This is a genomic window from Mucilaginibacter sp., assembly GCF_025359345.1.
GTDB lineage: Bacteria > Bacteroidota > Bacteroidia > Sphingobacteriales > Sphingobacteriaceae > Mucilaginibacter.
On record NZ_JANYGQ010000002.1, the window covers coordinates 1 to 57,671 of the forward strand.

Annotated in this window: 53 protein-coding genes (1 of these 53 running past the window's edge); 24 read left to right on the forward strand and 29 right to left on the reverse strand. The window is 43.3% G+C overall.

What is annotated here, in order from left to right:
• Nucleotides 1-663, forward strand: a 663-nt coding sequence (locus Q0R52_RS00640; RefSeq protein ID WP_295790908.1) for a sodium/proton-translocating pyrophosphatase, incomplete at its 5' end; no start/stop codon positions are given.
• Nucleotides 664-815: 152 nt separating this feature from the next.
• Here the strand turns inward: Q0R52_RS00640 and Q0R52_RS00645 are convergent.
• Nucleotides 816-1,343 carry a transposase gene (locus Q0R52_RS00645; RefSeq protein ID WP_295790911.1) on the reverse strand — a complete coding sequence of 176 codons (528 nt, stop codon included), beginning with the start codon at nt 1,341-1,343 and terminating at the stop codon, nt 816-818.
• A 330-nt stretch (nt 1,344-1,673) separates the two neighbouring features.
• Between Q0R52_RS00645 and Q0R52_RS00650 the strand changes: the two genes are divergently transcribed.
• From Q0R52_RS00650 to Q0R52_RS00660, 3 genes are all read left to right on the forward strand, one after another.
• Nucleotides 1,674-3,197 carry an amino acid permease gene (locus Q0R52_RS00650; protein ID WP_295790912.1) on the forward strand — a complete coding sequence of 508 codons (1,524 nt, stop codon included), beginning with the start codon at nt 1,674-1,676 and terminating at the stop codon, nt 3,195-3,197.
• A gap of 140 nt (nt 3,198-3,337) precedes the next feature.
• Nucleotides 3,338-4,501 (forward strand): MFS transporter, encoded by a 1,164-nt coding sequence (locus Q0R52_RS00655; protein ID WP_295790914.1) that lies wholly within the window; start codon nt 3,338-3,340, stop codon nt 4,499-4,501.
• A gap of 18 nt (nt 4,502-4,519) precedes the next feature.
• Nucleotides 4,520-5,089, forward strand: coding sequence for a MarC family protein (locus tag Q0R52_RS00660; protein ID WP_252792679.1), 570 nt, complete (start codon nt 4,520-4,522; stop codon nt 5,087-5,089).
• Nucleotides 5,090-5,277: 188 nt separating this feature from the next.
• Here the strand turns inward: Q0R52_RS00660 and Q0R52_RS00665 are convergent, their stop codons facing one another.
• The 4 genes from Q0R52_RS00665 to guaA form a co-directional block, all read right to left on the reverse strand.
• Nucleotides 5,278-7,716 (reverse strand): AsmA family protein, encoded by a 2,439-nt coding sequence (locus Q0R52_RS00665; RefSeq protein WP_295790918.1) that lies wholly within the window; start codon nt 7,714-7,716, stop codon nt 5,278-5,280.
• A gap of 115 nt (nt 7,717-7,831) precedes the next feature.
• Nucleotides 7,832-8,995, reverse strand: coding sequence for an RsmB/NOP family class I SAM-dependent RNA methyltransferase (locus tag Q0R52_RS00670; RefSeq protein WP_295790921.1), 1,164 nt, complete (start codon nt 8,993-8,995; stop codon nt 7,832-7,834).
• Entirely contained in the window at nt 8,992-10,242 is a 1,251-nt protein-coding gene (locus Q0R52_RS00675) for an ABC transporter substrate-binding protein (RefSeq protein WP_295790923.1), read from the reverse strand. Before Q0R52_RS00675 ends, Q0R52_RS00670 begins: the two co-directional genes overlap by 4 nt.
• Nucleotides 10,199-11,728 carry a glutamine-hydrolyzing GMP synthase gene (gene guaA, locus Q0R52_RS00680; protein ID WP_295790926.1) on the reverse strand — a complete coding sequence of 510 codons (1,530 nt, stop codon included), beginning with the start codon at nt 11,726-11,728 and terminating at the stop codon, nt 10,199-10,201. Before guaA ends, Q0R52_RS00675 begins: the two co-directional genes overlap by 44 nt.
• A gap of 147 nt (nt 11,729-11,875) precedes the next feature.
• On the opposite strand from guaA, the gene Q0R52_RS00685 reads away from it, so the two are divergent.
• The 5 genes from Q0R52_RS00685 (at nt 11,876) to Q0R52_RS00705 (ending at nt 15,128) form a co-directional block, all read left to right on the forward strand.
• Nucleotides 11,876-12,631 (forward strand): nucleotidyltransferase domain-containing protein, encoded by a 756-nt coding sequence (locus Q0R52_RS00685; RefSeq protein WP_295790927.1) that lies wholly within the window; start codon nt 11,876-11,878, stop codon nt 12,629-12,631.
• Nucleotides 12,628-13,692 (forward strand): nucleotidyltransferase domain-containing protein, encoded by a 1,065-nt coding sequence (locus Q0R52_RS00690; RefSeq protein WP_295790929.1) that lies wholly within the window; start codon nt 12,628-12,630, stop codon nt 13,690-13,692. Before Q0R52_RS00685 ends, Q0R52_RS00690 begins: the two co-directional genes overlap by 4 nt.
• Before the next feature lie 3 nt (nt 13,693-13,695).
• Nucleotides 13,696-14,073 carry an AraC family transcriptional regulator gene (locus Q0R52_RS00695; protein WP_295790930.1) on the forward strand — a complete coding sequence of 126 codons (378 nt, stop codon included), beginning with the start codon at nt 13,696-13,698 and terminating at the stop codon, nt 14,071-14,073.
• A 95-nt stretch (nt 14,074-14,168) separates the two neighbouring features.
• A complete protein-coding gene (locus Q0R52_RS00700) occupies nt 14,169-14,552 on the forward strand; it encodes a VOC family protein (RefSeq protein WP_295790933.1) in 384 nt (127 codons plus the stop codon).
• Between the two features lie 45 nt (nt 14,553-14,597).
• The gene (locus Q0R52_RS00705; protein ID WP_295790935.1) at nt 14,598-15,128 is read left to right on the forward strand and encodes a GNAT family N-acetyltransferase; all 531 of its coding nucleotides are present in this window, start codon (nt 14,598-14,600) and stop codon (nt 15,126-15,128) included.
• Between the two features lie 92 nt (nt 15,129-15,220).
• On the opposite strand, the gene Q0R52_RS00710 is transcribed toward Q0R52_RS00705, so the two are convergent.
• Entirely contained in the window at nt 15,221-15,832 is a 612-nt protein-coding gene (locus Q0R52_RS00710) for a porin family protein (protein WP_295790938.1), read from the reverse strand.
• A 170-nt stretch (nt 15,833-16,002) separates the two neighbouring features.
• On the opposite strand from Q0R52_RS00710, the gene Q0R52_RS00715 reads away from it, so the two are divergent.
• Nucleotides 16,003-16,596, forward strand: a complete 594-nt coding sequence (locus Q0R52_RS00715; RefSeq protein WP_295790940.1) for a hypothetical protein — start codon at nt 16,003-16,005, stop codon at nt 16,594-16,596.
• 81 nt (nt 16,597-16,677) lie between these two features.
• Here the strand turns inward: Q0R52_RS00715 and Q0R52_RS00720 are convergent, their stop codons facing one another.
• A complete protein-coding gene (locus tag Q0R52_RS00720; protein WP_295790942.1) occupies nt 16,678-17,787 on the reverse strand; it encodes an AI-2E family transporter in 1,110 nt (369 codons plus the stop codon).
• Nucleotides 17,788-17,990: 203 nt separating this feature from the next.
• Between Q0R52_RS00720 and Q0R52_RS00725 the strand changes: the two genes are divergently transcribed.
• Nucleotides 17,991-18,167 (forward strand): DUF6496 domain-containing protein, encoded by a 177-nt coding sequence (locus Q0R52_RS00725; RefSeq protein WP_295790948.1) that lies wholly within the window; start codon nt 17,991-17,993, stop codon nt 18,165-18,167.
• A gap of 139 nt (nt 18,168-18,306) precedes the next feature.
• On the opposite strand, the gene Q0R52_RS00730 is transcribed toward Q0R52_RS00725, so the two are convergent.
• The 9 genes from Q0R52_RS00730 to Q0R52_RS00770 all read right to left on the reverse strand — a co-directional run bounded on the left by Q0R52_RS00730 (nt 18,307) and on the right by Q0R52_RS00770 (nt 30,058).
• Nucleotides 18,307-19,284, reverse strand: coding sequence for a Gfo/Idh/MocA family oxidoreductase (locus Q0R52_RS00730; protein WP_295790951.1), 978 nt, complete (start codon nt 19,282-19,284; stop codon nt 18,307-18,309).
• A gap of 90 nt (nt 19,285-19,374) precedes the next feature.
• Nucleotides 19,375-20,364: an L-glyceraldehyde 3-phosphate reductase gene (gene mgrA / locus Q0R52_RS00735; RefSeq protein WP_295790953.1), complete on the reverse strand. Its 990-nt coding sequence runs from the start codon at nt 20,362-20,364 to the stop codon at nt 19,375-19,377.
• A 179-nt stretch (nt 20,365-20,543) separates the two neighbouring features.
• On the reverse strand, nt 20,544-21,851 hold the full coding sequence (locus Q0R52_RS00740; protein ID WP_295790955.1) for a folylpolyglutamate synthase/dihydrofolate synthase family protein: 1,308 nt from the start codon (nt 21,849-21,851) through the stop codon (nt 20,544-20,546).
• Nucleotides 21,852-22,002: 151 nt separating this feature from the next.
• On the reverse strand, nt 22,003-22,809 hold the full coding sequence (locus tag Q0R52_RS00745; RefSeq protein ID WP_295790957.1) for an energy transducer TonB: 807 nt from the start codon (nt 22,807-22,809) through the stop codon (nt 22,003-22,005).
• Nucleotides 22,810-22,875: 66 nt separating this feature from the next.
• Nucleotides 22,876-23,274, reverse strand: a complete 399-nt coding sequence (locus Q0R52_RS00750) for a biopolymer transporter ExbD (protein ID WP_295790959.1) — start codon at nt 23,272-23,274, stop codon at nt 22,876-22,878.
• Nucleotides 23,271-23,981, reverse strand: a complete 711-nt coding sequence (locus Q0R52_RS00755; protein WP_252792660.1) for a MotA/TolQ/ExbB proton channel family protein — start codon at nt 23,979-23,981, stop codon at nt 23,271-23,273. Before Q0R52_RS00755 ends, Q0R52_RS00750 begins: the two co-directional genes overlap by 4 nt.
• 3 nt (nt 23,982-23,984) lie before the next feature.
• Nucleotides 23,985-25,034: an SPOR domain-containing protein gene (locus tag Q0R52_RS00760; RefSeq protein WP_295790966.1), complete on the reverse strand. Its 1,050-nt coding sequence runs from the start codon at nt 25,032-25,034 to the stop codon at nt 23,985-23,987.
• A 60-nt stretch (nt 25,035-25,094) separates the two neighbouring features.
• Nucleotides 25,095-26,927, reverse strand: coding sequence for a hypothetical protein (locus Q0R52_RS00765; RefSeq protein WP_295790969.1), 1,833 nt, complete (start codon nt 26,925-26,927; stop codon nt 25,095-25,097).
• A gap of 14 nt (nt 26,928-26,941) precedes the next feature.
• Complete coding sequence (locus Q0R52_RS00770; protein ID WP_295790971.1) at nt 26,942-30,058, reverse strand: tetratricopeptide repeat protein; 3,117 nt, start codon at nt 30,056-30,058, stop codon at nt 26,942-26,944.
• A 272-nt stretch (nt 30,059-30,330) separates the two neighbouring features.
• Here Q0R52_RS00770 and Q0R52_RS00775 point away from each other — a divergent pair, with 272 nt between their 5' ends.
• The gene (locus Q0R52_RS00775) at nt 30,331-31,425 is read left to right on the forward strand and encodes a hypothetical protein (RefSeq protein ID WP_295790973.1); all 1,095 of its coding nucleotides are present in this window, start codon (nt 30,331-30,333) and stop codon (nt 31,423-31,425) included.
• Between the two features lie 44 nt (nt 31,426-31,469).
• Here Q0R52_RS00775 and Q0R52_RS00780 read toward each other — a convergent pair whose 3' ends face one another.
• The 4 genes from Q0R52_RS00780 to Q0R52_RS00795 all read right to left on the reverse strand — a co-directional run bounded on the left by Q0R52_RS00780 (nt 31,470) and on the right by Q0R52_RS00795 (nt 35,421).
• The gene (locus tag Q0R52_RS00780) at nt 31,470-31,832 is read right to left on the reverse strand and encodes a response regulator (RefSeq protein ID WP_252792655.1); all 363 of its coding nucleotides are present in this window, start codon (nt 31,830-31,832) and stop codon (nt 31,470-31,472) included.
• A gap of 969 nt (nt 31,833-32,801) precedes the next feature.
• Nucleotides 32,802-33,158: a response regulator gene (locus Q0R52_RS00785; protein ID WP_295790980.1), complete on the reverse strand. Its 357-nt coding sequence runs from the start codon at nt 33,156-33,158 to the stop codon at nt 32,802-32,804.
• Between the two features lie 134 nt (nt 33,159-33,292).
• Entirely contained in the window at nt 33,293-34,510 is a 1,218-nt protein-coding gene (locus tag Q0R52_RS00790; protein WP_295790987.1) for a BamA/TamA family outer membrane protein, read from the reverse strand.
• 104 nt (nt 34,511-34,614) lie between these two features.
• Nucleotides 34,615-35,421 (reverse strand): alpha/beta hydrolase, encoded by an 807-nt coding sequence (locus tag Q0R52_RS00795; protein ID WP_295790989.1) that lies wholly within the window; start codon nt 35,419-35,421, stop codon nt 34,615-34,617.
• 143 nt (nt 35,422-35,564) lie between these two features.
• Here Q0R52_RS00795 and Q0R52_RS00800 point away from each other — a divergent pair, with 143 nt between their 5' ends.
• Complete coding sequence (locus tag Q0R52_RS00800) at nt 35,565-35,912, forward strand: MmcQ/YjbR family DNA-binding protein (RefSeq protein WP_295790992.1); 348 nt, start codon at nt 35,565-35,567, stop codon at nt 35,910-35,912.
• 66 nt (nt 35,913-35,978) lie between these two features.
• Here the strand turns inward: Q0R52_RS00800 and Q0R52_RS00805 are convergent, their stop codons facing one another.
• On the reverse strand, nt 35,979-36,887 hold the full coding sequence (locus tag Q0R52_RS00805; protein WP_295790995.1) for a serine hydrolase: 909 nt from the start codon (nt 36,885-36,887) through the stop codon (nt 35,979-35,981).
• Between the two features lie 563 nt (nt 36,888-37,450).
• On the opposite strand from Q0R52_RS00805, the gene Q0R52_RS00810 reads away from it, so the two are divergent.
• Nucleotides 37,451-39,880, forward strand: coding sequence for an ABC transporter permease (locus tag Q0R52_RS00810; RefSeq protein WP_295790997.1), 2,430 nt, complete (start codon nt 37,451-37,453; stop codon nt 39,878-39,880).
• 89 nt (nt 39,881-39,969) lie between these two features.
• Nucleotides 39,970-42,339, forward strand: a complete 2,370-nt coding sequence (locus Q0R52_RS00815) for an ABC transporter permease (RefSeq protein WP_295791000.1) — start codon at nt 39,970-39,972, stop codon at nt 42,337-42,339.
• 110 nt (nt 42,340-42,449) lie between these two features.
• On the opposite strand, the gene Q0R52_RS00820 is transcribed toward Q0R52_RS00815, so the two are convergent.
• The 3 genes from Q0R52_RS00820 to Q0R52_RS00830 form a co-directional block, all read right to left on the reverse strand.
• Entirely contained in the window at nt 42,450-43,208 is a 759-nt protein-coding gene (locus Q0R52_RS00820; protein ID WP_295791002.1) for a hypothetical protein, read from the reverse strand.
• A 174-nt stretch (nt 43,209-43,382) separates the two neighbouring features.
• On the reverse strand, nt 43,383-44,084 hold the full coding sequence (locus tag Q0R52_RS00825) for a PspA/IM30 family protein (protein ID WP_295791005.1): 702 nt from the start codon (nt 44,082-44,084) through the stop codon (nt 43,383-43,385).
• 196 nt (nt 44,085-44,280) lie between these two features.
• A complete protein-coding gene (locus tag Q0R52_RS00830) occupies nt 44,281-45,012 on the reverse strand; it encodes a hypothetical protein (RefSeq protein WP_295791008.1) in 732 nt (243 codons plus the stop codon).
• Nucleotides 45,013-45,352: 340 nt separating this feature from the next.
• On the opposite strand from Q0R52_RS00830, the gene Q0R52_RS00835 reads away from it, so the two are divergent.
• The 3 genes from Q0R52_RS00835 to Q0R52_RS00845 are packed head-to-tail and all read left to right on the forward strand — an operon-like array spanning nt 45,353 to nt 46,772.
• On the forward strand, nt 45,353-45,550 hold the full coding sequence (locus Q0R52_RS00835; RefSeq protein WP_295791011.1) for a hypothetical protein: 198 nt from the start codon (nt 45,353-45,355) through the stop codon (nt 45,548-45,550).
• Complete coding sequence (locus Q0R52_RS00840; protein ID WP_295791015.1) at nt 45,547-45,999, forward strand: hypothetical protein; 453 nt, start codon at nt 45,547-45,549, stop codon at nt 45,997-45,999. The genes Q0R52_RS00835 and Q0R52_RS00840 overlap by 4 nt, the downstream gene beginning before the upstream one ends.
• A gap of 17 nt (nt 46,000-46,016) precedes the next feature.
• Nucleotides 46,017-46,772, forward strand: a complete 756-nt coding sequence (locus Q0R52_RS00845; protein WP_295791017.1) for a peptidase E — start codon at nt 46,017-46,019, stop codon at nt 46,770-46,772.
• A gap of 43 nt (nt 46,773-46,815) precedes the next feature.
• Here Q0R52_RS00845 and Q0R52_RS00850 read toward each other — a convergent pair whose 3' ends face one another.
• Entirely contained in the window at nt 46,816-47,298 is a 483-nt protein-coding gene (locus Q0R52_RS00850) for an ankyrin repeat domain-containing protein (RefSeq protein WP_295791019.1), read from the reverse strand.
• 126 nt (nt 47,299-47,424) lie between these two features.
• Here Q0R52_RS00850 and lpxK point away from each other — a divergent pair, with 126 nt between their 5' ends.
• From lpxK to Q0R52_RS00865, 3 genes are read left to right on the forward strand one after another with little or no spacing between them, the layout of a single operon-like run.
• Nucleotides 47,425-48,537: a tetraacyldisaccharide 4'-kinase gene (lpxK, locus tag Q0R52_RS00855; protein ID WP_295791022.1), complete on the forward strand. Its 1,113-nt coding sequence runs from the start codon at nt 47,425-47,427 to the stop codon at nt 48,535-48,537.
• Nucleotides 48,500-49,321, forward strand: a complete 822-nt coding sequence (locus tag Q0R52_RS00860; protein WP_295791025.1) for a purine-nucleoside phosphorylase — start codon at nt 48,500-48,502, stop codon at nt 49,319-49,321. The genes lpxK and Q0R52_RS00860 overlap by 38 nt, the downstream gene beginning before the upstream one ends.
• On the forward strand, nt 49,314-51,422 hold the full coding sequence (locus Q0R52_RS00865) for a putative porin (protein ID WP_295791028.1): 2,109 nt from the start codon (nt 49,314-49,316) through the stop codon (nt 51,420-51,422). Before Q0R52_RS00860 ends, Q0R52_RS00865 begins: the two co-directional genes overlap by 8 nt.
• A gap of 120 nt (nt 51,423-51,542) precedes the next feature.
• On the opposite strand, the gene Q0R52_RS00870 is transcribed toward Q0R52_RS00865, so the two are convergent.
• Complete coding sequence (locus Q0R52_RS00870) at nt 51,543-52,724, reverse strand: asparagine synthetase B (protein ID WP_295791031.1); 1,182 nt, start codon at nt 52,722-52,724, stop codon at nt 51,543-51,545.
• 347 nt (nt 52,725-53,071) lie between these two features.
• Here Q0R52_RS00870 and Q0R52_RS00875 point away from each other — a divergent pair, with 347 nt between their 5' ends.
• Complete coding sequence (locus Q0R52_RS00875; protein WP_252792635.1) at nt 53,072-53,509, forward strand: peptidylprolyl isomerase; 438 nt, start codon at nt 53,072-53,074, stop codon at nt 53,507-53,509.
• Between the two features lie 87 nt (nt 53,510-53,596).
• Nucleotides 53,597-54,100 (forward strand): DUF5606 domain-containing protein, encoded by a 504-nt coding sequence (locus Q0R52_RS00880; RefSeq protein ID WP_295791039.1) that lies wholly within the window; start codon nt 53,597-53,599, stop codon nt 54,098-54,100.
• Nucleotides 54,101-54,348: 248 nt separating this feature from the next.
• On the opposite strand, the gene Q0R52_RS00885 is transcribed toward Q0R52_RS00880, so the two are convergent.
• The 3 genes from Q0R52_RS00885 to rlmH form a co-directional block, all read right to left on the reverse strand.
• Nucleotides 54,349-55,272, reverse strand: a complete 924-nt coding sequence (locus Q0R52_RS00885; RefSeq protein WP_295791042.1) for a cation diffusion facilitator family transporter — start codon at nt 55,270-55,272, stop codon at nt 54,349-54,351.
• A gap of 150 nt (nt 55,273-55,422) precedes the next feature.
• Nucleotides 55,423-56,349 carry an aspartyl/asparaginyl beta-hydroxylase domain-containing protein gene (locus Q0R52_RS00890; RefSeq protein WP_295791045.1) on the reverse strand — a complete coding sequence of 309 codons (927 nt, stop codon included), beginning with the start codon at nt 56,347-56,349 and terminating at the stop codon, nt 55,423-55,425.
• Between the two features lie 106 nt (nt 56,350-56,455).
• Nucleotides 56,456-56,929, reverse strand: coding sequence for a 23S rRNA (pseudouridine(1915)-N(3))-methyltransferase RlmH (rlmH, locus tag Q0R52_RS00895; protein WP_252792631.1), 474 nt, complete (start codon nt 56,927-56,929; stop codon nt 56,456-56,458).
• 147 nt (nt 56,930-57,076) lie between these two features.
• Here rlmH and Q0R52_RS00900 point away from each other — a divergent pair, with 147 nt between their 5' ends.
• Nucleotides 57,077-57,671, forward strand: the 5' end (the start) of a protein-coding gene (locus Q0R52_RS00900) for a DNA mismatch repair protein MutS (RefSeq protein WP_295791050.1). It continues 1,217 nt past the right edge of the window; the window shows 595 of its 1,812 coding nt (coding positions 1-595); the start codon lies at nt 57,077-57,079; the stop codon falls past the right edge of the window.

The following is a 57,671-nucleotide window of genomic DNA, read 5'->3' on the forward strand; positions in this document are numbered from 1 at the left end:
GGTGTTGCTGGTATCGATCATATTGATATTTACAAAGCTGATGTTTTGGCTGGTTTATTTGTGGGCGGTATGATACCTTTCATCTTCTCCGCCTTGTGTATCTCGGCAGTGGGCCGTGCCGCTATGGCCATGGTTGAAGAGGTTAGGCGCCAGTTCCGCGAAATACCGGGCATTATGGAGTACAAGGCAAAACCTGAGTACGAAAAATGCGTGGCTATATCGACCAAAGCATCTATCCGCGAGATGGTTGCACCGGGTCTTATTGCACTTATCACCCCGGTTATCATCGGCTTTGCATTCGGTCCCGAAGTATTGGGTGGCTTGCTGGCAGGTGTAACTGTATCAGGCGTGTTAATGGGTATCTTCCAGAGCAACGCAGGTGGTGCATGGGACAACGCCAAAAAATCATTCGAAAAAGGCTGTTTGATAAACGGCGAGATGTACTACAAAAAATCAGAACCGCACAAAGCTTCGGTAACTGGTGACACTGTAGGTGATCCATTCAAAGATACATCAGGTCCGTCGATGAACATCCTTATAAAACTGATGTCGATTGTTTCATTGGTTATTGCGCCACACCTGAATAACGGCCAGCGCCTTCAAAAAGAACAGCCGCAACATTCAGTGATAACACATGTTATTAAGGTTGATAAAAAGGCTTAATTTGCTATAGAATATTGAAAAGGGATGCTGTAAGGTGTCCCTTTTTTGTTTACGTTAATATCCGCCCCCCGCCGTTGTTGGTCTTGTGACCAACGACACGATGAAGCCCATGGTGTGTACTAAGCCAACATCACGGTAAAAGGGGATAAACCTCACCCGGCATAATGCGTCATTAACCCAAATTCATCAATGCCAGTTTCATAAAACTTCGCCGATGAATACTTATAGTCTTCTGGGTATTTAACTAATTGCCATTTATCCTGCAACGGGTTATTATGGATGTATTCCATTTTCTGCATAAATACTTTCTCACTCCAAAGGTCAATGCTCAAAGCATTTCGTTCCCAAAACTGGTACTCTCTGTCGCTGGTATTTACCCGGAAATCCTGTAGGCGAGAATCATTGGTGTCGGTTAACTTGAATTTCATTTGTTGCGCAGTGAATTTTAGAAAGCGCATTTGGATATTATCGCGTTTAAAACCGTCCTGTATTTGCCATATGAGGTGGATATGATTTGGCATTATCACAAAACTGTATATCTCAATGCTTTTTTCCTTCTTTAAAAACAATAAGCTATCGACGATAATGTTTTTAAACTCGTCTGCTTTTAACAAGGGTTTCCATTCCAATATAGTTGCGGTGAAAAATTGAGGATGATAATCGAAGTTTATTGCAGCCATTAGATCAGGTAATTAGGTTAATATGTAAGCAGGGTGAATTTATATGGTAGCCAAATATAGCATCTGTTTATAATATTCGACAGCTATTTTAGTCGCATAATCTTCCCACAATGATCCTCGTACTTGTTGGAGACAACTCCAACAAGGGCGTGAAGGGATGCTGTAAGGTGTCCCTTTTTGGTATAACCAAATATGCGAAAACCCCCATTTTAATTCTGAATTCAGCTTATCTTCCATTGTTACATTCCGTGCTTTATCTTTTCAATAAATTTAAGTACGTTTGGAAAACTGATTTACATTATTTAACAAACTGATCTTATTATTTAGAATATGAGTTTATTCGTAAAAAAATCTCTGTCACAATTAATGGCCACGCCTGAAGAAGGCGCGGGAGGCCTTAAACGGACGCTTGGCGCAGGTAACCTGGTTGCGCTGGGCATTGGTGCAATTATTGGCGCAGGCCTGTTTGTAAGGACTGCCGCCGCCGCAGGCGCACACGCAGGTCCTGCTGTAACCCTTTCGTTTATTGTTGCAGCAATTGGCTGTGCTTTCGCAGGCCTTTGCTATGCCGAATTTGCGTCTATTATCCCTATTGCAGGTAGCGCATACACTTATGCCTACGCAACTATGGGCGAAATTGTGGCCTGGATAATTGGCTGGGCACTGATACTGGAATATGCACTTGGTGCTGCTACGGTATCTATCAGTTGGAGTGAATATGCGAATAACCTGCTCGGGCATCGAATACCGTACGAGTGGTGCCACTCGCCAATGGAATCTGTTTTGGTAAACGGTCAGCACGTGAGCGGCATTATCAATATACCGGCACTGGTTATATTACTGTTACTGTCGTTATTGCTGATAAAAGGCACACAGGAATCTGCAACTGTTAACACCGTTATCGTAATTATAAAAGTATCAATTGTATTAGTGTTTATCGCTATAGGCTGGCAGTTCATCAACCCTGCTAACCATACACCATATCTTATCCCTGCTGATGCTCCTGCGGCAACTTTGCCCGATGGTTCTACCTATTCATACGCCGGATTTTTTAATCATGGCTGGGGTGGTGTACTTAGGGGTGCAGGTGTTGTGTTTTTTGCATTCATTGGTTTCGATGCAGTTTCTACTGCAGCACAGGAAGCGAAAAATCCTAAACGCGATATGCCGATAGGTATACTTGGTTCACTGGTTGTTTGTACAATCCTTTATATCCTTTTCTCATGGGTATTAACAGGTGTTGCACCATACCAGGATTTTATGCACGCAGGTAAAGAGGCTTCTGTAGCTTACGCTATCAGCCATTACATGCAGCATTATGCATGGCTGTCAACTTTAGTAACAGTTGCTATTTTGGCCGGTTTTTCGTCGGTAATATTAGTGATGTTGTTAGGGCAGTCGAGGGTGTTTTACACCATGGCTACCGACGGCTTACTACCAAAAGTATTCAGCGATTTACATCCAAAATACAGCACCCCATATAAAAGCAACATGATACTGTTTGTGTTTGTTGGCTTGTTTGCAGCGTTTTTACCCGAAAGTGTAGCCGGCGATTTAACATCAATTGGTACGTTGTTTGCGTTTGTGGTGGTTTGCGTTGGCGTGATGATACTCCGTAAAAAGAGCCCGGACCTGATAAGGCCGTTTAAAACGCCGCTTGTACCGCTTGTGCCTATTTTGGGTATGATAATTTGTGGAACTATGATAGCCAGCCTGGAAACCAGGACACAATTGAGTGCACTTGGCTGGATGGTATTAGGTTTGATAATCTACTTTACCTACAGCAAGAAAAACAGCAAGCTTGGCAATGCTTCCGAAATATTGCCATCGGCTACTGATTTTGAAAAGAAATAATTTACAGGCCGGGGCTTTTAAGCGTTGCGCTAAAAGCCCCGGTCATTGAAAAATTTAACCTAAATATTGAAAAGGTTCTGATTTATCGGAACCTTTTTTGTTACCTTGAATTTTTATTATAACACCGCCCAACCCCATTAATGAAAGCCGATAAAAACCTGTGGATATTAGTACTGGTATGTATTATTAACTCGCTCGGGCTCGGCATTATCATTCCTGTACTTTATAGTTACGGCAAAACATTCGGACTCAACGGCACTACGCTTGGGGCATTAATGGCCTCGTTTTCCATTGCCCAGTTTTTTGCCACCCCGGTCTTAGGTTCGCTGTCTGACAAGTGGGGACGAAAACCCCTGCTGGTCATCAGCCTGGCCGGCACTTGTATATCCTTTTTAATGTTTGCCGAAGCGGGAAGCTTGCTCATGCTTTTCGCAGCCCGTATACTTGATGGCTTAACAGGTGGTAATGTATCAGTAGCGCAAGCCATGGTAGCCGATACGGCAACTCCGCAAAACAGGGCAAGGCGGTTTGGCATCCTGGGTTCGTCGCTGGCGTTTGGTATTGTTATAGGGCCTTTTGTTGGCGGGGTGTTTACAAGGCTTAGCCCGCAGGCGCCTTTCTTTTTCGCTGCAGCATTATCATTGGTGGGCACGCTTTGCGCGGCGGTTTTTTTAAAAGAAACCAATCCATCCAGCAAAAAGACCAGGGCCAGGCACCACGAAAAATTCAAGTACAGCAGCCTCATTACTACGCTGAAACGGCCTACAATCGGTACAGCGGTTTTTATAGGCTTTTTGCTTACTATGGCTCAGCTTGCCATGGTTACCGGCTTCCAGACTTTCAGTGTTGATATTTTAAAGATATGGCCCACAGAAATAGGTTTATTTTTTGCCGGGTTTGGGCTTTGCGGTATTATTATGCAATTATGTGTACCGATGTTTACCAGGCTTGTCCCGTCAAAAGCTTTGATATTGATGCTGTCATCCATTTTGTGTTTCGCAGCAATGCTTTATTCGGGTTTTATTTCGTCTTTTGTGCCTTTCGCCATTTGTATGTGTGTTTATGGCCTGTTCAATGGCCTGCGCAATCCCATGCTTAACGCCATTATTGCTGATAATATTGATAAAGGTGAACAGGGTAAAATATTGGGTATCAACCAGGCCTACGCGTCTATCGGGCAAACACTTGGGCCCTTAACAGCGGGACTGGTAACTGTAATTTCCATACATAGCGTTTTCTTCTTATCTTCATTCTATATTTTAGCGGCATTTTTGCTGAGTTTCCGTTTAAAGAAAAAAGAGTAACCCTAAAACCCCTACGCTATGCATCCACTAATTTTCAGAGAGGTACTTTCTGTTACCATGATTTTGTTTGCCATTATCGATATCCTGGGGGCTATCCCCATTATTATCGATTTGCGCAGGCGCGTCGGGCATATCGAATCGGAAAAGGCTAGTATAGCCGTGCTGGTGTTAATGGTAGCGTTTTTATTCGGTGGCGAAGAATTATTGTCCGTTATTGGTCTTGATATTCAGTCATTCGCCATAGCAGGTTCGTTGGTAATATTTGTGGTAGCCATGGAAATGGTATTGGGGATAAAGGTTTTTAAAGAAGAAATGTCGACCACAGCATCCATTGTTCCTTTGGCTTTTCCTCTAATTGCCGGTGCCGGTACGATGACTACACTGCTATCCCTCAAATCACAATACCAAACCCAAAACATAGTAGTTGGCATCGTATTAAATACATTGTTTGTTTACCTGGTGCTAAAAAATGTAAAATGGCTGGAAAAGCTGTTGGGCGAAACCGGGGTGAACATACTGCGTAAAGCGTTTGGGGTTATTTTGTTGGCCATAGCGATTAAGCTGTTTAGGAGTAATACGCATTTGTAGAACCGTAAATCCTCATCCTATCGTCATTGCGAGGAACGAAGCAACCTCTACGCATGCAAATCAACGAAGTAAAAGCTTTGTGGCGACCTATCAGCCGCGTTTAGATAACCATAAACATTACGGTCCGTGAATGTCCTGTGTAGAGGTTGCTTCGTTCCTCGCAATGACGAGTGGGTAAAGTGGGTGTTCTACAAATTAATCAACTTATGATCCTTATTCCACCCGATCTTTAGCTTGCCGGTTTCATCATCCTTTGCTCTTATATGAAGCACTATTCCCCGGTTGCGCCTTTTGGCAAGCTTTACGGTATCGGTTATGCCGGCATCCTTACCCGGATTGCGTAATGGTACATCAAGCGTAATATCCGTCCCGTTTTTGAGGGCATAGGTACCTGCCACATCTGCATTCAATACGCTCGAGTTAAGCTGCATCGGGTTAATCACAATCTTTTCGCCAAGGATATCAAATTTGGCATCAAGCTTTGCGATCGTTATTTCCTTCAGGTTGCGGAAAGGGAATGCAAACTTCCCGATATTTATAAGCGGTTTATAATCCAGCAAAGCAGCATTTTGCAAATTGATATTAGCCACCCCAAATACCGAACCCGGCACAAGCTCACCTGCATTGCTAATCCTGCCGTTTACCTGTGTGCCGGCTGATAGGTAGCCCCTTAGGTTTTGGTAGGAAATCCCTTTCACCCCAAAGTTATCGAACGCATAAAAAAACTCGCGCACGTCAACATTGTTCACCATGGTATTTAAATTAAACCGGTTCTCTTTTTTGTCCTGGTAAATGTTGCCTTTCATCTTTAATGTCCCGCCGGCATGTTTTACGCTCACATTGCTCAGTTGTACCCCGTCTTCCGACAGGTGAAGGTCGGCAGTAGCATCAGTTGCCAGGAATTTGTTGAAATGAACGTTCGCTGCCCGCAGGTGAATTGATGCCTGCGCCCTGTCTAAAACTGTACCTAACTGATCTACCACGTTGCCGCTGTTTTTCCTGCGTTTAACCACTGCCGCATCCTGTTGCCTTGTGCCCAAAAAGCCGATAAACTCTTGAAGATATAACTGCGGACTTGTAATCTGCCAGTCTAAAACAAGCTTCTCTGGCGCATTATAATAAAGGTTCAGAAAATTATTTACCCGCCCCTTCATCAGCACTACGCTGCGACCGCTTTGCAGGCGGATATGGTCAAGCACCAGGTTTTCGCGGGTAATGTATAACGAAACCGAAGTGTTTTTAAAGGTAAGGTTGCGGGGTATGTAGTTGATATCTGCGTTTTTGATGTTGATGGCGCCGGTTATAATTGGTTTATTAATGCGATAATCCACAATGTCTGCTACGTACTGTAGCTGCATATTCGCTGTGCCTTTACTAAATTTTGCCACGCTGCCGCCCAAAAGATAATTCAAATCAGCCACTGGGAAATTAGACCTGAAATTGCCCGTGGCAATAGGTTTTTCCAGGTTGATAATACTGCCCGTATCAACGGCGAAAGGTAAGTGGTTGTAGCTTCCCGTGAAATTGGACAACCGTATAATCGAATTTGCATCGCCGAACCCCTTGCCATTGATGTGGTTATTGGTGAAGACGCCTTTAAAATTACAGTCGTTAATAATACTTCCGGGGATGGAAAGTTTGTTGTCGTTAGCAATTGCGGTGATATGCAACAAAGGATCGCCGCCAGCACTAAAGCTACCTGAAATATACGCGTTGACAGCAATTGGTTTGTCCAGGTTAAACATGTTCAGTTTTTCGGTTATATTGGGCGATACCAGCGAGGAAGCATGTCGCCACAAAAGCTGGTCGGCCGTAATATGAAATGTAAAGCCTGCAGGCTTTTTACCGGTAGCAAAGCGGGCAATTATATTGAAATCATCGCCGCCTATGGTGAAACCGCTGCTGGTAACGTTGATATCCCCTGTTTCGCTATTATAGCCGCCGGTTAATTTCCCTTCAACCACCTTGTTTTTTATAAAGCTGCCGTTCCGGGTGCTAAATGCCATGCTTTTGGCTGTTACTTTTAAATCGATGTTGGCATTCCAGCCACTATCCGGGTAATTCATTTTCCCGTTTAGCTTGTCGACAGCGAATTGAAACAGTTTTTTTGCCTTTTGGTCATCAACGGTAAAGCTCACTTGCTCCAGGCTAAACTTGCCGATACGGGTATTTGATTTGCCGGAGCTTTTGCTGCTATCTTTCGAACTGCTTTTTTTGAAAACAGAGGTATTGCTATAGCCCAGGCTATCTGTAAAAAGATCGATAGCCGCATTGCTGATAGTAACATGGTCGATACTAACACTGCCTTTTAGCAACGCGGCAGTATTTAATGATACATCAAAATTTTTGGTGCTTAACAGTGTATGATGGTGGGCTGCAAATTCCTTGTCGCGCAAGGTAACATTTTCAAGCTTCACCAATAGTGATGGGAAACTCTCGAAAAAAGAGGTGGTTACACTCCCCACTACTATTTTGCCATCAAGGTTTTTATTCAACTCGTCGGTTACCAGCGTTATGACTTTGGCCTTATGACTGGAAACATAAATCGATAGTCCCGCTAAAACTGCAATAAAAAACAGCAGGAGCGCACCCAATATCTTTAATGAAATTTTTAACCAGCGCGGCATGTTGTGAATTTAAGGTATAAAGGCGCAGTTTAACGAATTGTTTTGAGTTGAAGTATTTAAAACTTATAGGAATCAACAGGTTAGCTTCAAACCGATTGAAAATTCCCTTTAGGGATCAGGGGGCTAACAACCTCGCCACAAACATCGTGTCCGCCTTGTTCTCATATCCCTTAAGTGTAGTTTGCTCCTCCAGCTTTAATCCCAATTCCTTCACCATAAAGCTTACGATGTCCTCGTTCTCTGCTTTAAAAGCCGAGCAGGTAATATAAACCAAAGGCTTGCCGGGTTTAAGGTATTTAGCAACGTTGCGTACAATACCCTGTTGAAGCTTTTGAAAAAACTCGATGTTATAAGTTTCAAACTGGCTAATCATTTCAGGGGTGCGGCCCCAGGTGCCCGAGCCGCTGCAAGGGGCATCAAGGATGATACCGTCAAACTCGTAATCGTGTAAAATCAGCTCATTGTTTTGGGTAAGGTCGAGCAGTTTTTTCTGGTATTTAGTGATGCCCGCATGCTGGAAACGTTCATCAAGATTGGCCAGGATAGATTCGCGGATATCTGATACCACCAGCTTCACCGTAGGCTCCTGTGCATGCAGCAGCAGCGATTTGCCGCCCGATGCAGCGCAGGCATCCCACCAGCCATCCCATTTAGCGGGCTTAAAAAACTGCGCTGTTTGCTGCGAAGAAAAATCCTGCACCTCAAACCAGTGCTGGTTGGGGAAGAGTGCCTCTAACCGGGTTCCGTTAGGCAGCGATATGCAATTGTTTCCTTCGTCTTTAAAAACAACTTCTGCAGCAGTTAATACAATCTTTACTTGTTGTTCGTAGCCTTTATTTACCCTGATAAATAAATCGGGCTGTACAAAAAACGATTTTAAAAATGCATCCTTATTAATGCCTGGAGATAGCTGTTGTGTCCATGGAAACACATCTTCAAGCTTAAAAGCGGGGAACACCGTTTTAATAATGCCGATTTTTTCATCGGTACCGAACCCCATGCAGCCGGCCCAGTCGGGTTTAAAGTGTTGTATAAAAGAGTTAAGCTGGGTATTGCATAAAAACTCTGCTACAAACAGGCGTTCTTCCGGCGGCGTACCTGGCAGTGCCCTGCCAAGGCGGAAATAATTATACAGCAACCGGCCGGCAATCCGCCTGTCGGTTGAGCCCATTTGTTTGTTTTGCCGATAAAATCCGGGTAAAAATTTGCTTAGTGGCGTTTCTGCCGGATATTCATCCAAAATACGCTGAAACGTTTTAAGCTGGTTTATTGCCTTCATTCTATCTTTTTCAGCTCAAAATTAACGTATTTATAAATGCCAACGTGCGTATTTATCCATCCCAGGCCAGCTTTTTTCTGAAAATGGAAATTATTGTGCAAACCTGTAAAGTCACTTTCAGCCAAATTTCTCACATCACCGGTTGCCAGCAGGCGGCCAAGGTAAATACCTTCATCAAAACCCTTAATGGCGAAATCAGTAGGCTCGGTATGATATTCGTTTCGGTAGTAGCGGGCAAAGGCCATTATCCCAGGGTCTTTATAATTAATATGGTCAGACGAGGTGATATATGTATTTAACCGCTGCAAAAGGTCACCCTTTAAAAAAGTAAGGTTAACCCAGCTTGGGTGGCCAAACAGGGTAATGGGGTAGGTGCTGTTTAGCGAGTCGAGCCCGCGCAGGGTAACCGTTAAAAAATGCTGGTTGGTTGCCGGCATTATAAATACATTTTGCCCGCCGGCAGTAAGCTGTGGAATAAGCGCCCCCAGTTGCCCATGTATAACTGTAACATAAACTACCTGTATATGATTTTTGCTCAGGCTGTCGATTGTTTTTTTAAACGGAATGATGTAGTCGTTTTCTTCGCTGTAGCCAGATTTGAGAACGAACACCTTTTTAGGTTTCAGCCTATCATTAATATAGTGTGCAGCAGTCCATGCGTGATATTCAAGCGGCGGCATCATAGTAATCAGCCCGGCGCTCTTGATAGTAGCAGGGGCAGCGGGCGATAATGGTGAAACCACAGGCTGACGACTGTTAGGATAGGCGCTGGTGAATGCTTTAACATCTTCCGGGAATACCGGTCCTACAATCAAATCACTTGCCCTGATGGCAGGATTTAGGCCAAGGCTGTGCGCCTGTGCCTTCTCGCCTTTCGAATCAAACACCTGCAGTTTATAATTGTAGCCTAACCCGGTAAGCGAATCGAGCGCCATTTTAAAACCGCGGTAATAGTCAAGTGATATATCTGCTTCTTTTAAGGTAACCGTAGTATATGGAGAGCCGGCACGCAAATGGTCGAGACCGAAAGGCAATAGCAAAGCAATGTTTGATGCTTTTGCTTCTGCAGGTTTAGCCGCATTGGCGGGCTGCGGTTTCTCAACAAGCTTACCGGGTTCGTTTTTTTTAGGCTGTACAGCCACCGTCCGCACTTTTGGCGAACATGCGGCGGCAAATAGTCCTATTATTAAAAACGTTAACCACCTATTCCCACTCAATAGTTGCAGGCGGTTTTGAGCTGATATCATATACTACCCGGTTAATTCCTTTTACGTTATTGATAATTTCGTTACTGATTTTGGCCAGTAAATCGTACGGCAAATGGCACCAATCGGCGGTCATCCCGTCTAACGATTCAACAGCACGAAGGCAAATAACGTTCTCGTAAGTACGCTCATCGCCCATAACACCTACCGACTGTACCGGCAAAAATATGGCGCCGGCCTGCCAAACTTTATCATAAACACCGGCAGCCCGCAAATTGTTGATATAAATCGCATCGGCTTCCTGTAAAATTGCAACTTTTTCCGGTGTGACGTCGCCTAATATCCTGATAGCCAGACCGGGGCCTGGGAAAGGGTGACGGCCTAAAATATTCGGATCGATGCCTAAAGCCTTGCCAACACGCCTTACTTCGTCTTTAAACAAGGTATTCAAAGGCTCAACTACTTTCAATTTCATGAAATCGGGCAGGCCGCCAACGTTGTGGTGCGATTTAATGGTAGCCGATGGCCCCTTAATGGAAACCGACTCGATAATATCAGGATAGATGGTACCCTGGCCAAGCCATTTTACATCCTGTACTTTGTGCGCCTCGTCATCAAATACCTCGATAAATACACGGCCTATAGCTTTGCGTTTTTTCTCCGGGTCGGAGAGTCCGGCAAGGGCGTCATAAAAGCGTTGTTTGGCATCTACGCCGATAACGTTCAAGCCCATGTGCTGGTAAGAGTCGAGCACAGATTGGAATTCGTTCTTCCGTAATAAACCGTTATCAACAAACACGCAATGCAGGTTTTTGCCGATGGCATGGTGCAGCAATACCGCGGCAACAGATGAATCAACCCCGCCTGAAAGGCCGAGAACAACTTTATCGTCACCAAGCTTTTCTTTAAGAGCCGCGATGGTGGTTTCAACAAACGAATCTGGTGTCCAGTCCTGCTTGCAGCCACAGATATCAACTAAAAAGTTAAACAGTAATTGCTTGCCGTCGGTACTGTGGGTAACTTCAGGGTGAAACTGTATAGCATAAGTTTGTGTACCGGTAACCTGGTAGGCTGCAACTTCTACGGTATCGGTGCTGGCAATAACTTCAAAATTGGGAGCAATGCTGGCAATAGTATCCGCATGTGACATCCAAACTTGCGAACCCGGTAAAATCAGCTTAAACAATGGATTATGCTCACTGATGTACTGCAGGTTGGCGCGGCCATATTCGCGGGTACTTGAGGGCAATACTTCGCCGCCGTGGAAATGCGCAATATACTGAGCACCGTAGCAAACGCCAAGTATAGGCAGCTTACCGTGATACTTTTCAAAATCAAAACCGGGCGGGTTTTCCTGCCTTACCGAATACGGGCTTCCTGAAAGGATAATGCCTTTTACACTGCTGTCAACTTCGGGAAAATGGTTGAATGGGTGGATCTCGCAGTAGATGTTGAGCTCCCTGACACGGCGCGCAATGAGTTGAGTAAACTGCGAGCCAAAGTCAAGAATGAGGATTTTTTCTTGCATGGGCAAAGATAGGATTTTGATTTCGGATTTCGGAATTTCGATTTCGGATTTTTGGAATTTTCGATATCTTGATCTTGTACCTGGAATCGGCTGCGGGGACACAGCCGACTGTTTTAAGTTGAGTGCAAAGTTGTAAATTGCACTGCTATGCTCGACACCATCAAACAAAAGCTTCTTGAACTTGAAGCAGACAAAGACATCCGCATACTGTACGCCTGCGAATCGGGCAGCAGGGCATGGGGCTTTCCGTCGCCGGACAGTGATTATGACGTGCGCTTTATTTACGCCAGGCCTGTTGACGATTATCTTAAAATAAATGAAATAAGAGATGTAATTGATTTACCCGTTAACGAGGTTCTCGATATCGGCGGCTGGGATATCCGAAAAGTGTTAAAGCTGTTTTTAAAATCAAACGGTGCTTTGTACGAGTGGCTGCAATCGCCCATAGTGTACCGCGACGACCATGGCTTTGCGGAAGAATTGAGGCAGCTGATGCCCAAATATTTTTCGTTGCGCGCTTGTGGTAACCATTACCTTGCTATGGCATTAAACACACTCCATAATGATTTGCAAGGCGAACAGCTTAAACTGAAACGTTATTTTTATGCGTTGCGGTCGGCGTTGGCTTGTAAGTGGATAATCGAGCGCCAAACAGTGCCACCAATGGAATTTAATTTGCTAAGGGTGTTGGTTGATGACCTTAAATTTCAGCAAGCTGTTGTCGGGCTACTCGAAATAAAGCAGGTAAGCAACGAAAAAACATTAGTTGGGCCCAATGCCGTTTTGAGCGATTGGTTGAAAACAACACTCGATAATTGTAAAGAGACGATAGGCACGGTTGCGTCAAACCATCAACAAACTGATGAACTGGATGCTATATTCAGAAAATATATTTTACAATGACCTATCCGCAACTTTTGCTGCAACGGCAATTTATCCTGCTGGATTGTATCAGCGGCAGCCAGGCCTATAATCTCAATTTGCCTCATTCGGACGTGGATAAAAAAGGAATTTTTATTTTACCACAAGCTGAATTATATGGTTTTGACTACCAGGAGCAAGTAGCTAATGAAAGCAACGATGAAGTATATTTTGAGATAAAGCGTTTTTTGGAGTTGCTGACAAAAAACAACCCCAACATACTGGAATTACTGAATACACCGGCGAATTGTGTTGTATACCGCCACCCCTTGATGGATTTAATAAGGCCGGAAGATTTTTTGTCAAAACTTTGCCTCGATACTTTCGCCGGTTATGCACAAACCCAAATTAAGAAGGCGAAAGGACTCAACAAAAAAATTAATAAACCGGTAGATAAAGCGCGAAAATCTGTTTTGGATTTCTGCTATGTTATTTACAAAAGTGGCAGCATGCCTTTAAATGTATGGCTGACGGAAAACAATTTAGAGCAGCAACAATGCGGGTTAGTAAATCTCGACCATTTTAGAAATGTTTACCTTTTATACAGCGAAAAGCAGCTGACCGATGGAAAATGGTTTAGGGGTATAGTATCCAGCGATGAGGCCGACGACGTACAACTAAGTTCGGTTCCGGCAGGTATTGAGCCACTCGCAACCATCACCTTTAATAAAGACGGGTACTCAACCTATTGCAAAGAATATAAAGAATATATACAATGGGAAGAACAACGTAACCAGGTGCGTTATGAAAGCACCTTGTCGCACGGTAAAAGCTACGACGCCAAAAATATGATGCATACTTTCAGGTTGTTGAATATGGCAGAGGAAATTGCGCTTTATAAACAGGTAAAAGTATACCGTGATGACCGCGAGTTTTTGCTGGAAATACGAAGTGGCAAATTTGAATTTGATGCACTTATGCAAATGGTTGAGGAAAAAATGGAACGAATAAAGAAACTGTACGAAGAATCAGATTTACCCAACCAACCTGACGTTAAAAAAGCAGAACATATTTTAATACAGATACGGGAAGAATTTTATTGATTTATGACCTACTACCACCAACAAGTCAAATTCCTCCACAAAAATCTTTATCCCAAAGAGTATTTACTCGCGCAGGTTATCCGCTCAAAAAAGTTTATTGATACCAACTTTACGAAAAGCATCAATCTTGATGATATTGCCGGCGAGGCATTTATTTCCAAATTCCACTTTATAAGGTTGTACAAAACATATTATGGCATAACACCGCACCAGCATTTAAAACGGGTTAGGGTGGCTGCTGCTAAAGAGTTGTTAAGGTCGGGCATGCCGGTTGCGGCTGTTTGTTACGAGGTTGGTTTTGAAAGTGTGCCATCGTTTACGAGGTTATTCAAAACCTTAACCGGAACAACGCCTTTCGCCTGGCAAATAAAGCCGAGATAAAAGCAATATTGGATAATACCTCTCACAAATAATTACTCAAATTTGTGTCGTAACGATGGACAACATCGACCATTAAAAACAAAAACACAAATAAAATGAAGGTAAAACTATGCAGCGTAACGGTTACCGACCAGGATAAAGCGCTTAAATTTTATACAGAAATATTAGGCTTTGTTAAAAAAACGGAAATTCCGATGGGTGAGCACAAATGGCTCACCGTAGTATCAAAGGAAGAGCAGGACGGCTGCGAATTGGTATTGGAACCACTGGGCTTTGAGCCGGCCAAAGTGTACCAAAAGGAATTGTTCGCTGCCGGCATCCCGGCTACGGCATTCCAGGTAGACGATACTCAAAAGGAATACGAAAGACTGCTAGGACTGGGTGTCAAATTTAGCATGCAACCAACTCAAATGGGGCCGGTTATTTTAGCCGTGTTTGACGACACTTGTGGCAATAATTTGCAGATTTACCAGGTGTAGTTTAGATTTGACAACCTTTTTAAAATTGTCAAATCTCTAAACACAATGCCACTAACCACGCGCCTTGCCACTCTAAAGGACATCCCCCAATTAAATGAATTGATAGCGCTGTCGGTACGTGGCTTGAGCACCGAATATTACACCCCCAATCAAATAGAAAGCGCCATTAAGTACATTTTTGGTATTGATACCCAGTTGATAATAGATGGAACTTATTACATCGCCGAAAAAGACGGTGTACTGGTTGGCTGTGGTGGCTGGAGCAAACGCAACACCCTTTATGGCGGCGACCAGCATAAAGATATAGAAGATCCATTGCTCAACCCTGCAACAGATGCCGCCCGCATCCGTGCCTTTTTTGTTCATCCCGGCTACGCCCGGCAGGGAATAGGCCGGGTGATTATGAATGTTTGCGAGGACGCTGCAAAAAGCAATGGCTTTACCACTTTTGAATTGGGTGCAACCTTGCCCGGGGTGCCATTGTATGAAGTGATGGGGTACCATGCAATCGAACGAATCGATGCGCCTTTAGCTGATGGCGAAATTTTAGGAATTGTAAAGATGAAGAAAGGATAGAAACGCTGCGATGTTTTGCTACGTTTTCTATCCTCGCGATAAAAAACTAAAATCCTGCAGATGCGAAGCATTGAGTTAGTAGATAAATACGCTTAAAAATTAAGCCCGACATTTATCTGCGATACACTGTTTCTTAATGCTGCATCCGTATTGTTTTTAACTATATCACTCGCGCCACCTTGTCCGTTAATTTCAATAAACAGCCTGGTATGTGGTGCCACAGGAAATTTTATGCCAATGCCGGCGGCTAATCCACCATCCACTGTATTAAACAAAGCTTTTGCATCATCGGCGCTGGCAGAAAGTTTAGCATTTATCAATATGCCAACGTAAGGGCCAAAATTCAAATACCAGTTTCGGGTCCTTCCAAAATGCCAGTTAGCCATTACTGGGATAGTTATATAGTCCAGCTTATAGTTCGTGGAAAAAGATGGACCATTCCCGTAGCCTATAGAGCCATCATTCCAGCCTTTTTGCTCATATGATAATTTAACTTTAACTCCCCATCGGTCTGAAAAATAATATTCACCCGAAACGCCCGCATTAAAGCCTGTGCGGTATGATGTGTTGGTGTATTGATTGGTTGTAACGGTGGCGCCATTAAGGCCGATATTAACGCCAAACTCGGTATTGCCCTTTGTTTGTGCAAGCGCCGTTGTACAAATAGCCGATACAATAAGTAGAGTGATAAAGATTTTCTGCATAATATGGTTTCTAATTCGCGCAAAGGTATTGTTTATGTGGAGAGTAGTGCTTAAAATGGAGAATAACGTTTACCGGTACCGCATTTATTAAAATTAAACAGGTAAAAAGAATAGCAGCACATTAATTACGTTAGAAGTTAGAATATTATATTTGGAAACAACCATCGGTCATGCTAAAAAAAATATACCTCTTCTTATTTGTTGTATTGATGAGCTTTGTTGCGAAAGCACAATCGGCTGACTCGGTGTACAGCAGGTACCTGGATTTTAACCTTGCTCGTTTCCAGGGCGAAACTGAGAAGCTGCTCGGCCTTGGTGAAGCCATATTACCTGCTGCCGATAAGCTGCCCGAAAAAACGCGCATAAACTTTTACTTTGCAATAGGCCAGGTTTACGAGAATAATGATCAGCCGCAAAAAGCGCTTGGTTATTACGAAAAAGTTGCAGCTGCAGTGCCCGATTATTATGTGGTGCACCGGGGCATCGGCTACATTTACCTGGCTCAGGCCAAAGAAATAAAGGATAAGTTAAACGCATCATCCGATGTCGGGTTGACTGAAAAACTAAAGGGGGACTACGAAACAGCAGCCCGTAAAGCATTACCTCATCTTGAAAAAGCCCAAGCTTGCGACCCCAGCGACGAAACCCTCGATGAAATAAAGTCCCTTTATCAAAATTTGAAAGATACCGAAGGGCTAAATACGTTAAATGTCCGTTTGAAAGAACTGTCTAAGCATTGTATTGATTTATTGGAGGATAAGTAGTTCTCCACCACGTAATTGCAACGACGCACGGGTGGTTTGCACCTTTATATCTTTGCTGACTATGCCGACTGTTGCACTTCCTCAAGCTTTATCTGCCGCTGCCGGCTTCATCGTTTTCATGGTCGACCTTTTCTCATCCTGTCCGCTGCCCAGGAGGTAGCCCCATGGTTTAAGGCTTTCAACGCGGTCGAATATGATTTTAAAGATGGCTATTATTGGTATAGATAGAAACATACCCGACAAGCCCCAAATCATTTCGCCTAAAATTATACCTAAAAATGTTATTAAAGCATTCAATTTGACTTTTGAGCCTACAATAGTGGGTAACAAAACATTTGAATCGACAATATGGATGCCCAGTACCGAAAGCGCTACAAACGCGGCCGAATTAACGCCGCTGGTAGCAAAAGTTATGAGGGTGCTTAAAAACAGCGCCGTAAAAATCCCCAAATAGGGTATTAGGTTAAATAGTGCCACAACGATGCCGAGTAGTACGGCATATTTAACGCCAATTATCCAAAATAGCGTACAAGCCAGGCAGGCAACAACAAACATTTCAAGCAGCAGGCCTAAAATGTATTGCCGCAGTATACTTTGTATGTTTTGAACAATATCGCGCACAACAGCCTCATAATTATCGGTAAATACCCATACGATAAAATTTATAAGCAGGGTGCGGTAAAGCAATATAAAGAAGGTAAAGATGAGTATGAACAGGTAAAAAAGTACAAGCGATGATAAGGCCCCGAACGTAGTACCTATTACCTCAGTGCCTGATGCCATTATTTTTTGCTGTGTACTATGCAAATAATTCATTTGTTTAGCTGCATTTATTTGAAAGGCCTTTTGCACCCACTCGGAAAGGTCGTCGAGCGATTGGCTTACCTGACCTTTAAGTTGCGGCCAGTCACTAGCAAGGTTTGATATTTGCGACCCAACCAGGTAGAGCACGATACTAATGAATGCCAGCATCAAAAGAATGGCAACCAGGGAAGCGATGGCGCGCGGTAACCGCAATTTTCTCTCCAAAAAACTGGCAGTTGGGTAAAGCAGGATGGCGAATAAAAAGCCAAAAATTAAAGGGTCGAGCACCTCTTTGCCCTGGATGATGATATAACCAAGCGACAACAGGCCAATAAGAACCAGCGATAATCTTTCGTAAAATGGGTGTGCGGGTGTTTTTGCCGGCATAGTCAGGGGATGTTAAGTAGACGTATCAACGCAATAATAGTTTATTGGTTTGAAGATAGGGATAATTGAATAATAATATTTTTTTATCCGTGATTTTGTAGAGATGCAGCACTTCGCGTCGTTGGACGCTGTTTTCAATGATACATTATTTGGCAGGCATTTTGCTTTATACCTAAATTATTTACCTATTATAAAAATACGTCATGGCAAAATATTCAGAAAAAGCAGGAGAAAAAGTTGAAAAAACCATGCACGAAATGAATGAAGGCAAACTTAAAAGCGGCAGCGGCCAAAAAGTAACCAGTAAAAAACAAGCTATCGCAATAGGTTTGTCTGAAGCACGTAAAGAAGGGGCGAAAGTGCCGAAGAAGAAAGGGTAAGTTTTAAAAACATTCTCATTGCGAGGGACGAAGCAATCGCGAACTATGCAGATCTACCCTGTAAAGTTCGCGATTGCCGCGCTTCCCGAAATAAATTCGGGACAGGCTGTTCCTCGCTCGCAATGACAAAAATGATCAGTTACTTTCCCGTAAACGCGTCCAAAATATCCATTAGCAGAATGGCCTCATCAATTGAACAAGGGTTTGGCCCTTCACCATTAAAATAAGCAACAATCTTTTCAATCATCGGATGTTGGATGTTTTCGGGATGTGTGAAATTAAGCGTTTGCTCATCGTCATCCGTTTTCCAGTTGATGAAAGTGCCAAAAAACGGGAAGGTGATTTTTCCTTTTGTGCCAACTATTTCACAGGAATCGGTTATCTGGTTTTCTGCAACATTAAAGCACCACGAACCATTTACAACCACGCCGTTTTTAAACAATATTTGCCCGCTCACATGGTCATCGGCCGGGGTATTGCCGCCCTGGTTAAGTGAGAAGCCAAAGTACCTCTCCGGTTCGCCAAAATACAACAGCATTAAATCAAGTTGGTGGGGGGCAAGGTCGTGAAAATAGCCGCCGCCTGATAGCTCCGGGTGCACCCGCCAGTTGCTCACTACATCAACCGCCGAGCCAGGCCGGTGGCTTTTCCACATCCGTATTTGCACGGTGCGCACATCGCCAATCAGCTTGCTTTCCAGCAATTGCTTCACCTTTAAAAACATCGGCAACCCACGGCGGTAGTGTGCAACCGTTAACTTCTGGTTAGGGTGCTGTTTTACTGCTTCGGCAATTTGCCGGGCTTCGGCGGCGTTGCGGGTAACAGGTTTTTCAACATAAACATTGAATCCTTTACCAAGTGCAGTTATGGCATAGGGAGTATGCGAGGCAGGAGGAGTGGCAATGTAAATCGCATTAATGCGGTTATCGGCCATCAATTCATCGGCATCGCTGTACCAGGTGCCAACACCGTGGCGTTGCGCATAATCCGCTGCTTTTTCGGCATCGCGGCGCATAACTGCTACAAGGCTGCTGTTTGCTACTTTGTTAAACGCCGGCCCGCTTTTTTTTTCGGTTACGTTGCCGCAGCCTATAATTCCCCAGTTTACTTTAGACATATCATTGTGAGAAGAATCAAGAAATCAAGAGTCAAGAACCAAGCGAAGAATAACCTTCCTATCTTGGTTCTTGATTCCTGGCTCTTGATTTTATTTTAATATTTCTTCGATTTTTCCTAATTCCTCCGTCGAAAACACGATATTATCCAGGCACTTCAACGAATCAGCTAATTGCTCTGGCCGACTGGCGCCAATTAACACAGATGTTACCCGGTTATCTTTTAATAACCACGACAGTGCCATTTGTGCCAGCGTTTGCCCGCGCTGCACGGCAATATCGTTCAACCTTTTTATCTGGCTAATGCGTTCTTCCGTTACCTGGCTCTCTTGCAGAAAACCTGTAGCCTTCGCCGCACGCGAATCGGCAGGGATGCCGTGCAGATATTTATTGGTTAATAATCCTTGTGCCAAGGGTGAGAATGGGATGCAACCCACACCGTCTTTTTCCAATACATCCAGCAGACCGCCTTCAACCCAGCGCTCAAACATGGAGTATTTAGGTTGATGAATAAGGCATGGCGTGCCCAGTTTTTTTAGTATGCTGATGGCTTTATCGGCCTCATCTGCAGGATAGTTTGATATACCTGCATACAATGCTTTTCCCTGGCGAACTATCAAATCCAGCGCGCCCATAGTTTCTTCCAGCGGGGTTTCCGGGTCGGGTCGGTGGTGGTAAAATATATCCACATAGTCGAGCCTCATGCGTTTTAGGCTTTGGTCGAGGCTTGACACCAGGTACTTCTTTGAGCCCCAGTCGCCATAAGGACCGTCCCACATGGTGTAGCCTGCCTTGCTTGATATAATTAACTCATCACGGTAGCCGCGAAAATCTTCATGCAATAGTTTTCCGAAGTTTTCTTCGGCCGATCCCGGAGGCGGGCCGTAGTTGTTAGCTAAGTCGAAATGAGTGATGCCGCTATCAAAAGCCAGGTGCAAAATTTTGCGGAAGTTTTCCTCCACATCAACACCGCCGAAGTTGTGCCACAAACCCAGCGAAACAGCCGGTAGCTTAATTCCGCTTTTTCCGCAGCGGCGGTATTGCATGTTTTTGTATCTTTCAGATGAGGGTAGATAAGTCATTTGGTTGTTGTTATTTGAACGCTAAAAGTAATATTTTTTGAGAAGAAAGTAGACGTTGTCTGAATCAGAATTTACAGGATTTAAGAATTGTCAATATGCGATCGACGAGCGTAATAAAATAACATGCTAATCTTTTAATTCTGCTAATTCCAGAATTTTGAAAATTCTGATTCAGACAGTTACACCACTTCTGCCACCACAAAAGTACTACCCCCCACAAAAACCAAATCACCTTTTTCCGCATTTTTCTGCGCAGCTTTCAGCGCTTCCGGTACTGATGAGTAAGCTTCGCCATCCAGGCCAAAGCCTGCAGCTTTCAGCCATAGTGCTTTAGCGTCAAGTCCGCGGGGAATGTCCGGCCGGCAAAAGTAATAGCGTGCTTTAGTGGGTAAAATCGTTAATATTTTACTGCTGTCTTTATCATTAACCATTCCAAGTACAAAATGAAGTTTGTTGTACTTCACAGCGGCAATATTTTGCAGTACTTCCTGCATACCTTCTGGATTGTGCCCGGTGTCGCAAATGGTTAATGGATTTTTGCTCAAAACCTCCCAGCGTCCATGTAACCCGGTGAGGGTTTTTACCTGGCCTAACGCGGTCGTTAAGTGTTCGTCGGTTATATTATATCCCAGCAAACGCAATTCATCAACCGCGCAAAGCACCGTTTTTATATTTTTAAGCTGATAGGAACCGGTTAGGTCAAGTCTGAAGTCTGAAGTCCGAAGTCCGGAGTCTGACGTCGGAATAACCTGAACAGCTAAAAATTCATTCAAATTATCTTCTGCATTATGCCTGCCAACCTCTGTATTCCAAACATTAGAGGCAAAGCGAATCTGTGCACCTTCCAAAGCAGCTTTGTTTGTGAATACATCTGCAATCTCCTCCTGGTATTCCCCAATAACAACCGGTGTACTGGGCTTAATAATCCCCGCTTTTTCGCCTGCAATTAACCGCAGCGTATCGCCCAAAATGTTCATATGGTCCCAACCAATATTAGTAACGATGGATAGGAGCGGGGTAATTACATTAGTAGAATCCAGGCGTCCACCCAGGCCCACTTCAACAATGGCAATATCGACCTGTTCTTTTGCAAAAACATCAAAGGCAAGCGCCACCGTCATTTCAAAAAACGACGGCTTTATTTCGTCAAAATCGGCAGTATGGGCCTCTACAAAATCAATTACCGTTTGCTCGCTGATCATTTGGCCGTTTATACGGATGCGCTCGCGGAAATCTTTTAAGTGTGGTGATGTATATAAGCCGGTTTTATAGCCGGCAGTTTGCAAAATAGCTGCCAGCATATGCGATGTGGAGCCTTTGCCATTAGTGCCGCCCACATGCACACTTTTGAATTTATGCTGTGGATTATCTATCCGCTTTAACAGCTCAATGGTATTGGTTAAATCAGCTTTATATGCCGATGCGCCGTCGCGGGTAAAAAGCGGTAGTTGGCTGTAGAGGTATTGGATGGTTTGCTGGTAGTTCATGGTTCATAGTTGATAGTTCATAGCAACTATCGCAAAAGCAAAGCAAATGTATATAATTGTAGATTATGGTTGATAGGTATATCGGAACTAACAGGCAATTATACACTGGAGCTTGCAACTAATGACGCTGCTATGAACTATGAACCATGAACTAATCCACCTTAAACCTAAAAGTATACTGTCCCTTTTGGTTGCCAGAGGCCTGGCTTGATGAAGTGAATTTGGTGTTTTTTATAGCGTCAACACAGCTTTGTATCAGGCTGAGCTCGGCCCTGGTTTTGCTGCGGTTATAATTAGCTGATATTACGCTGCCTGTTGGGTCTACCACAAAGTCAATTACTACCACACCTGGTACGCGGTGGATATTCTGCGGATCTGGCGCGCTAACAAATGTCCAGTTAGGCATACTGAGTCCATTACCCGAGCCGCCAGGTCCATAATTATCACTTAGTGTTGAACCATTTTTGCTTCCCTGGTTGCCCGGCGTTGTTGTTGTGCCGTCGCCCTCGCCGGCACCTTTGTTAGTTGCACCCTTGTATAAAGCGTTTTGGTTAACTGCGGCTTTTACCGCTGGTTTGTTCGGTTGCGCTACCGATACATTGTTCGGCTTTTTAGATTTTGCCGCAACTTCCGGGGCATCCTCCGTATTTTGGGTAACTACATCTTTATCGCTATTTTCAACCTGTGTTTTTTGCTCGGTAGGAGGGGCGGGGGTTACTTTATCGGGTTGTTGCTTGTTGGCTTTTTCGGCAACCGAAGGTTCCTCCATGCTTGCCTGGTTGGTTCCCGAGCCTTCGTCAACGGTGCCATAATTTACAAGTATCCCACCCGTGCCATCGTCCGTTTTTGGTGGGCTTATAAAAACAATAAAATAGCACAAAGCCATTACCACACCAAGTATAATACCCGTTAGTAAAAATGCTTTGGGATAATTATTTTCTTCTTCCTGAATTGTCATTGTTCATGGTTGATAGTTGATAGTTCATGGCCTTTTTACCATGAACTATGAACCATAAGCTATTAACTATTTCGCTACCGTTGCCAGCACCAGCTTAATGTTCAATTTTTGTGCCACGTCCATTACCGATACCACGTCCTGTATGGCTACGGTTTTATCAACGCTTAACACTATAGTTAACTCTGTGGTCAGCTTTTTATAGCCGCCCAATACAGTTGGCAAATCGGTTACTGCTACCGATTTTTTATCAACGGTATATTGTAAATTTTTGTCTATCGAGACATTAACTGTTTTCTTCGAAATTGATTTTCCCGATGACGATTTTGGCAGCAGCAACTTTACAACGTTGGGATTGGTTACTGTTGATGCAATAAGGAAAAACAAAAGCAGGAAAAACATAATGTCGTTCATTGCCGAGGTATGTACCTCGGCCGAAGCTCCCCTGTGCCGTTTTCTTAAATTCATTTGCTCGGTTCTTCTAACAGGTCAATAAATTCAATGGCGTCTGTCTCCAGCCTTAATATTACCTTATCAACCATCATATTTAAAATGTGGTAGCATACATAGGCTACTATACCAACAAACAAACCACCTGCCGATGTTACCATCTTTACATAAAGACCGCCCGATATGGCGCCCATGCTGATGTTATCTGTTTTCGAGATATCATAAAATATTTTGATAACCCCGTATATAGTACCCAAGAAGCCAAACATAGGTGCAATACCGGCAATGATACCTAATATACCTATGTTTTTTTCCAGCTTTGATACTTCCAGTTTGCCCACGTTTTCAATGGCGCCTTCAATATCTTTAATGGGGCGACCAATACGCAGCAAACCCTTTTGCAGCATGCGGCCAAGCGGCGTATTGCTGTTGCGACAAATGGCTATTGCCGACTCAAGGTTCCCGGTTACTATGCTCGACCGTACCTGCAACATCAGGTTCGACTCATTTTTTGAGGCATTACGTATAGTAAAATACCGTTCAAAAAATATCACGAGGCCCAAAATTGCCAGTATCCCTATCGGGATCATGATTACACCGCCACTTATCAGCAAGTCGCCAAAACGCAGCTCCTGTGGTGGGGTAACCTGGCCTGTCCGGCTTAGTGAATCAACAACTTTGTGTGCGGTATCGGCTACTTGTGCCTGTATGAGTAATAATGTCATCCTTTACTGGTTAATTTGAATTATATATGAATCCTGGGGAATTTTACCGGCTTTTACCAAAACATTCTTTGCCGCTTCGGCAGCATCGGGTGTTGTAAATGTTCCTACAGATATTTTAAAACGGGTGCCAGGGGCCTCTTTTTTTGACAATACTTTAACATCGTCGATATTTTTCGCCTTAAATTTCTGCGCTTCTGCATTTGCGCGCCATTCAGTTTTAGAGCTGGTTGCGATTAAATCAAAACGAACGTGTTTGGCCGTGTCGACCACTGGTGCTACAGGTGTAGCGGCTTTAGTAACAGTATCTTTAACAACAGCTGGTTTCTTAACTGTGGTAGTATCGGCTTTAACCTCGTGCCTGTAAACCGGCACATCAGCATCTGTTTTTCCGGTAATACGGTGGTAAGCAGTGCCAATTTTATCGAACACTTGAGGATAGAACTTATAAACGCCAAACGCAGCTAAAGCAAGGGCTGTTACAGCAATTAAAATAATCATCCAAATACTTAGCCCTCTTTTGCGTTCAGCCTCTTCTTCAAAATAAGGCTCGTCTACCACCGGTTGAACTGGCTTTGGCTGTGGTGACGCAGTAGCAGCAGCCGGATCGGTAAGCAATGGCTTTGTGTATTGGTCGTTTATTGTTTGGCCCTGTTTAAAAACAGTTAACGGCGGGTAGCCATAAAAGGCAGGGTCGTCGGTAATTTTTTCGTTTGCTTTAAAAACAAGCTGGTCCTGGGCGGTATAAAAAAGGCCAAGGTCGGCAAAAAGATATTTACCTGTTAGCGCCTGTTCTTTAAGCTTGGCAACAAACTTCTCGGCAAAGTATTTTGATGAAGCCAGCGAGATGTTCTTTTTATCCGCAACATATTGCGTAAAAACATCATCGTCCTTTGGCTGCGGCACAAACTTTACCCGGTGGTAGGGCGGGTAAAATTTACTGTCCTTATCATTGTAAAAACCATTTACACGCTCGCGTACAAAATAGCCAAGGCCCGGCACGCTTACCTCTTCGTACTGTGCCAGTAATTCACTTAAATAATCGGCTAAATTCATCGCGCTAAAAGTACGGTTTATTATAAAATATCAAAAACCTGTCTGCCCGACAGGCAGAGCTTAAAAAGTATAACCAACGCCGCCAAATATATTAAACCCATAATCAGGGTAATATAACCACCTTTGACTGTTTGCGTTTAAAATATTATTTACATGTACAAATACCGAAAAACGGTTATTTATCTTATAATCAACGGCGCCGCTTAAGTCAACAAAAGCATCGATAGATATCGGCCTGGTTACCGTACCAACAGTTAAAGGCAACGGGTCCATTACTCCGCCGCGATACGTTACTGTACCTGATATGCTTATTTTGTTATCAATTTTGAAAACCGTACCACCCTTAAAAACAAGTTTCGGAAGGTTCCACGGTTCAGCAACGGTTGCCATTTGATAGTCTTTAAACTCAATTCTCGCAAAAACATCCACGTCTTCTGAGGCCTTGTAGTCAAGTTCGCCATTTAAACCGTTAACGCGCGACCGGCCCCCATCGTAAATTACCTTAAACCTGTTATAGCCCGTTGCCAGGTTAAAATCACTCACAAATAATGGCATATTCTTAATCTCGCTGCGGAAGACCGTGAACTTAAAGCCGAAGCCCGGGGCGAGGGTTCCCTTTATACCTGCAGCAATATCCAACTGGTCGACAGAATTTTTTATGTCGATATTTTGGCCTATGAACGGGTTGGCCATGGCAAAATCATGCAGCGATGATTTATTAACATCGCCTTTTGCCTCAACAAATATGCGCACGTATTTAGGTATCACCTGCAACTCGGCCCTTGCTGAAGGGAATATGTAAAATGCAGAATTGAAGCCAAACTGGTCCACAATGTTTACGCCCGCATCGATCTTATAATTATCACCCTGGAATTTGATGTAAGGGTTTAACCTTATCAGGCTGTTGTTATAACTGTAGTCGCTATCTTTTTGAGTGCTCAAATCAAGCGATGCCGCTAAACCTGCATAAAATTGTTTAATAGTTTGGTTAAAGAAGCCCGAAAGCACCAGGTTACTTTCCCGGGCCTGGTAGGCGTTGCTAAAAATGTATCCCTTGAGTTTTAAAGCATAGGTGAAATCATTTTCAATATCGCGGTAATTTTTGGCCAGCTCGCCCTCGGCGCCAATAGTGCTGAAGTGTTGCTTGTCATCCCGGGTTGTTACCGGCGGATTAAACTGGCTGAAACCATAAAAATAATTGCTGTTGTAATCGTAGGTAATACGGCCACTTATATTGTTTAGTTCGCCAATGCTTTTGCCAAATATTCCCGCCTCTTCTTTAGCCGAATTTTGTTTATACAGGTTGCCGTTTTGGGCAAAGTGTTTTAAGTAGCCGCCAACTTGCAAGGCATTATCGCGGCCATTGGCAAAATAGGCTTCGCCATACGTAGTTTTCAGGCTACCCAAACCAACCTTTACATAATTGTTGGTCGGTACCGAATCCTGTTCCGCCGGCCTTTTCATAGCGTCAAGGGGTTTAATACTGGTGTTTAACTCCAGCCTTTTATCTATAGGGATATAAACCAGCGGTGCTTTAAATGGCGTTTTATCTTCCAGATCGGGGTTGCGACGTATTTTTACCGCATCGGCCAATACGGGTTTGTAAGCTGTGGTAACCACAATCTCTTCGGAAAGGTTGCCTTGTACCGCATCATTACCTTTGCCTTTTTTGGTAGTATCGGCAGCTGCTTTCGCTACGGCATCACTGAGGCTGGTGCTGCTTTTTGGTGGTGCTGCTTTTACCGTTTTTTTAACGGGCGGCTTAAGCGGCGGCTTTTTGGCTGCTGTTTTTGCAACCGGCTTTTTGCCTTTGTGCTTTGTTTGTGCAGTAGCAGGAACAAAGTATAAAGCTAGTACTAAGGTAAGCAGCGCGTATATATATTTAAATTTCATTGCTCGTCTCATTTTTATTCTTTGTTATCCTGTTTCTTTTCCCCTGGTTTCTTCTCATCCTGTTTCTTGTCATCCGGCTTTTTCTGTTCCATGCCATCGGCCTTGCCGCCGCTCATTTGGTCGAGCTTTTGTTTGGCCGTTGGGATGATGTCGTCGTCGCCTTTGTAATTGTCAATAACGCTTTGCAACGTTGCTCTCGCCTGGAAAACATCTTTCAACGCTTCGTAATTATCAGCCAGCAGGATAAACGTTTTTGTTACCCAGTAATCGTAGTTTGGCAAATCCTTAATTAATTCAAAGCAGGTTTTTTGCGATGCTTTGAACTTGCCCTGTTCAAACTCTATTGCAGCAATGTTATATTTTGCCTCGGCGGCAGCAACTGTTTTGGTGTTTGTTAATGTGTAGTTAAACTCCTTTACAGCATTTGTGGTATCGCCTTTTTGAAGGTAAGCCTGGCCGGCAAATAAACCGGTTTTAAACTTATCCTCCTGTGCAGTTTTTTCGTTGGCACGTACCAGTTTAACATAGTTAAGTGCGTCATCCGCCATTTCCATCTGTGCATAGCATTGCAGCAGGTTGTTTATGGCGAATGTATAATCGGCTTTATACTCTGAGTTTGTTTCCAGCTTTTTTAGGTAGGGGATAGCCTCATTATATTTTTTTTGACCGATATAAAGCTTGGCCATGCTGATTAACGACTGTTCGGTGTATGGGCTTGTCCAATCGTTCAAAATCACATTGTAATCATTAACCGCCTCGGCCGACCTGTTTAAATTTACCAAACTTTGAGCGCGTATAAATCTTGCCTGTTTGTCATAAATAGGTTTAGTCGGGAACTTATCGTAGTAAGCATTTACGGCTCCAACAGCACCCTGCCAGTCGCTGCGCGCATACAAGTTGTTAGCAGCTGTTATCATTATGTTCTCCTGATCTGCCGTGGTGTAATTGGCAATCGGCGTTGTGGCTGCGTAATTGATAAACGTTTGTGCATCGCCTTTATCGGTATAGATTTTCTCAACCTGCTTTAGGGCCATCTTAGCCTCATCGCTTGATGAGTAGTCCTTTATGACTGTTTTAAAAGATTCAACAGCCGCGTCGTCCCTGTCGGCATTGTAGTCGATAATGCCAATAGTAACCAGTGCCCGCGGCACGTAACTGCTGCTCGGGTATTTTTTTATCATTTCCTGCAAGCCGGTTTTTGCCGTTTCGCCGTCGTTTTTTATAAAGTAAGTATAGGCAATCTCAAACGAAGCATCATCCGCGTAATCCGAATTAGGGTACGTATTGAGTAGGTTGGTCAATGTACTTATCTTGGTATCAGGTGCACCTTGCAAACCCTGTATCATACCGCGTTGAAACAAGGCATAGTCCTGGCCCGGTGATTTCTTTTCAATAATGCGATTGTAGTATTCCATTGCCCGGTCGTAGCTTTTCATTACGAAGTAGCTATCGCCGAGGCGGGTAACGGCATCATTTACAGTGTTGGGATCCTTTTCTTCGCCCTGCAAAAACTTCTGGAAGTAAGTAGCCGCTTTTTTATATTGCTCGCCATAAAAAGCTGCATAAGCCAAAGCATAGTTGGCATAGTTGTAAACGCCGGTTTCGCGCGCTTCATCAAAGTCAAGGAATTTCTCAAAGTTCTCCACCGACTCCCCATATTTCCTAACCTCGTACATTGCCTCGGCCATCCAGTACGTGGTTAATACCTGTATGTTCCTGTCAACCGGGTTTTTCAGCGAACGAAGGAAAATACCTATGGCGTTTTCGAAGGCGCGTTCGTTGTAAAACTCCAGCCCGCGGTAATAAGTTACCTTTTGATAGGCAGCCTGAGCACTGGCCGATTTATTAGGGATAGGCTCCAGTATTTCAACTGCTTCTTTGTAATTGTGCGAGTTTAATAACTCCTCGCCCAACAAGGTTTTCATCTCGTCGGTACGGGTTGAGCGTGGATAGTTTTTGAGGTAAAGGCGGGTAGCATCAAGCGCCTGGGTGTTAAAATCAAGTTCGTACGATAGTTTGGCGTATTCGTACAAAGCATCTTCCTGCAATTGGGCATCGAAACTGAGTTTTGACGCAGCAAAAAAAGCACTGCGGGCGCTTTGCTTGTTGTTCATTTTCAGGAACACATTACCCAGCGTGTAGTTACCGTTCTGGCTAAACACATCGTTGCTTTGCTGCAGCTTTACCAGTTCGCTGGCGGCTTTGGAAAAGTTGCCCACTTTAAAATAAGTATAGCCCATCTGGTAGCTATCTTGGGTATTCTGCGTTTTGCCCTTGTCTTCGTCCTCAAACCGCGAATAATATTCGGCCGCTTTATCATAATTGGCCTTAGCGAAATAAGAAGCGCCGATGATGCGCAGCATTTCTGTTTCGTGCTGTTGGTGGGTGTTTTTTACAATAGGGACAGCATAGTTCAGCACGTCATCATACCGCTGATCTAAAAAGTAAACTGCGGTAATATAGTATGGGTAACTGCTTTCGTATTTCTTCGAATTTTTGAGCCGCTCGAAATTTACCAGTGCCAGGTGATAGTCTTTGTTCAAATAGGCTATGTAAGCAAAATAATAGATGGCATCGTCCATAAATGGCGAATGCACATTTTTCACTTCGCTGAATAAGGTCTGTGCGTTTTTATAATCGTTAGTAGCAAAGTAGGCATAGCCTTTACGAAACTTGTATTCGATGTTTTGCCTGCCGCTTAATTCACTGGCCTGTACTTTGTCAAACCACTGCAAAGCTTCGGTATATTTTTCCTGGCGCGAGTAGGAGCGGCCTATCTGGTAGTACGCAATTTTGGTCAGCGGGTTTTCAGGATGCTCTTTTATAAAGCGTAAAAACATGCTTTCGGCATCGTCATTGCCCAGCTCAAGCGCGCATAGTGCCTCGTAATACTGCGCGTTTTCTTTTATAATTGACAGTTCCGATTCGAACTTCGGCTGGGTACTGGTTTTTACCCGGTATGCCTCAACCAGCCTGAATTGCTCTGTTGCCGCTACGTATTTATTTTTATCAAGCAGCTCAATAGCAGCGTGATAGGTGCGGTATACATCAAATGAGGGATTTTGTTGAGCAAAGCCGGAAAAAACAAAAAATATAGGAACAAGAAAGGAGATGTACTTAAGTTTTATCATAAGGAGCAAACTAACGATTTGCGAAAATAGCTAAACCCAAAGGGGATATTCCACATAAGTAATTCACATAGTGTGGAGAACATTGATTCTAACGAAGCATATTTTATACATGGTATAGGTGTGGAAAACTTTACTTAGTGTTGGGAATGGCAATGGTGTAATACGTAGGTGCTCATTGCACACACCCTGTGGTTTATTTATAGCAACCGTTAAAAACCGTAATAGCGAGGTGGCGTGCAATACGCCATTACAAAAAACGTTATATTGTGACAATGAATATTGCTTTTGCATACAGTAAATTATACTGTATCCTGATTTTAATCTTATCCGCCTTACAAACCAATCCCCAGCAACTTGATGCCTTCATCTTCACAGATGAACGTGTTCCTGTCACCCCAAAAGAATTTTATGTAAAAGATGTTATTGACGAACGAACTAATAAAAGCGCGATAGCGTCGATACTACCGGCCAGACAAAACGCAAAACCTTACGCGGTCGACATTAAAGGCGGCGCTTTACCCAGCATTAAACAGTTTGTTAATAATAATCTGCCAAAAAATAAGGAACTACGGCCACTGATTATCGGCCTTAAAAAAATCGGCATAAAAGAAACCGCCCTGCCAAATAACCTGGTTGAAGGGCGGGTGGTGCTCACGTTTTCTTTTTATTTGGATAAGGGTGATAATGATAAAATTCACCTGGCTGATTATAGCGGCACTGCGGTTTATAACCGCGATGCCGTCCAAACCCAAAACATCGGTCCAACCTTACAGCGGGTATTGGTAAATGGGTTGGTTTATATAAATACATGGATGAGCCAGCAGGCCGAAACCAACATCAAACTGGCGCACGGCGTAAAGATTACGTTTAGCGATTATGAAGAAAAGCCCGAAGGCGACAGTATCTATTACTCAATTAAACGCCCTTTAACCTGGGCCGATTTTCAATCGAAAATACCAACCAGCAAATATTCTGCGGAAGTTTTTCCAACTATTGGTTATGATCAGCACGCCGAAATTGTTAAAGGAATAGTAAACCTGCATTTGACGGTAAAAACCTGCCTGCCTAAAAGCGCCTGTTGGGCTAAGGAAGACAGCCGCAGCGATTACACTTTAAACCACGAGCAAAGGCATTTTGATATTGTAAAAATTGTATCGGAACACTTTAAACAGAAACTTGCCGCCGGTAAGCTTACCGTTGATAATTATGAAGGAATGGTTAATATGGAATATCTTGATAAGTATCGCGAAATGAACATAATGCAGAAACAATATGATGATGAAACCAGGCATGGAACAGATACCGCAGAACAGGGTAGGTGGAATTTAAGGATTGATAAGGATCTGAAAGCGTTGGGGATTAAATAATTTACAGTCGCAGTTTAAAATGTATGCTGAAAATCGCTAACTGGTCAAGCCGCAGCCAGCTGTACTTTTATTACATCCAACAAATCATCAATATCAAATGGCTTGGCAATAAAAGCGTCTGGTGCACCCTTTTGGCCAACAGTACCAGCTACGTGGCTGGCCGATATTAAAATAACAGGAATGTCATGGGTTTCATCTCTGGCTTTTACTGCACGGCAAAGGTCGCGGCCATCCATATTTCCCAGCATAATATCCAGTAAAATTAAATCAGGCGTATGGGCCTTGATTTTCTCAAATAAAAAATGTCCGTCTGAAAGGGTTTCCACCTCGTATCCCGATTCCTCCAAAATATATTGCAAAACATCCAATATATCCCTATCGTCATCAACCGCTAATATCCTTCGCATTTTAGTTCATTAATAAAAAGTTTAATAATTAAGGGGTTATATGATACCTGGCCTAAATTATATTGTAACTGCAAGTAAATTGTTAAAAATCCAAAGTGCAATTAATGTACCAGAATATACACCAGAAGGCTTGTTTTTTGTTAACAGCTTAAATATTACTGCTTATTTTGCTTTTTTTAAGCTTAAAAAAATGTTTATAACTAAACAATTCGTTTTTTCAATAAAAATGACGAGTCTGTTTTATCGTATAGGTTAAGAACACATTTGTGTTCACATTTCTGAACTACTGTTCAAAAAAACTGAACATTAAATCTCTTGCAGTACGGGAGGTTAGTGGTAGCTAAGCACTAAAGAGATAAGTTAAAGGGAATCTTCCTTCTTTAAAAACACGTACGACGCTTTTACACATTTTGCACAAAAAAGTCTTCGCATAGGAAAGAAATAGGAAAGCCTTTTCATAAACCAACTTCTGCGCATTTTAAAATGAAACGGTGTGCCGCAGTGCGGGCAGTTATAATCTTCAGATTTGAATTTCTTTTTGGTCAAAATTTACAATAACCTTAAAATTTAAAAAAAAAAGTATATTCAAAAGTAAAAATAATAAATGTTTGGTTTATTAAAATCGTAAAAATATTGCTTCGGGCTTCCGTCAATTAAAAAAATATGTTTTTTTTCGGCAGGTATAGCAAACAAATCTTCGCACGGGCATCCAGAATAAAAAAATTTTAACTAGTAGGCTACGGCTAACTCTGTCGGTGAGTTTAGTGTTGCACCTGGGGCAGAAATATGATTTTCGTCCCGCCTTAGTTGCTTCGGGTTTTTCATTCGCTGCTGTCATAATTCGTAGGTAGGGGGTATTATGTTCAACAAATGTAATAGAAAAATTACAAAAAGCTCAAAGTAATAATAAACTTAATAGCATAATAATATTAAATAAATAACACCAAATTAAATGAAGATATCATGAATTTAGAGGAGGTTATTAACCTTTTCAACCAGTTCAGTTAAGTCGAACGGTTTGTTAATAATAGCATCGCAACCATAAGCCAGCAATTCGCTCTTGTTGTTAACATAGGCTGAATAAATTATCACCGGAACATCCTTAAATTGGGGGTGCGATTTTATTTGAAGACAAAGGTCGCCGCCGTTAACGCCGGCTACACGATAGTCAAGTATGACAAGATCGGGGTTAAACGTTTCGGCCAATGCAATTACCGCATCGCTACGCGATGTGCTCTGTACCTCAAAATCTTCGTAAGTAAGTGTTTCATGAACTATATCCAGTATATCAAGGTTATCATCCAATACTAAAATGCGTTTTGCCATTAACTACTAAAAATAAAAGACATGTAAATTGTACCAGGGTACACTAAAAGATGAGTACGGGCTAAAAACTGATTCGATACAGAGTAAATATAATATATTAATATTACTGTTGCCCAACGTACTGAAAATATTACTTAAAAGGCTTCGCCAAGGCCAATTATCAAACCATTATAACCCTTGCTGAAACCGTAGTCGAGTGCTATGTTCGTGTCGGATCGCTTGTTAAATTTAATACGAAGCCCTGCCCCGGCTGCCGGGTTAATGTAGGCAAAACGGCGCGTATTGGGTTCGCTGGCGCTATTAAAGTTGGTAAATACTACGAAGCCAAATAACCCGTCGTAAGTTATATCGCGCCTGTATTCGGCCTCGAAGTAAATAAGGCTTTCTCCACGGTAGCGGTTTTGTTCGATGCCACGGCCCGACCTTTGGTATGGGTCGTTGCCAATGCCCGGCAAAGAAAGGAATGGCGTCCCGCTCGAAATAGTGGTCCAGTAGTAACTCCAAAAGGCAACAACATTTTTGGGCCCGTCGTTTGTTAACGAAATATATTTCCTGAAGTCGAGGTATACTGATTGTGAGTTGTTGTCGCTACCCAAAAAGCCTGCATTGTGCCGGTAAATAAAGTTTCCGAATATACCCGGCAGCGGGTTGATGGAGTTTTGCCTGGTGTCGTACACCGCATTCAAAGTAAGTCCCGAAGAGAAGGAGTTTTGCCCGGCAGTAGTCCCGTACGGATACCCGGTAAATTCTGGCAGGGTAACATTGGGGTTGTTCGCATCGGGTTTGATACTAAAATAATAATCCAGGTTGTAGCCGACGCCCACATACAAATAGGGCTTTATTCGTTTAAGCACACTTTGATAAAAGCGTATATAATTAAAGTTGACCAAAAGCTTTTCATCTTCACCGCGTTTGCCGCCCAGGCCCCAGGTATATTGAGGGTAAACCAAAAAGCGGATGTCGCCCTGAACATTGTAAGTGTTATCCGGGCTCCAGATACTTGAATGGATTGGCAGGCCATACCGGCCCTTTAAGTTAAAATAAGGCGCAAAAGTTACACTTGACAAATAGGTGGTTTTACGGTCGCCCAAATAGAAACCTGCCGTTGTTGAAGTTACCAGTGCCTTACTGCCACCTGGTACCGATGTCGAAATTGGAAGAATAGAAAAATATACTTGTTTTTTTTCCTGTTTGTTTGACCGGGGGCTAAATTTAAAAAGCCTTGTGGCAATATCTATAAGGTCCCGCTGCCCGGTTGTATCAACCTTTATGTTAGCAGTGTCGGTAGGCGTTTGCGCCAATAGTACAATGGGGAGCAAAAAGCAAAGTGTGGTAAAAAATATTTTATTCATATAATCCTTAAAAGAAAAAATGAAAAATATTGTTTTACTGCGGATATAATATTCTGTTTGAGTGTGTTGTTAAATATGATCAACCAGTTGTTCGCTACCAAAAGCTAATCTTTTAAAAAGCCGGTAACAGCTGCTGAAAACTCGGCATTTTTGCTGGCTGTATTATGATTACCTGGCACATAATTTAACTCCGAGTGAGGTATAAGCTTATTAAGACCAATTTCCGAGCCGCTTTCTTTATCGTCGCTGCCGCGGATGATCAACACTGGTTTGCGCACCGTCGCCAGCTCTTTTTTACTGGTTGACGGCTGCCACTTTTGCTGGTAAGCTAATGCAAGCACGTCAAAAGGCTGCGAACGAATGTATTTCATCATATCATCAACATCATGCTGGCTGGTGTCGCCCATTAATGCTTTGTAGGCGTGTACACGGCGTGGCCAGTCAGGGTTGATATAAGCATCGCCCATGCCGCCCATTACTGCCTTATGCAGCCGCTTATCCAGCACCAAGAGCCTCGACACAATTATGGAACCGCGCGAATAACCCACAGCATCGTAACTTTTAAGATTTAAATGGGTAGCAAGTCCCATTATATCTTTGGCCTCGGCATCATTATTATACCCAGCATCGGTATGCGGCTTGTCTGATTTACCATTACCTCGTTGGTCCAGTATAATTACTTTATACCCGGCAGTTATTAAATCATTGTAAAGCAAACCGCTTTTCCACCCTTGTGACGTGCCCGAAAAGCCATGAATTAAAATTACCGGGTAGCCGTTTCCGCTTATCTCGTAATAAATTTTTGTGCTGTCGAACGAAGTATAGTAAGCGCCATCGGCAGCAGTTTGTGCAAACACGGGGACGCTGAGAACTAGTAACAACGTTGCTATTAAAGTTAAAGGCTTAAGCATTTTTGTTGATTGGGTTAGATTAAGTTGATTAAGGTAAGTCAGATAGTCTGCACAAAATAGAAAACGTTATTTAGTTTTTAAATATTGTTAATTTTAAAACAATAACTAAGCCCTGAGATTGCAACTTAATCAACCACTCACCAATGACAATTGAAGACATCCAAACCCTTTGCCACCAATTTGCCGGCGTAACCGAAGATATAAAGCTGGGCTCGCATTTATGCTTTAACGTGGGTGGTAAAACGTTTCTGTTTACGTCGCCGGATATTGTACCGGTGTCGGCATCAGTTAAGGTGCCCGCCGAGGATTTTGAAGCCATTATATCAAAAGAAGGTTTCTCGCCGCAAGAATACGTTGCCCGCTACAAATGGGTACATATCGATGATATCGACCGATTAAGCTGGCAGGAATGGGAGTTTTATTTAAAACAATCGTACAAGCTAATTGCCGAAAAATTGCCCGCGAAGGTGAGAAAGGAGTTAGGCGTTTAAGCCACGTTCCTTTTCCTTCGGACCTTTCCGACTTCTCCTAATCTCAAATCAACTAACCTCTAATCACTACTCGTCCTTCATATACTTATCCATCCCTGTAGGTGGCACCCATTTACTGCCAGGTTCAAAATAATGCCAAAGCAGGGCCGACACTTTTCTTATCAGCATTACAGCTTCGTTGTCATCTGTCCAGCGTTGGTCTTTATTATGATTAGTGATGACAGAAAAAACGTAATCGCCATGCGGGGCGTTAACCATCACAGTTTCTGATTTTGATTCGTCCAATGCACCCTGTTTCGATGCCGTTTGAATATAAGGCGGTATTTGCGATATGGCTTTATCATCCCAAAATATGCGCCCCATGTTTCGGTACATGCGTTCGCTGGCTGCCGGGCTAACTGCTTCGCCGTTGCGTATCATGGTAAACAGGCGGCACATTTCAAAAGGTGTGGTAACGCCCCAGCCATATTTTGCACGAATAGCCTCGCGGCCCGGAACACGCGAGTTAACGCGCATCACCTTAAATCCGTTTTTGTCAAGCCAGTTGTTTATATAGTCGCCGCCAACGAGTTTTTGCAGCCAAACACTGGCGGTGTTATCGCTCATGGTAATCATCAGCAGGGCAACCTTGCTTACTTCAATAGTATCCTTATCCTTAAACGAGCCTAAAATATCTTCGCCCTTATAAAGCAACGAGTCGCGGTAAACCAGTTTTTGGTTGTATTGCATTTCGCCTTTTTCAATTTTATCCATCAGTCCGCATTGAATGCTAACCTTTATCATGCTGGCGGTTGGGAAAAGTGTATCGGCATTCATGGCGGCGGTTTTGCCGGTTTTAAGGTTATGTACATAAATGCCCACCTGGCCGTTGAAGCCCTTTACAGCATCCTGCAGTTTGGCGGTAAGTTTTGCATCGGTTTGGGCGAAGGAGGCTGATGTTATGAAGAAGGCAAATATTATAAATTTGTATTTCATAAAACTAAGATACGTGATTGTTGTCTTGTTGGTGTGCCGCTAATGAAACGATGTAAAAAAATGGAACACGCTTACTATGAGATAATTATAAGTACGGATAAAAAATATAATTCCTTAATATCTGATTATTAGTAATTTACATATATAGATTTTGTAAAATCATAAATATCTGATAATGAGAATGTTTCATAGCGTTCGGGGTGTTCCGTATGAAAAAATGGAACGCTTTGCCTGCTGTAACTATCGATCTGAATGACAAAATAATTCTTCCGAACACCCATGGTGACAGCTCCAACAAAGGCGAATAGGGAAATGGTAAGCACGGAAGGGTGGGAACAGCGAAAATCCTAAAATCATACAAATCCAATAAATCATAGTTCAAACACGTACATCAATTGTATCAAAAACGGACGGAAATAAATTAACAAAATGATTTAATGTATTAATTATCAATAATTTAAACCTTTGGCATTTTCTTAGCCGAAGTTCAATAGATATTAATCGGTAATGAGTTTAAGCAGGCGAACACCCAATGAACTAATGAACCATTAAACCAATGAACTATGATAAGAAGTTATTTAAAAACCGCTTTCCGCTTTTTGTTGAAAAACAAGACATTTAGCGCCATCAATATTTTTGGCCTGGCTGCTGGTACGCTTTGCTGCCTGTATATATTATTGTACGTGCAGGAACAGTATAGCTATGATAAACAGCACAAAGATGCAAAAAGCATTTACCGCATCACAACCGACCTGGCGTTGACTGGCGATAAACACCACGGCGGTGCTTCGTCGCCGCCAATTTCGCCGGCCATCAGGAGTAATTTCCCGGAGGTATTGAATTACACCCGGGTGGTGGAAACCGATAAGCTTGGCGCTAAGGAACACCTGCTACGTTATAAAGAGCAGTCGTTTTACGAGGAAGGCGCATACTACGTCGATTCAACCTTCTTCGATGTTTTTACTTATAATTTTGTTGAAGGGCATGCGCCGCATGCGCTGGATGAGCCGTATTCCATCGTGCTGTTAAAATCTACAGCCGAAAAACTTTTCGGGCGCGAGCCTGCATTGGGCAAGTTGATTAATATTAATGATAGCTGGGGCAAACATGACTTTAGGGTTACCGGCGTGGTTGACGAGAGCCTTGGCAAATCGCACCTGCAGGCCAACATGTTCATCACTATGAAAAGCGGCGAAGCAGGAAATGGCATAGCCAATAATCACGAATGGGCCGGGAATAACTTTTTGTTTGCTTACTTAAAGCTAAAGCCAGGAGCCGACGCCAATGCCCTCGAAAAAAAGTTGCCTGCTTTCTTAAATAAAAACGCTGGCCAGGAAATGAAAGCCATGGGTATGACTAAAGTATTGCACCTGCAACCGGTTACCTCTATACATACCACCGGCGGTTTTGAAATTGAACTCACCAAAACCACCGATCCATCTTTTCTTTTTATACTTATCCTGATAGCGGTTATGATACAGGTTATCGCCTGCATCAACTTCATGAACCTGTCTACTGCCCGCGCATCTAAACGTGCCAAGGAAGTGGGCGTACGCAAGGTGATAGGCGCAGGGAAATACGATTTAATCAAACAGTTTTTGGGCGAATCGTTCCTGCTGGCTTTTATCGGCGTAATTATAGCGCTGCCACTGCTGTGGGTAGCCCTGCCTTACTTAAATAATATTACCCGGACCAATATCCAACTATCCTTTTTTGCCGATTACCGCCTTTGGCTGATGCTTGCAGGCCTTGTTTTGGTTACAGGTTTGGTTGCCGGCAGCTATCCGGCATTTTATTTATCTGCATTCGAGGCTATCAAGGTTATCAAAGGCAATTTTACCAATAAGGTATCTGCTGCAGGTATTCGCCGCTCATTGGTGGTGTTCCAGTTTGTACTTTCCATCGTCCTGATTACCGGTATCATTATTATTTATAGCCAGCTGAATTTTATTAAATCAAAAGATTTAGGTTTTGATAAGAACCAGAAGCTGGTATTCAACTTTTATACCAACGATGCACAAACACAGATGCCTGCACTGGCGAATGATTTAAAACAGCTTGCCGATGTGAAAGCTGTTACCAGCGCGGATAATTATCTTAGTCAGTTTGTTATGCACGACCATGGCGTTTACCCGGCCGGCGGCAATATGGCTACTGCTATTGATGCGCAAAATATAGCCAGCGACGAGTTCTTCATGAAAGCCAATGGTATCAAGCTAGTGAGTGGCCGCGACTTTATGAAAGGCGACTCGGGAAAGGTGCTCATTAACCAAACCCTGATGAAGCGTGTCAACTTAAACGAGCAAACCGTTATTGGTGCAAAACTTTATACACAATATGGTAATAATCCGCTATCGTTTGTTACAGTTGCCGGTGTGATGAAGGATTTTAATTATAACTCCCTGCACAGCGATGTAAGGCCGTTTATGCTGGTTTATGATAAAGACCCGAGAGATTTTACAAGTATGATAGTATCTACCAGCAGTAAGGATTACAAAACTCTGCTTAGCCAGGTAGGCGCCATCTGGAAAAAGGATTTGCCATCGGTGCCGTTTACCTATTCGTTCCTCGATAGCGAGGTGCAAAAACAATACGAAACCGAAATTATTTTATCGCAAATCATCAACTCGTTCACATTGGTTGCCATCCTGATATCGTGTCTTGGCTTGTTTGGTCTTGCCGCCTTCAGCGCAGAGCAGCGGAGCAAGGAGATAGGCATACGCAAGGTTTTAGGTTCAAGCGTATCGGGTATAGTGGGCCTGCTGTCGAAAGATTTTTTAATACTTGTTGTAGTATCATTTGTTATTGCAACACCATTCACCTGGTATTTCGCCAGCAAGTGGCTGCAGGGGTTCTCCTATCGCATACCACTTAGCTGGTGGATGTTTGGATTAGCAGGAATACTGGCAATGGTTATAGCACTGTTAACAGTAAGCTCGCAGGCAATAAAAGCAGCATTGATGAACCCGGTGAAAAGTCTTAAAAGGGAGTGATTAGAGTTTAGAGACCAAAGATTAGTTGAAAGAGTGTAAGTGCTAATGAATTGGCTACCAATAAACTAGTGAACGAATGAACTAACCCTATGATAAAAAACTATATAAAAATTGCTTGGCGCAACATTGTTAACAATAAGGTTTACAGCGCGCTGAATATTGTTGGTTTGGCGGCTGGCATGGCCGTGGCTTTGCTGATTGCTCTTTGGGTCAATTACCAATATTCATTTGATAAATTTTTACCCGACTACGAGCACGCTTACCAGGTTAGGCGCAACTTTAACAGTAATGGCGACACGCTTACGTTCGGTTCAACCTCGCTGAAGCTCGCCGCTGTGCTGCGCAGCCAGGTTCCTGGATTTGCACAGGTCGCTGAATCTGACTTTGGCAGCTCGCATGGCCTGATGGTTGGTGCCAAAAAGCTTCTGTTAAACGGGCAGCAGGTTGGCAGCGGTTTTATGGAGATTTTTAAATTCAAAGTTATCAATGGCGCCGCAAAAAACGCGCTTGTCGACCCGCTGAGTATCGTACTGACTGAATCGACCGCTAAGTCTTTATTCGGCGATGAAAACCCTATAAATAAGGTAGTCCGTGTGGATAATAGGGATAACCTTAAAGTAACTGCGGTAATTCAAAACCTGCCGGCCAACAGTTCTTTTCAATTTAAATACCTGCTGCCGTTCAGCTACCTTGTGCAGGTTGAGGCTCTCCAATCGCAGTATGGTGGTAGCTTTGGCAACAACGGCTATCAACTATTTGCAGCGCTTAAACCCGGCGTAACTTATTCAAAAGTGGCTGTCAAAATAAAGGATATCGAAAAAACGCAAACTGATAACATAAACGCCATGAGCTCGAGCGTTATCATGCAGCCCATAGCAGACTGGCATCTTTATGGTTCGTACAAAAATGGGAAAGCAGTTGATGGATTTATTGAATATGTACGTATTTTCGGTATCGTAGGCATATTGGTTCTGCTTATTGCCTGTATCAACTTTGTCAACCTTTCTACTGCGCGCTCCGAAAAACGGGCACGTGAAGTTGGCGTGCGTAAAGCGATCGGCTCAGGTCGACGGGACCTGATCTTCCAATTTCTGACAGAATCAGCAGTCCTTACATTTTTATCATTCGTGCTTGGTGTAGTGCTGGTTGATATTTGTTTACCCGCGTTTAATGCGCTCGCTGGCACTGTAATCAATATACCATTTGCAAGCGGATGGTTTTGGCTGACGGTTTTTTGCGGTATTTTACTGACTTCTGTTATAGCCGGAAGCCGTCCTGCGTTTTACCTGTCGTCGTTCAATCCCGTTAAAGTATTAAAAGGAACTTTTAGGGCTCCGAAATCCGCCGCGTTTTCGAGAAGAATATTGGTGGTAGCGCAGTTTAGCTGTTCAATTATGCTCATTATCAGCACGGTCATTATATACCGACAAGTTGAATATGCACGCAATCGCCCAACTGGTTACGATATCAGCCGCGTGATAACAAGCGGCATGAATAATAACCTTTATAGTAATTATGAGGCTTTAAAACATGAGTTGTTACAGAACGGTGTAGTCAGCTCAATAGCCATGGCGTCAAGCCCGGCAACAGATATCGATTCGCATATGGACCTGGATTACTTCCAGGGAAAGCGCCCGGGTGAAACCGTTGAAATGGGTCGTATATCGGTAGCACCTGACTATTTTAAAACCCTTGGGATGAAGATAGTGGCAGGACGGGGCTTTATTAACGGTGCAAAATCTGATTCATCGGCATTGCTGTTGAACGAAGCGGCGGTAAAACGCCTCCGGCTGGCTAACCCGCTCGGCGAAAAAATTGTGAAGAACGGGATGACGTATAGAGTTATTGGCGTAGTAAAGGATGCATTAATGAGCTCGCCTTATGCCGCCGCCGACCCCACGATGTTTCAACTGGGAGGTGGCGATAACCTGCTTTACAAACTATCGCCCAACGTGCCTCCTCACGAAGCCATAACCAAATTGACAGACATCTTTAATAAATTCAGCCCGGCCTATCCATATGATTATCGCTTTGTAGACAATGAATACAACCGGAAATTTAACGAGGAAGAGTTGGTAGGTAAACTTGTCGGCGTATTTGCCGCGCTGGCCATATTTATTTCCTGCCTTGGTTTGTTTGGCCTGGCCGCCTTTGTTGCTGAACAACGGACCAAAGAAATTGGCGTACGCAAAGTATTGGGTGCCACCGTAACCCAGGTTTGGATGCTGTTGTCAAAAGACTTTGTGGTGCTGGTAGTTATCAGCTGTGTGATAGCATCGCCCATAGCCTTGTATTTTTTACAAAAGTGGCTAATGAAGTATGATTACAGGATAACTATAGGGCCGGGTGTTTTTATAATATCGGCCATTGTGGCGATAGTTATCACTTTGCTAACCATAAGCACACAAGCAATAAAAGCCGCACTGGCAAACCCGGTGAAGAGCCTTAAAAATGAGTAGGCAGTTGGCAGTCGAATAATTAAATCAGAATTTACAGGATGAATACCGACCCTGTAAATTCTGATTCAGACGATATTGCCTTACTTTCCACTAATGAACCAATGAACGAATTACCAAAGAAACAAGGGCACTAACCAAATTGGCGAAATATAATACGGGTCGTAATACGGCTCGTAATAGGTAACAGTTTCCTGTTCAATATAGTCGTTGCCGAAACTACCACCACCATTGTTGCCGCCCTGGTTTTGATTTTGCTCCTGTTCCTGCTGCATGAGCTTTATCATCAGCTCCGAGCCCTGGTTTACCATATCAACCATGGCATCGTCGCCAACTTCTTCGGGCTTGATGGCAGCATTACATATTTCTTCTATTTCGCTCCAGTTATTGTCCGAAACCAAATCCATCTGCCAACCTGCCGATGTGGTATCGAACCTGTTCTCGTTAATGAACGACATGAACACAATTTCGGCCGGATCAACCTTTTTAAATATGGCTACTGCAATCCGCAGGTCGTCAAAGCGTTCGTTATCGGTATAACTGAACCATGCATCGTCAGTCTCAAAATCGAAATAGCGTTCAAACGCAAATTCGCCTTTTTCCAGGTCGACGTACGAGAAAATATCGTAAACTTTCAGGTACTCGGTATAGCGCTTCATAAAGGTATCGAACACCTGGCGGCCACTGGCGGTAACCTGGTAGTTCATGCCACTGGTGGTCATATAACCTTTCGACATAAGGTCGATAAACAAGGGCTCCAGCACACTGTCGTCGCCATTGGCAACGGTTTGAAACTGGTGTGTGCCATTTATCATCTCGTTTAAAATGATAATGGCTTTAAATGATTTTTTATTATCGTTTGTTAAATACATGGGGGTAAAAAAAAAACGTCATTGCGAGGAACGAAGCAATCTCTTCACATGCTAATCAATGAAGTACGATATTTGGGGAAACGTGCATTCGGCATACAGGATGCAATAAACATTAAGTTTCCTGACTGTCCTGTGCAGAGATTGCTTCGTTCCTCGCAATGACGGGTGGGGTTTTTAATTCAACAACTTCGTCCTTTTAGCTTTAATAGCTTCCAGTGCATTTGATGACGAACCTGCGCCCAACGCCTTGTTTATCTCCTGCTCAGTTGATAATGTTGAATCATCAATCTGCGCATAAGCAGCTGCGCGGAACTCCTGTGCCGAAGCTTTTTGGTCCATACGGTTAAGTGTAGCCATCAGGCCGTCGGTATCAACGCTTGATAGTGTTTTGCTGATCTTTTCAGAAACCTCGGCAGTTTTAGCGCGCGATTGTATCATTTGTGAGCGGCTTTCTGTTTCGGCAATCTGGTCCTTAATTTGTTTTATTTTAAGGTCCATTACTGCAACGGCACTTTCTTCTTTTTCGGCCATTTTTGCGTACTCATTGGCTTCATTTTCGGCAGCAACATGTGCCTCAGCGGCTTTGTTTGCCAGTTCGTTGCCTTTAGCTTCATCAAGCTGTTTGGTTTCAATACGGTCTAAAAGCTCATTTGCTTTTTTCTCCCATTCGTCGGCGGCATTGCGGCTTTTAAGTTCGCTGGCGCGGTGTTGCAAAGCCATAGCTTTTATTTCAGCTTCGCCCTGTATGGCTTGCTGATAGTTGGCGCGTAATTCGCGTAAAATCTGGTCGGCCATTTTTGCCGGATCTTCTAATTTATCAACTGCTGCGTTTGCTTCTGCCGCACCAATGCGGAATAACCTGTCGAATATGCTCATTTTCTTAAATTTAGATGTTTAGTGTTTATATTATTTGATTCACGAATTTCACGAATTGTATCGAATTTCACGAATTGAGAAGATACGAATTTTACTATTTTAGCGAATTTTGACGGATTGTTAGCTACAAAAGCCATTCATTTCTGTCAGTATCAATTCGTGAAATTCGTCTTAATTCGTGAAATTTGTGTCATTATTATCTCCTTCTTCCAAAACCTCTGCTTCTTCCAAACCCGCTTCTGCCGGAGCTGCTGCTATGCCCGAACCCGCCGCTGCGTACCCGGCTCGAACTGCTGCGTGTACCAAACGACCGCTGTGACCTCACCGGGCTGCTTAAGCTGCTGCGGCTGCTCGCCCTTGATGACATCGACGAGGAACTTGTAGGCCTGAATGTGCTGTAAGTACGTGTGTGTACATACGATGACGGGTAGTAACCGTAGTGATACATCGGCATGTAATAAGCGTGCGGACGCATCAGGTAACTCAGCAATAACATGTCACCGAAAGAAAACGATGAGTGATAATAATTGTTATACCCAACATAGTTCGGGTTGCCCTGTATGTTTAAATCTGCCGTGTTGTTGGTGTTGTCGGGGCTTACGTTAATGCTGGCAACTGTTACAGATTCGGAATTGCTTACATCGTCTAAAACCTTCAGCTTATTGCCGTCGGCTTCCTGAACTTTTAGGTAGTCGATATTGCCGTCTTTATCAAGGTCGAGGTTGTTGATGCGGTTCGCCGGATCGTTAATGGCTTTTTCAAGCGTGGCCGGGTCGGTACTGGTTTTTACAAATTGCGCCAGCTTGTTTACATCGAACCCTGCCGTGGTATTGTTTTCGATGGTTACATTGTTTTGCTGCGGGCGGTTTTGGTTGCACGCAGAGGCCATAAATACTAACAGGGTTAGCGCTATGAATATTTTTTTCATGATGATTTTAATGAGTTGTTTTTTGACCGGCTATAGCAGCATTGATCGTTGTTGTTTGTGCCGGTTGGCTGTTTTTTGTTTTAGTTACCATATTTAGAGATAGGGATGTGGCAGGATGTTACAAAAATATAAAGAAATTTTTATTAGTCCGGAAAGTCGGAAAAGTCCGGAAGTTGAAAAAGAATTGGTTAAGGTGTTTGCTATAAATTAGTTAACTTACATTATGAAGACATTCATGCTGACAGCGGATTTATAGCCTGACTTTTCCCGGTTTTATATTGAATTGAGTTTTTATCGTTATCTTTATGTTAATAAAAAATGCTGTGTTATATTTGAGCTAATGGAAAGAAAAATGGCTAAGGTGGTTAATCATGTTAAAGTGGAAGAAGAGGACCAAGCTGATTTGCTTTTTTGGCGGTCAAAAAGTACTACAGAACGATTGGCCGAAGTAACCCGGCTGAGAAAGAACTATTACACCTGGTTAAACGGTTTTTTCCCCGAAAAAATGGCCAGGGTTATCACCTCCCGACCCTTATGATTTTTGAAAGGGATTTTATCGACTTTATTGAATTGCTTAACATTCACAGTGTTGAGTATATGGTTGTCGGTGCCCATGCCCTGGCTTTTCATGGACGGCCAAGACATACGGGTGACTTAGATATTTGGATTAAGCCAAGTGTTGAAAATGCTGACAAAATGGTTAATGTTCTCAAAGATTTTGGGTTTGAATCGTTACGGCTCACCAAAGAAGATTTCTTAAAAGAAAATTACGTCACCCAGTTAGGTCATCCTCCTTTAAGGATAGATATTTTGAATGCGATATCGGGTGTTAATTTTGAAGAAGCCTATGCCGGCCGGATTATAGGCCATGAGGAAGATTTAACTATTTCGTTTATCAATATACACGATTTCATCGCTAATAAAATGGCTACAGGACGTGCGAAAGATTGGGGAGATATTGACTTGCTTAATAATAAATCAGAGTAGACAAAAAAACATTTGAATTGAAAAAGATATATCTTTCGGCACTACTATTGGCGTACTGTTTCGCCGCAATGGCCCAGCAGCCAACCCGCACCATTTTTGCTTACGGTGGTAATTTTAACAGGCAGTTTATGCAATATGTTATTGCACTAACAAAAAAAGCAAACCCCAAAATATGTTTTCTGCCAACAGCCACCGGCGACAATGCCAACTACATACTGGCATGGTATGGCGCATGCGAAGACCTGGTGATGCGGCCCTACGTACAACGCGCCTATGTGGCCTCATACACCGAGAAAAAAACGTTTGAAGAAAACCTGCTCAGCATGGACGCCATTGTTGTTGGCGGCGGTAATACCTTAAACATGATGGCAATATGGAAAGCACAGGGTATTGACACCGTATTACGGAAAGCCTATAATAAAGGCATCGTACTGGCCGGTGGCAGCGCCGGCTCGTTATGCTGGTTCCAGGGTGGCACAACAGACTCGCGGCCAAAAGATTTATCAATTGTGCAGGGATTGGGCTTTATACAAACCAGCCATTGTCCGCATTACCACAGCGAACCGCTGCGCAAGCCGCTTTATTTTGAAAACGTGCTGAAGGGCAAATTAAGCCCCGGTTATGCCATTGATGATATGGCCGGGATAGTTTTTGAAAACGAAAAGTATATTAAATCGGTAGCTGCGGATGATAAGAGCAATACTTATTATGTATCAGTTGTTGATGGTAAGGTGGATGAGAAGTTGTTGCCGGTGGTGGAGGTGATTAAATAGAGATCAGTTGATTAGAGACTGGAGATTAGGGTAAATCTTTTGCCTAAGAAATGATATCCTCTAAATTTTTATAGCCAGCGATTTGTACAATATCTTTAGGGCTCTTATCTACGTTGTTTTTGTGATGGATATCAGCCCCATATTTTAAAAACAATTTAATTAACTCTCTTCTCTCGTTTCGGCCTTTATCGTTGAATGTGGCAGTCCAAAGCGGTTGATTTCCGTACTTATCTTTTATCGACAAATCGGCACCATGAAGCAGTAATAATTCGGCCAACCTGAGATTATTATAAATCGCGGCACAGTGTAAACTGGTTACCCCTTCATTGTTTTGGAGATTTAAATCTATCCCACCGTCAATAAGGGTTTTCGCCATGTCAGGTAAATTTTTAACCATTGCAGTGTGAATTGCCGAATAGCCGAATTTATCCTTCTTGTTTATATCAATCCCATTATTGATCAGTTCCTGGACTTTCGTCACCTCATTCTTTTCTACTAAATCAAAAAAATCGTCAATGTTTGTCATTAGGCTCTTGGACATTTATTAAAAACTCAATTCAATAAATTTACAGAATAAACTAATACGAATTTTCTTTTCTTATTCCGTCAAATCCGTAAAATCCATTAATCCCGGTTATCTTTGCACCCAACTATGAAATACCTGCGCTGGCTGTTGCTGCCTTTTTCATTACTGTACGGACTGGTTGTTATTATGCGCAACTGGTTTTACGATGCGGGATTGTTTAAAAGCTACAAGTTTACAAAACCCATCATATCCGTTGGCAACCTGGAGGTTGGCGGCGCAGGCAAAAGCCCAATGACGGAGTATCTTATCCGCCTTTTAAAACCAGAATATAAACTGGCAACCTTAAGCCGTGGATACGGGCGCGAAACTAAAGGATATTTAATCGCAGAGAACCAAGAATCAAGAGTCAAGAATCAAGAAGAAAAAAAAGACTTAAGACTTTCTCAAAAAATCGGCGACGAACCAGCCCAGTTTCATCAAAAGTTCTCGGATATTACAGTTGCAGTTTGCGAGGATAGGGTAGCGGGTTTAATTAAATTACTCCCACATCACGATTTAATTTTAATGGATGATGCCTACCAGCATCGCGCGGTTACGCCGGGGTTAAGCATCCTATTGTTTGACTACAGCCGCATTAACCAGCCGCACTTTTTATTGCCGGCCGGTAACATGCGCGAACCGTTCAGCGGGCGGTGGCGGGCGCAGGTTATTATCATATCCAAATGCCCCACTTCGCTTACACATGATGAGCAGGTTGTCCTTGCTTACAAGATAGAACCGTTGCCATACCAGCAATTGTTTTTTACATCGATAGCTTACCAGGGGTTGCATGATTTGGATGGAAATGTGGTGGATATAACTGTCGGTAAGGATACAACTGTGTTTTTACTAACAGGGATTGCCAACCCGCAGCCACTGTTGCAATATTTATGTAACAGTACCCCGAATATTATCCACCATAATTATCCCGATCATCACCCGTTTACCTTAAAAAATATTGCTAAACTTGCCGCTGAATACGCTGCCCATCCGTCGCAAAAAAAAATAATTATTACAACAGAAAAGGATGCACAGCGTTTAGAAGAATCGTGGTTAAAACAGGGCGGGCAACAAGATGAAAAACTGCCTGTTTTTGTAATGCCGATACAGGTTGAGTTTTTGAACAACAGCGGCAGCCAATTTGATAAAATTGTTTTAGATTATGTTAGAGAGCATACAACGGACCACAGCATACATTAAAAGCCGCATAGGCGAATTTGAACCCGAAGTGGGTATAATTTTAGGTACCGGCCTGGGCGCCCTGGTTAACGAAATTGAGGTTGAAAAACAGCTGATGTATTCAAACATCCCTGATTTTCCGATCTCGACCCTGGAGTTTCATAGCGGCAAGCTGATATTCGGCAAGTTAAACGGGGTAAAAGTAGTTGCTATGCAGGGTAGGCTTCATTATTACGAAGGCTATAACATGCAGCAAATTACCTTCCCGGTTAGGGTAATGAAGATGCTGGGCATAAAAACACTATTTGTATCGAACGCCAGCGGCTCATTAAACCCGGACTTTAAAAAGGGCGACCTGATGGTGATTGAGGACCATATAAACCTGCAGCCCCATAACCCGCTTACCGGCCGCAACGAGGAAGAACTCGGCCCCCGGTTCCCGGACATGAGCGAACCCTATCAGCACGAATTAATTGATAAAGCATTAAATATTGCAAAAGCAAACAATATTACCTGCCACAAGGGAGTTTACGTTGGGGTTACAGGCCCTAACCTTGAAACAAAAGCCGAGTATAAGTACTTACGTATAATAGGTGGCGATGCTGTTGGGATGAGCACTGTACCCGAGGTGATTGTGGCAAGGCATGCGGGATTAACAGTGTTTGCCATTTCGGTATTAACCGATGAAGGTTTTCCTGAAGTATTAAAGCCGGTATCGCTGGAAGAAATACTGGCCGTTGCACACGTAGCCGAACCAAAAATGACATTGATACTTAAAGAATTGATAGCCGGTTTTAATGCCTGATAAACTGAAATACATCTTATTATTACTTATCTGCGTTTGTACGCAGGCTGCTTTTGCGCAAATACGGCGCGGTAACCAAAATTACCCAGGTCAGCAGCAGAGCGACGGGCAGACAAATTTGCGCGATACCAGTACCCGGGGCGGCAAAATACTGACCACCGACCAGCAACTCGATTCACTGCGGAAAAAGCAAGAGAGAAAAAAAGACAGCGTTGTTTTTAACTCGAATTTCATCAGGGTTACCAGCGAGCGTTTTTTGCGTGATAGCACGGTATTATTTGCTTTGGATACCGCGTTGTATAACTATGAAAATTACAGCCCGCTTTTACAGCCGCGTTCGCCGAAAATAAGCCTGGGTAATACTGGGTTGTCGGCACGCAGCTTATTGTTTGAGCCATCGCGTACTATTGGCTTTGAGACTGGCCTGCACGAGCTCGATCCTTACATGCTGCGGCCCGAAAATATAAATTATTACCGGGCCCGGGTAGCCTACACACAGCTGTACCTGGTTGGCTACACAGGGGTTAAAGAGCAGATATTTAAAATATTGCACACGCAAAACGTTAACCCGCAACTCAACGTCGGTTTCAATTTAAATTTTACAGGCTCGAGGGGGTATTACGCCTACAGCAACGTTTTGGCGCAAAATGTAAGCGATGTTAATGCGGCGGCATTTGTCTGGTACGAATCGAAAAGCAAACGGTATAACCTGTTATCAAACTTAATTTATAATAACCTTAAGGCGCCTGTAACCGGTTCGATATTAAACGATTCTATTTTTGTAACCGGGTCAATCGATAAAAGCTCCGAACCTGTGCGACTGCAGTCCGCATTTGAAAACTGGAAAGGCGGCTCATTTTATTTAAAACAGTTTTACTACATAGGGCATATCGATAGCGTAAGCACCGGCAAAGGCAAAGCATCGATATTGCCGACGCAGCGCGTGGCATTTACTTTCAGGTACGATGCGACGAAATATGAGTTTTTGCAAAATGGAGCTGATCAGTATAATGTGTTTCCCGATTATTACTATGGCTCCAACCGATCGCGCGACTCACTTTCTGTCACACACCTGCAGAACGATTTTTCGTATAGTTTTTACCTCCGCAGCAAGAGCGAAAAGGCAGTTAAAAACGAGCTGAAGCTTGACGTAGGGCTTACCCAGGATATTTTTAGCTACGGCCAGTTTGTAAGCGATACCACATTAAACCAATACGGGGCAAAAGTTGTGTTGCCTAACCGTGTACAAAAAAATTCTTTCCAGGACCTGACGGCGAAGGGAAAGTTAAGCTATAAACTGAGCGACAGGGCATTCCTGGAGGCCAACGTTCAACAAGTTTTCCAGGGCCGCGATTTCGGCGACTTTTTGTATGATGCCAAAGTAACACTTGCCGGTAATAATAAGGCCGGCAAAATAATTTTGGAAGGATACTCCCAAAGCAGTTCGGCGCCGCTGGTCTACACCAGTTGGATATCCAATCACTTTATTTTTCATAACAAATTCAGCAATCAAAAAACCAACAGCGTGTCGTTTAACTACGTAAACGCTCCGCTCAAGTTCGATTTCAAGGCTGAGTACTTTTTAATATCCGACTACCTGTATTTTACCGCTCAAAACAATGGCATCGATGCCCATCCGGCGCAGCTGAACAGTTCTATCAATATGATAAAGTTAAGCGTCGGCAAAAGTATTGCCTGGCGTCGCTGGCATTTTGATACCTATTTGGTTTACCAAAAAACCGATTACGAGAAAACGCTGCGCACACCGCAGTTTTATAACTACACCAGCATTTATTATAAGGCCCTTTTATTTAAGGTGCTGTACTCAAACATCGGTATGGATGTACGGTATAATACATCGTACACAGCACCCTCATACGCACCTGGCCTTGGCCAGTTTTACAACGGGGCAAACGTCAGTTTTTCATCGTACCCGGTAGCGACCATATTTTTGAAAGCCACCCTGCAGCGCACCAACTTGTTTGTAATGTACGATTACGCCAACCAGGGTCTGTTCAGCAAAGGCTACTACACCGTAAACCGTTACCCGCAGCAGGACCATATGCTGAAGATTGGGATATCGTGGGCGTTTTATAACTAGAGATTAGAGGTTAGTTAATTAGAGATTAGTTGAAAAAAAGGCTTAGTCAGTTAGAGAAAAGAATAACCGGCAGCAATTAATCGCCGCGAGGTAACTAATCTCTAATTAACTAATCACTAATCACGTCTTCTGCTTCTTCTTCTTGGCAGCCGGGAACAGTACATTATTTAAAATAAGCCTGTAGCCGGGCGAGTTGGGGTGCAGCTTAAGGTCGGTTGGCGGATCGCCTACTATGTGTTGATAATCTTCAGGGTCGTGGCCGCCGTAAAATGTCCATTGGCCTTTGCCGTATTCACCATGTATGTAGCGGGCCTCGTTATTGCTTTTCATTTCGCCCATAATGGTTACGCCGGGCTTCAGGTAGTTCTTGTTGAAAGCGGTGGTAAGGCCCATAAAGCCTTTTATCACTTTGTCGTGGTTTTGGGTAAGCATGCTTGGCACCACATCCCATTTGGCCGAAAAATCGAACAAGGTAAAAAAGTCCCTTGTGCGCTCTACCTGCCGGGTCGAGGTAACATCGATATTGCTAAACTGGTGCGACATCGGGTTCATATCCAGCGTGAAGTTTTTAAACGCAAAAGTTTGACTAAAATCCAATTTTGATTGTGCTGCGGGGTCGGCACCATCGCCGTCAAACATTTGTTCGCATATATCGGTATTGGCCGACGCCAGGGCGATGTCAAACGTATCGGTACCCGAGCACATGGCAAAAAGGAAGCCTCCGCCGGCACAAAAATCGCGGATATGCTCGGCAACAGCCAGTTTCATTTGCGATACCTTTTTGAAGCCCAGTTTATGTGCAGTTTGTTCCTGTATGCGTATATCGTCGTTATACCATTGCTCGTACCTGAAAGCGCCGTAAAACTTACTGTATTGCCCGGTAAAGTCCTCGTGGTGCAGGTGCAGCCAGTCGTACTTGGGTAAATCGCCTTTAATTACTTCTTCGTCATAGACAACATCGTAAGGTATCTCGGCGTATTTTAATACCAGCGTAACGGCATCATCCCAGGGTAGTTTGTTTTTTGGCGAATACACTGCCATTTTAGGCGCTTTCTCCAGTTTAACCACATCCATATTTACGGATGGATCGCTCACTTCGGTTAATATCTGGTCCGCTTTTGCATCTGCTAAAACCTGGTAACTTACACCGCGTATTTTACATTCGTCCTCAATCTTTTTATCATACTTCATCATAAAGCTGCCGCCACGGTAGTTAAGCAACCAGTCGATTTCCTCGCCGTTTTTAAGCGTCCAGAAAGCGATGCCGTACGATTTTAAGTGGTCCTTTTGTTCCTCATCCATCGGGATTAGGATAGAGGCAGCCCGTGTGAGGATTGGTAAAAGGGTTAAAGCTAAAAGCAGAAAGGTGAAAGCTGAAAGGCGAAAGGAAAAAGGGGAGGAGATTTGTCTACGCATTTTATTGAACACTTTTCGGTATTGATTATCAAATGTAACGAATAATTATCGAAGCTATTATTCATTAATAGTCAACAAGGCAGCAGAATACACAAATGATTATTTCAAGAGCCGCTGATAATGTGTTTAAAATATTGACCACATAATTTTTCAGCTAACCACTAATCTCTCACCCAAAAAACCTTTCCTCCTTTTACCTTTTTTACTACCTTTGCCTACTATTTTTAAAAAAGATGAGCAAAGCAATTATCAAAACCGAAAAAGGCGACATGACCGTTGAGTTTTTTGACAAGGATGCACCAAACACTGTTGCAAACTTTCTGGGCCTGGCAAAGTCGGGCTTTTATAACAACGTGACTTTCCACAGGGTTATCCCTAATTTCGTAATACAGGGCGGCGACCCAACAGGTACAGGCGCAGGTGGCTCGGGCACACGTATCGACTGTGAATTAACAGGCGACAACCAATACCACGACCGCGGTGTTTTATCAATGGCTCACGCTGGCCGCAATACCGGCAGCTCGCAGTTTTTTATCTGCCACAGCCGCGATAACACTGCCCATTTAGACCGCAACCACACCGTATTTGGTAAAGTGGTTGAAAATGTTGAAGTGGTTGACGCCATTAAACAAGGTGATAAAATATTAGGAATCGACGTTATTGAGGAATAGTGAATAAAGAGTGGAGCGTAGTGAGTGGTTTGGCAATTCAAAAACTACTCACCATGCTCAACTCACCACTTACATAAATACATATAAATGAATTTACAGGGAATTGTAGCTGTATCAGGTAAGCCTGGTTTGTGGAGAGCTTTGGCACAAAATAAGACGGGCTATATTTTAGAGAGTTTAGATGCACAGCGGGCCAAGTTGATTGCAAACTTATCAACTGCTAAGCTTGCTGCATTGCACGAGATAACCATCTTCGGACTTGAGGACGATATTAAGCTGGTTGACGTTTTTGAGCGGATGAAAACCGCCGCAAGCGTACCGGATGCCAAGGCTGACGGCAAGGCACTACGTACCTTCTTCCGCGAAGTAGCGCCGGATCATGACGAGGAAAAAGTGTATGCATCTGATATGAAAAAAATTATCAGCTGGTACCAGGTATTAAAGGATTTTCCGTTATTTAACGAGGCTGATCCCGCAACTGAACCTGCATCTGTTGCCGAAGAACCTGCCGCACCGGTTGAAGCAGTTGCAGCAACCGAAGAAGCGCCCGCAAAGCCAAAAGCTAAAAAGGCAGCTGCCAAAAAAGCATAAAGATTTATTTGTAGGGGCACAATACTTGTGTCTCTGGAAGAAGCCGGGGAATTTCTCTGGCTTTTTTGTTTGAAAATTTGTTATTACGAGCGAGGAACGAAGCAACCTCTACGCAGGACAATCAGAGACCCCAATATTTACAAACCCTTAAAAGCGGCTGATAGGTCAACACTAAGTTTTTACTTCATTGATTTGCATGTGCAGAGGTTGCTTCGTTCCTCGCAATGACGCGCGAGAAGAAGTGTTATCTAATCACAATTCAACTGCTTGCAATCCTCTTCCTCAATTTCGGGCTCGAAGGTGGCATGGTTAATATCCATGTGCTGAAGGCGGTGCCTGAGGTCTTTTTTGATACTGTTGAAGGTGGGCAGTAATTCAGAATTAATCACCAGGTGGGCAGTCAGTGCATTTTCGGTGGTGCTTAAGGCCCAAACGTGCATGTGGTGCACATCAATAATACCCTTGCATTTCATCAGTTCGGCCTTTATCTTTTCAAGCTCCATGGCTTTGGGTACGCCGTCCATCTCTAATCGAAGACTATCTTTAAGCAGGCTCCAGGTTCCCCTTAAAATAACGATGGCGATAATCAGTGATACTGCGCTGTCAATCCAATATAACTTCGTGAAATAAATTACCAGCCCCGATATAACAACGCCGAACGATACTATAGCATCAACTGCCATGTGCAGGTACGCGCCTTTAACATTCAGGTCGGTGTCCTTATCTTTAACGAAAAGCCAGGCGGTAAAGGCATTTATACCTATGCCAATAAAGGCTACCCAGGCCATGGTGCCGCCTGCCACTGTTTCGGTATGCATAAAGCGCATAATGGCCTCATAAATAATAAATCCCACCGCCACAAACAGTATTACGGCGTTAAAAAAGGAAACTATTATGGTGGAGCGTTTATAGCCGTAAGTATAATTATCGTTAGCGTTTACTTTTGTAAGTTTAAAAGCTAATAAAGCAAGTGCCAGGCTGGCTACGTCGCTTAAATTATGGCCGGCATCAGTTAATAGCGATAGCGAATGGGTATACAGACCCGCAACCACTTCGATAACAACAAATGCCGAATTTAAAATGATGCCCCATATAAAAGCGGCGTTAAGATGATCAAGCTTGGGGGCATGATCGTGATGGTGGTGACCTGAATGATCGTGACCTGCTGACATGCCGCAAAAATAAGAAATCAAAGATGAGAACCAAGAGTCAAGAGTCAAGAATCAAGAGAAAAAACAGGAATCAGAGAAATTTCACTGAAATAATCTGAAATGAGCCGATATAAATTCTCTATTGGCTCTTGGTTCTGAAAAGATGAATAATTAAAAGAAGATCAAATACAAAATCCCCAACATCAGCAAATACTTAACCGCGTAATACAAATTACGGTTATAAGCCTTTATGCGTTTGCCCAGTAATCTTATCGAGTATACATACCTGAACGCCTTATTAATGTTACCGGTTTTATCCTCGCCCATGTTTGGTGATACGGCTGCGGCCATAATAAACCAGCCGAAAAACGCATTCCAGCCGCGGGCGAATATGCCTTTCACCGGGCGCTGCACATCACAAAACAGGATGATGCGGTCGGTGTCGGTTTTGTTTTCGGCGTAGTGGATATAGGTTTCGTCGAACAGCACATGCTCACCATCGCGCCAGGCGTAGCTTTGGCCATCAACTACAATATGGCAGGCATCGGAGTTGGGGGTTATCAACCCTAAATGATAACGTAATGAGCCTGCATATGGGTCGCGGTGCATCAGCAATTCGCTGCCGGCGGGTAACACGGCAAACATAGCGGCTTTTACTTCAGGTATCCCTTTTATCAGCTCAATAGTCTGCGGGCAGTATTTTTTGGCCGATGGATGAAAATCATCATACCATTTTAAATAAAAACGCTTCCAGCCCCTACGGAAAAAGGAGTTGAAACCCATGTCGTTATACTTGTCAGATCCTTTTATCAGTTCTTCGCGTTCCAGCTGCAGGGCTTCGTCGCGTATAGTTTGCCAGTTGTCTTTTAGCTGGTTAAGCTGCGGGAAGTTATCAGCTGCAATGTAGGGCTTGTTCTCTACAGCAGAGAAAGCGTACATGGGCATATTTATCGGAGCCATAAAGGTTGAATGGTCGGTTAACTGCCTGAAAAACTTAAACCTAACCTTACCGCGGTAATGAACTATTATTGTTGAAATAATTAATATGTAGAACAATATAAACTTGAAGGAAACGAGTTCGATAAGAAGATGCTGCATAGATGTAACGCATTTTTTACCAAAAATAGGGCTATACGCTACACAGAGGGCGTTTTTGCCTGCAATTAGTGCGTTTTTTACAGTTTACTGACTGTCTGTTGATAAGTCAGGAATGATGATAAGGTTCGCCTTTAATAATGGTAAAAGCACGGTATAGCTGCTCGATAAAAAACAGGCGTACCATTTGGTGCGAAAAGGTCATGGCCGATAGCGACAGTTTATCGTTAGCCCGGGCATAAACAGATTGATCGAACCCATACGGCCCGCCAACAATAAAAACAAGGCTGGTTACTGATCCTACTGCTTTTTTATCAATATAAGCTGCAAACTGCTGCGACGTTAACTGCATACCCTTTTCATCAAGCAGGATAACATAATCAAGTGCTGTTATTTTTTTTAGTATTAACTCAGCTTCCTTAGCTTTTTGCTGCTCCTGGGTTAGCGCCTTGGTGTTTTTAAGTTCGTCAATATCAACAAATACCAGCTTTGTATAATGTTTTAAACGCTTTACATACTTTTCAATGCCGTCTTTGAGGTAAGTATCTTCGGTTTTGCCAACGGTTAGGAAAGTAATTTTCATTTACGAAGTTGTAAGACTGCAAAGTTAAGATATTGTTGAAATGTTGTAAGGTTGTAAAGTTGGAATGTTATAAATTCGCCTCCGGATACTGCAACGGTTACTATCACAACCTTACAACTTTGTAACATTCCAACTTTACAACAAAAAATGGACATACTAACCGACTACCGGCAGCGCGCCGATTTTGCCCAAAAGGAAGCCGATAAATATAAAGAGCTGGCCAATAATTACTCATTGCTCCGGCTGGTGGCGTTCGGCCTTTTTATAGTTGCGGTTTGTATAGCTGTAAGTACAGATGAGATTACAGTAGTAGCTATAGCGCTGGTTATTTTAATAATTTGTTTTAGCTGGCTGGTAAACAAACAAAACGGCTTTGAAACCCTTAAGAACTATTTTTTAGACATTAAACGGGTTAATGAGAATGAAATTGGTTCGATTGAAAGCTGCAAAAATATTTACGACGATGGGGCGATGTTTAACGATGACAAACATATTTACACCGCCGACCTCGATATATTTGGCAGTTACTCGTTATACCAGCTGGTAAACCGTGCTGCAACCTTCCCCGGTATGGCTAAGCTGGCTTCGTGGTTGCACCAGCCTGCCGCTAAAGACGTTATAATTGAGCGCCAGCAGGCGGTTGATGAAATTGCCGGTAAAAACGACTGGAAGCTGGATATACAGGCGCACCTGTTATTTTCGTTGAAACAAAGCCGCGATCAAATAAAAAACCTGGTTGCTT

Bases quoted from the DNA above. Each gene is read 5' to 3' on its own strand.
- Q0R52_RS00790 (WP_295790987.1), bottom strand. From the start codon at position 34,510: ATGAATAAAATATTTTTTACCACACTTTGCTTTTTGCTCCCCATTGTA.
- Q0R52_RS00825 (WP_295791005.1), bottom strand. From the start codon at position 44,084: ATGAGCATATTCGACAGGTTATTCCGCATTGGTGCGGCAGAAGCAAAC.
- Q0R52_RS00810 (WP_295790997.1), top strand. From the start codon at position 37,451: ATGATAAGAAGTTATTTAAAAACCGCTTTCCGCTTTTTGTTGAAAAAC.
- Q0R52_RS00755 (WP_252792660.1), bottom strand. From the start codon at position 23,981: ATGACATTATTACTCATACAGGCACAAGTAGCCGATACCGCACACAAA.
- Q0R52_RS00685 (WP_295790927.1), top strand. From the start codon at position 11,876: ATGCTCGACACCATCAAACAAAAGCTTCTTGAACTTGAAGCAGACAAA.
- Q0R52_RS00805 (WP_295790995.1), bottom strand. From the start codon at position 36,887: ATGAAATACAAATTTATAATATTTGCCTTCTTCATAACATCAGCCTCC.
- Q0R52_RS00800 (WP_295790992.1), top strand. From the start codon at position 35,565: ATGACAATTGAAGACATCCAAACCCTTTGCCACCAATTTGCCGGCGTA.
- Q0R52_RS00875 (WP_252792635.1), top strand. From the start codon at position 53,072: ATGAGCAAAGCAATTATCAAAACCGAAAAAGGCGACATGACCGTTGAG.
- Q0R52_RS00890 (WP_295791045.1), bottom strand. From the start codon at position 56,349: ATGCAGCATCTTCTTATCGAACTCGTTTCCTTCAAGTTTATATTGTTC.
- rlmH (WP_252792631.1), bottom strand. From the start codon at position 56,929: ATGAAAATTACTTTCCTAACCGTTGGCAAAACCGAAGATACTTACCTC.
- Q0R52_RS00715 (WP_295790940.1), top strand. From the start codon at position 16,003: ATGCTAAAAAAAATATACCTCTTCTTATTTGTTGTATTGATGAGCTTT.
- Q0R52_RS00835 (WP_295791011.1), top strand. From the start codon at position 45,353: ATGGAAAGAAAAATGGCTAAGGTGGTTAATCATGTTAAAGTGGAAGAA.
- Q0R52_RS00870 (WP_295791031.1), bottom strand. From the start codon at position 52,724: ATGGATGAGGAACAAAAGGACCACTTAAAATCGTACGGCATCGCTTTC.
- Q0R52_RS00725 (WP_295790948.1), top strand. From the start codon at position 17,991: ATGGCAAAATATTCAGAAAAAGCAGGAGAAAAAGTTGAAAAAACCATG.
- Q0R52_RS00760 (WP_295790966.1), bottom strand. From the start codon at position 25,034: ATGAATTTAGCCGATTATTTAAGTGAATTACTGGCACAGTACGAAGAG.
- Q0R52_RS00770 (WP_295790971.1), bottom strand. From the start codon at position 30,058: ATGATAAAACTTAAGTACATCTCCTTTCTTGTTCCTATATTTTTTGTT.
- Q0R52_RS00830 (WP_295791008.1), bottom strand. From the start codon at position 45,012: ATGAAAAAAATATTCATAGCGCTAACCCTGTTAGTATTTATGGCCTCT.
- Q0R52_RS00775 (WP_295790973.1), top strand. From the start codon at position 30,331: ATGAATATTGCTTTTGCATACAGTAAATTATACTGTATCCTGATTTTA.
- Q0R52_RS00720 (WP_295790942.1), bottom strand. From the start codon at position 17,787: ATGCCGGCAAAAACACCCGCACACCCATTTTACGAAAGATTATCGCTG.
- Q0R52_RS00665 (WP_295790918.1), bottom strand. From the start codon at position 7,716: ATGCCGCGCTGGTTAAAAATTTCATTAAAGATATTGGGTGCGCTCCTG.
- Q0R52_RS00880 (WP_295791039.1), top strand. From the start codon at position 53,597: ATGAATTTACAGGGAATTGTAGCTGTATCAGGTAAGCCTGGTTTGTGG.
- Q0R52_RS00690 (WP_295790929.1), top strand. From the start codon at position 12,628: ATGACCTATCCGCAACTTTTGCTGCAACGGCAATTTATCCTGCTGGAT.
- Q0R52_RS00785 (WP_295790980.1), bottom strand. From the start codon at position 33,158: ATGGCAAAACGCATTTTAGTATTGGATGATAACCTTGATATACTGGAT.
- Q0R52_RS00730 (WP_295790951.1), bottom strand. From the start codon at position 19,284: ATGTCTAAAGTAAACTGGGGAATTATAGGCTGCGGCAACGTAACCGAA.
- Q0R52_RS00865 (WP_295791028.1), top strand. From the start codon at position 49,314: ATGCCTGATAAACTGAAATACATCTTATTATTACTTATCTGCGTTTGT.
- Q0R52_RS00710 (WP_295790938.1), bottom strand. From the start codon at position 15,832: ATGCAGAAAATCTTTATCACTCTACTTATTGTATCGGCTATTTGTACA.
- Q0R52_RS00740 (WP_295790955.1), bottom strand. From the start codon at position 21,851: ATGAACTACCAGCAAACCATCCAATACCTCTACAGCCAACTACCGCTT.
- guaA (WP_295790926.1), bottom strand. From the start codon at position 11,728: ATGCAAGAAAAAATCCTCATTCTTGACTTTGGCTCGCAGTTTACTCAA.
- Q0R52_RS00700 (WP_295790933.1), top strand. From the start codon at position 14,169: ATGAAGGTAAAACTATGCAGCGTAACGGTTACCGACCAGGATAAAGCG.
- Q0R52_RS00815 (WP_295791000.1), top strand. From the start codon at position 39,970: ATGATAAAAAACTATATAAAAATTGCTTGGCGCAACATTGTTAACAAT.
- Q0R52_RS00695 (WP_295790930.1), top strand. From the start codon at position 13,696: ATGACCTACTACCACCAACAAGTCAAATTCCTCCACAAAAATCTTTAT.
- lpxK (WP_295791022.1), top strand. From the start codon at position 47,425: ATGAAATACCTGCGCTGGCTGTTGCTGCCTTTTTCATTACTGTACGGA.
- Q0R52_RS00780 (WP_252792655.1), bottom strand. From the start codon at position 31,832: ATGCGAAGGATATTAGCGGTTGATGACGATAGGGATATATTGGATGTT.
- Q0R52_RS00705 (WP_295790935.1), top strand. From the start codon at position 14,598: ATGCCACTAACCACGCGCCTTGCCACTCTAAAGGACATCCCCCAATTA.
- Q0R52_RS00675 (WP_295790923.1), bottom strand. From the start codon at position 10,242: ATGATATCAGCTCAAAACCGCCTGCAACTATTGAGTGGGAATAGGTGG.
- Q0R52_RS00850 (WP_295791019.1), bottom strand. From the start codon at position 47,298: ATGACAAACATTGACGATTTTTTTGATTTAGTAGAAAAGAATGAGGTG.
- Q0R52_RS00885 (WP_295791042.1), bottom strand. From the start codon at position 55,272: ATGTCAGCAGGTCACGATCATTCAGGTCACCACCATCACGATCATGCC.
- Q0R52_RS00650 (WP_295790912.1), top strand. From the start codon at position 1,674: ATGAGTTTATTCGTAAAAAAATCTCTGTCACAATTAATGGCCACGCCT.
- Q0R52_RS00795 (WP_295790989.1), bottom strand. From the start codon at position 35,421: ATGCTTAAGCCTTTAACTTTAATAGCAACGTTGTTACTAGTTCTCAGC.
- Q0R52_RS00820 (WP_295791002.1), bottom strand. From the start codon at position 43,208: ATGTATTTAACAAACGATAATAAAAAATCATTTAAAGCCATTATCATT.
- Q0R52_RS00860 (WP_295791025.1), top strand. From the start codon at position 48,500: ATGTTAGAGAGCATACAACGGACCACAGCATACATTAAAAGCCGCATA.
- Q0R52_RS00645 (WP_295790911.1), bottom strand. From the start codon at position 1,343: ATGGCTGCAATAAACTTCGATTATCATCCTCAATTTTTCACCGCAACT.
- Q0R52_RS00750 (WP_295790959.1), bottom strand. From the start codon at position 23,274: ATGAATTTAAGAAAACGGCACAGGGGAGCTTCGGCCGAGGTACATACC.
- Q0R52_RS00660 (WP_252792679.1), top strand. From the start codon at position 4,520: ATGCATCCACTAATTTTCAGAGAGGTACTTTCTGTTACCATGATTTTG.
- Q0R52_RS00745 (WP_295790957.1), bottom strand. From the start codon at position 22,809: ATGACAATTCAGGAAGAAGAAAATAATTATCCCAAAGCATTTTTACTA.
- Q0R52_RS00765 (WP_295790969.1), bottom strand. From the start codon at position 26,927: ATGAAATTTAAATATATATACGCGCTGCTTACCTTAGTACTAGCTTTA.
- Q0R52_RS00670 (WP_295790921.1), bottom strand. From the start codon at position 8,995: ATGAAGGCAATAAACCAGCTTAAAACGTTTCAGCGTATTTTGGATGAA.
- mgrA (WP_295790953.1), bottom strand. From the start codon at position 20,364: ATGACTTATCTACCCTCATCTGAAAGATACAAAAACATGCAATACCGC.
- Q0R52_RS00840 (WP_295791015.1), top strand. From the start codon at position 45,547: ATGATTTTTGAAAGGGATTTTATCGACTTTATTGAATTGCTTAACATT.
- Q0R52_RS00655 (WP_295790914.1), top strand. From the start codon at position 3,338: ATGAAAGCCGATAAAAACCTGTGGATATTAGTACTGGTATGTATTATT.